This is a genomic window from Arthrobacter sp. FW306-05-C (genome assembly GCF_021801725.1).
Taxonomy (GTDB): Bacteria; Actinomycetota; Actinomycetes; order Actinomycetales; family Micrococcaceae; genus Arthrobacter.
Genome location: NZ_CP084556.1, coordinates 4,159,172 through 4,216,237, shown reverse-complemented (window position 1 = coordinate 4,216,237; position 57,066 = coordinate 4,159,172). Strand labels below are relative to the sequence as shown.

Below are 57,066 nucleotides of genomic sequence, written 5' to 3'. Positions count from 1 at the left end.
CCACAGTGGGCAGCCGCGACGGCACGAACGCCCACGTGTTGAAGAACAGCCACTCGGTGCCGGTCTTTTGGAGCAGGAATTCCGTGTGCAGCCTGCTGCCGTCGATCGTGTAGTCCATGGGCACCATCACCTGGTTGTCCGGGCGTTCCTGCGGGTCCCCGATGCTGATGTTGGAGAGCCGGGAAGCGGACGACTGCAGCCCCGGGCCGTCCAGCATCGCGGCGTTGCTGGGCGGAACGGAGGCCTTGAGGAGCCCCAGGGCGCGCCCGCCGTCACCGCTCTTCAGCGCGTCCAGGTACTCCCGGACCGGCTGCTGCGGGCTGGCCACCGTGTTGTTCACAACGTTGATGGCCACGATGGCTCCGGCGACGGCAAGCATGAGGCCCAACAGCCATCCGGCCGCGATCCTCACCAACGCTTGACTCATCTGCACGTTCTACACAGTAACGTCAGTGCGGACGCACTCTAAAGTTGGTGTCCCCCTAATCAGACAGGCAACACCTACGTAACGCCCGACGGCGGGGCGCCGGGACAGCGGCAACAGGAGCCTTGGGCACCGGCCAGGGACAGCAGTTGCCGCCTGGGAAACGCGGGTCAGCGACGGCGGCGGCGGGATGACGTGCCGAACACTCCGCGAAGCAATTCGCGGCCCAGCTGCGTACCCATGGACCGTGCCATGCTCTTCAGCCCGCCGCCCAGGGCACCACCGAGGACCCCGCCCAGATCACCCATCATGCCGCCCGGCTCCGGCCGTGGGGACGACGGCTTCCTGGAGCGGGGCGCCTTGGCGCGGGGCTTGGACTCACGTGGCTCGCTGTAATCAGGGGTGCCGTACTGCACGTCGGAATCCTCTGGCGCCGGAACCGGGGCCTGCGGTGGCCTGCTGCTGGGCCGGCCCAGGATTTCCTCCTCGATCCTCCGTGCTTCAGCGTCCACGTCATAAGCGCCAGGAGCAGTTGGGGCACCGGCCGAAGCGCCGCCAGCAGGCTCAGAAGCCGCCGGACCCGTGGGCGCGGCCGCCTTGCCGTTCAGCTTCTCGTATGCGGAAGGGTTGTCCACCGCAGTTCCGTACTTGCCCAGCAGCGCCGAACCGGCCACGGTGCTGCGGACCAGGGCTTCGTCGCTGGGACCCATGACGGATTCGGGGGCGCGCAGCCGGGTGAGGGCCACCGGGGTGGGGGCGCCTTTTTCGTTCATGACGGTGATGACGGCCTCACCGATGCCGGCGGAGGTCAGGGTCTCTTCGAGGTCGTAGTCGCTCACCGGGAACGTGGACACCGTGGCCTTCAGCGCCTTGGCGTCCTCGGGGGTGAACGCGCGCAGGGCGTGCTGCACCCGGTTGGCCAGCTGGCCCAGGACGTCGGCGGGCACGTCCTTGGGCGTCTGGGTGACGAAGAAGATGCCCACGCCCTTGGACCGGATCAGCCGGACGGTGGTGGTGATGGCTTCCAGGAAAGCCTTCGTGGCGCCGTTGAAGAGCAGGTGCGCCTCGTCCAGGAAGAACACGAGCTTGGGCTTGTCCAGGTCGCCGGCCTCGGGGAGGTCCTCGAACAGGTCTGCAAGAAGCCACATCAGGAAGGTGGAGAACAGCATGGGCTTGGTCTGCAGGGTGGGAAGCTCCAGGCACGTGACCACCCCGCGGCCATCCGGGGCGGTGCGCAGCAGCTCCGCGGTGTCGAATTCCGGCTCGCCGAAGAATTTCTCCAGGCCCTGGGCCTCCAGGTTCACGAGCTCCCGCAGGATCACACCGGCCGTCGCCTTGGACAGGCCGCCGAGTTCCTCCAGCTTGTCCTTGCCCTCGTCCGAGGTGAGGAACTGGATGACGGCGCGCAGGTCCTTGAGGTCGATCAGCTCCAGGCCGTTCTTGTCCGCGAAGTAGAACACCAGCTGCAGGCTGGATTCCTGTGTGTCGTTCAGTTCCATGATCCTGGAGAGCAGGATGGGCCCGAATGAGGTGACCGTGGCGCGGACCGGGACGCCGTTGCCGTCGCCGCCCAGCGCCAGGAACTCCACCGGGAACGTCTTGCCCTCCCACGGCTGGCCGATGCTGTCCGTGCGGGCCTTGAGTTTGTCGCTCCCGACGGCGGCCGTGGCCAGGCCGGAGAGGTCACCCTTGATGTCGGCCAGGAACACGGGGACCCCGGCGGTGGAGAGCTGTTCGGCCATCATGTGCAGCGTGACGGTCTTGCCGGTTCCGGTGGCGCCGGCCACCAGCCCGTGCCGGTTCATCATGGCCAGCGGCAGCCGCACCGGCGCGTCCTTGTGCAGTTCGCCGTCGATGATGGCGGCTCCCAGCTCGATGGTGGCGCCTTCCAGGGTGTAGCCCTTCTGGAGGGTGGCAAGCTTCTCTGCTGTGGTTTTGGTGGCCATGGCGCTAGCTTAGCGGCGGCTGCCCTGCCTGCCGGGAGACACCGCCGTCCAATTCTGCGGCGCCAGGTCCCTGGTGAACGCCAGCGGCCCGATGGTCTCCGGATCGGCGTCCACGTCGAACTGCGCCCGGTAGCCGGTGTTCAGGTAGAGGTGCTTGGCCTCGGGCTGCCGCGGACCGGTGGTGAGGTACAGCCGGGTGTAGCCGCGGGCGGCGGCCATGGCCTCGAGTTCGGCCAGCACAAAACGGCCCAAGCCACGACGCCGGTGGGCTGAGTGGGTCCAGATCCGTTTCAGTTCGGCGGTGGTGTCGTCGTACCGGCGGAACGCCCCGCCGGCGATCGACTCGCCGTCCTCCTGGATCACCAGGAGCGCGCCGTTCGGCTCCTCGAATTCCTCCGCCGGGTAGCGGTTCAGTTCCTCTGCGGCAGCGCTGCGCCCGAACAGGTCCCCGTAGCGGGTGTCATATTCGACGGCGAGCTCGTCCAGCAGCGGTCGGACCCGCGGATCGTGCATGGGCAGGCTGAGGACCGTAAGGCTGGCGGGATCGAGGGACCGGGGTTTGAGGTCGGGTTCTGCGGTCACGGATTCACTTCTTTCCAACAGCGGCTGGTTCTGGAGATATTGTCCCGGACGGCGGGGCGGCGGCATCCCGGGCAACGCCGAGGATGGTCCGGGCCAGGGCGTCGTTTTCCCGGAAGGGCGCGGCGTTGGTGTTGGGCCGGGCGAAGGCGCCCGCGCCCCAGCCGGACGTTCCCGGGCCAATGCCGAAGAGGCTGGGTTGGGGTTTGCCGTCGGCTCCTATCAGCCGATGCTCAGGGGAAACCAGCAGCTTTCCGGTGGAGTGGATGCCGTCCGAAGTCAGCAGCTGCTGCTCGCTGCCCATTCCGCTTTCATACAGCGAGGCAAGCACGGGATTAAGCGACCGGGCCACGGAGGTGGACGGAAGCCGCGCTTCGATCACCGCTTGGGCAGAAACGGAGACGCCTGAATGCGGCGAGGTGGCACGGAAAGTTCCACCCTCCTCGTCAAGAGTGACCTCCAGGCCGGGGCCTAAGAACTGCAGCAGACCAGCCCGGTGCAGCGCCAGCATCTCGCGCAGCCGGTGCGGCGGCGGCCCGGAATCAACAAAGCTGAAGAAGCCATGCCACCAGCCGTGGATGAGCTGCTGCGAGCGTGCGTTCAGCCGCTCCGCCGGAACCACCCGCCCCACCTCCATGTAGACGTGCAGCAGGGCCAGGAACAGGGCAAGGGTTTCCGGATGATCCGGGCTGTCCCGCAGGGCCAGGTCATTTTCGATGTACTCGGCCACCACATCCTGGACGGCCTGGTGCCCGTGGAAGCGAAGCCCGGCAAAGGGGCGGTCCAGCCGTTCCAGGTCCAGGTGCAGGCCCGCGTCCGGGACGGCGGCGGCCACCAGATCCGCGCGCTCGCCGCTGTACCAATCGAGGCCGGCGTACCGCGCGGCGAAGGAATCCCAGCCCATGGTTGCCCGCTCGGGGCTGCCGGTCAGGAGTTCGCGGTAGTAGTAATAGCCGGCTTCCTTGGCGATCAGCGGCCAGAGGTGCTCCCGGAAGTCCAGTTCGCCGTGCTGCTCCAGCAGGGCCTCCACCGCCGCCGCCGTAAAGAACTGCAACGGCCCGGGTGCCTGTCCCCGCAGGACTGCGGAGATCTTCGAGTGGTACGGCACCCCGCGGCGGGACCCGGCCCACAGCCGTGGTTCCCTCCCGGACGGAAGGTAGCGCAGCCCGCCGTCGTTCGTTTCCTGGAACCTGCCGCCGCGGCCTTCCATGAGGAGGACCAGCAGGTCCACGAACGCCAGGCCCATTCCGGCGACGATCACGTCCTGCCCGGGGCCGATGGGGGAGTAATCGACGTCGGTGGTGTAGGCGGGTGCCGCGTGGTATCCGCCGTGCCGGGCGGCGAAGTCCGCGAAGCCGGCGGAGACGGCGTCCGGCTTTGAGTCGGTATGGCCGAGGGCGGTGACCACGATGTCGGCGTGCAGGGTCCGGCCGTTGGCCAGCGCAACGTCGTGCCCGCCGCCCTCCGGCGCCGTGATGCCGACGGCGGTGGTGCGGTGGACGGTCACGCTGCGGCCCAGGGACCGTGCGGCGCGGCGGAAGAACCATTCGAGGTACTGGCTCTGCAGTTGCCGCGTGGGGAAGGTGGTGCCGGTCAGGGTCCGCAGCTGCTTCCACAGCGGCTGCGGGAAGTCCGGAACGTCGATGATGGAGGCGTCCAGCACGTCGGCGGCCCACTCGGCCAACCCGGGACCGGGGGCGGCGGGGCCGGCGCAGTCCACTGACTCGTCGGTGAACATGGTGATGTCCGCCGCCATCGAGTTGAGCAGGAGGCCGGGGTCCTGGTCGTAGCGCCAGATCCGGCCCGAGCCAGGGATGTGCGGCTCCACCACGTGGATCTGCAGCGGACCGGCGAAGACGTCCGGCCGGTTGGCTGCGATCCGTTCCAGCACGCCCGCCGTGCGCGGTCCGCCGCCGATGAAGACGATGGCCGGGATGGTGGCTGGCATGGGCGCTCCTGACGGCGGGGGTGGATTGGATGCCCATGCTAGGCAGCGGTGACGACGGCGGTCGAGGGCCTGGTCATGCCCGTTAACTCCGCGTCACAGCCGGTTAAAAGACGCAAGAAAACGACTCATGACGCCGTGCGAACCCCGGTGAAGATATGCAACCTGCCGCCTTGCTGGCCCGTTCCGCGCGGTCCTAGATTTGCAGCCAGCAGCGGGCCGCAAGGGCTCCACATCAGAGGCAACAGCCAGGGCAACCGCCCGCACAAGGAATTCACGACAAGAATCGAGGTGGCGCATGAGTTCAGCAGCAACCAAGGTGGCGCAGTCACAACAACCGCAGCCCGCGGCGGAAGCGCCGCCAACCGGGCCTGGTGCCCCCGTCCGGCAGGCCACCGACTATTCGTCCTACCGGGTGGTGGCAGCAAAGCATCCGGGGCGCTGGGTGGGGACTGCCGTCGTCGCGCTTGGCGTCCTTGCCGTGGCCTGGTCCCTGGCCACCAACCCGCGCTGGGAGTGGGGCGTGGTGGCGCAGTGGTTCACCGCGCAGTCCGTGGTCAACGGGCTGGTGGAAACCCTGAAGCTGACCGCAATCTCCGGGGTCCTGGGCTTCGTGCTGGGCTTCATCCTGGCGCTGATGCGGCTATCTGCGTCGCCGCTGCTGGTCTCGGTGTCCTGGACGTTCTCCTGGATCTTCCGGTCCACGCCGCTGCTGGTTCAGATGCTGCTTTGGTACAACCTGGGCTACCTGTACGAAAAGATCAGCCTTGGCATCCCGTTCACCGATGTCCGGTTCTTCGAGGTGCAGACCACCACGCTGATCAGCCAGTTCGCGGCAGCGGTGCTGGGCCTGACCCTGAACCAGGCGGCGTACTCGGCCGAGATCATCCGCGGCGGCATCCTCTCGGTGGACCAGGGCCAGCTGGAAGCCGCGGCCGCGCTGGGCATCCCGGGCTGGCGCCGCTCCACCAGGATTGTCCTGCCGCAGGCCATGCGGGCCATCCTGCCCACGGCGTTCAACGAGATCATCGGCCTGGTCAAGGGCACCTCGATCGTCTACGTCCTGGCCTACTCGGAGCTGTTCTATACGGTGCAGGTCATTTACAACCGCACCCAGCAGGTCCTGCCGCTGCTTTTGGTGGCCACGCTCTGGTACATCGTCATCACGTCCGTGCTGAGCGTCTTCCAGTACTACATCGAACGGCACTACTCCAAGGGTGCGGTGCGGAACCTGCCGCTGACGTCCCTGCAGAAGGCCCGCAAATTCTTCGCCACCCACGCGGCAGTGCCCAACCGGAGGAACTTCTGATGACTGAGACCCTTCCCGCCCCCACCGCCACCCGCGGCCTGGTGGAGATCACCGGCGTGCGCAAATCCTTCGGGCCCACCGAAGTCCTCAAGGGCGTCAGCCTCACCGTAGAGCCGGGCGGCGTGGCAGTGATCGTGGGCCCGTCCGGCTCCGGCAAGTCCACCCTGCTGCGCACCATCAACCACCTGGAGAAGGTGGACGGCGGGTACATCGCCATCGACGGGCAGCTGGTGGGCTACGAGGTCCGCGGCGACCGGCTGCATGAGTTGCGCGAGAAGGACATCCTCAAGCAGCGCACCGAAATCGGCATGGTGTTCCAGAGCTTCAACCTGTTCCCGCACCTCACCGCCTTGGAGAACGTGGCGGAAGCCCCGGTCGTAGCGCAGGGACGTTCCAAGGAGGAGGTCCGCCGCCGCGGCCTGGAACTGCTGGACCGGGTGGGCCTCAGGGACCGCGCCGGTGCCTACCCGCGGCAGCTCTCCGGCGGCCAGCAGCAGCGCGTGGCCATCGCCCGCGCCCTGGCCCTGGCCCCCAAAATCCTGCTGTTCGACGAGCCCACCTCCGCCCTTGACCCGGAACTGGTCAACGAGGTGCTGGACGTGATCCGCGAACTGGCCAAGTCCGGTACCACACTGATCATCGTCACCCACGAAATGGGCTTCGCCCGCGACGTGGCGGACACCGTGGTGTTCATGGACCAGGGCCAGATCGTGGAACAGGGCACCCCGCAGGACATTTTCAGCAACCCCCAGGAACCGCGCACCCGGAGCTTCTTCTCCAAGGTGCTGGAACCGGCCTTCAACATCTAAAGGACTTCACCCATGGCTTTCCCAACCAGCGGCCCACGCCGCAGCCGCGCACTCGCGGTGCTTCCCGCCGTCGTCCTTCTTGGCACCGGACTCCTTGGTACTGCCGCGCTCGCCGGCTGCGCCGACCCGGGCGCATCGGCCGCCGGCAATGCCAGCGGTGCAGCACAGACGACGGCGGCCCGCAACGGCGTGGTCTACAACACTTCGCCGGACCAGCAGCGGATCCGGGCAGAAAAGGACGCGGCGCTCGCCGCCAAGGTCCCGGGGCTGATCAGCAAGGACGGCAAGCTCACCATTGCCACCACGGCCGGCTCCATCCCGCTGTCCTTCCACGCCACGGACGACAAGACGCCCATCGGCTCGGAGCTGGACATCGCCCAGCTGGTGGCGGACAAACTTGGACTGGAGCTGGACGTTCAGGTCACGTCGTGGGAGAACTGGCCGCTGAAGACCCAGTCCGGCGATTTTGAGGCCGTGTTCTCCAACGTGGGCGTGAACAAGGACCGGGTGAAGCTGTTCGACTTCGCCAGCTACCGGGCCGCGTACATGGGCTTCGAGGCCAAGAAGTCCTCCACCTACGACATCAAGGGCGCGGACGACATCTCCGGCCTGAAGATCTCCGTGGGGTCCGGCACCAACCAGGAGAAGATCCTGCTGGCCTGGAACAAGGAACTCGAGGGCAAGGGCAAACCGCCGGCAACGCTTCAGTACTACTCGTCCGACGCCGACACCATCCTGGCGCTGTCCTCCGGCCGGACCGACCTGAACATCGCACCCTACCCGTCCACGGTGTACCGGGAGAACACCCGCGACGACCTGAAGGTGGTGGGCAAGGTGAACGCCGGCTGGCCGTCCGAAACCCTGGTGGCCGCCACCACCCTGCGCGGCAACGGGCTGGCTCCGGTCATTTCCGAGGCACTGAATTCGGTGATCAAGGACGGCTCCTACGGCAAGGTGCTGGAGCGCTGGGGCCTGTCCGAGGAAGCGCTGCCCGAATCCAAGACCATTACGGCGGAGAACTTCGCGGCAACGCAGCCCGCTGCAACTCCCTCAGGGAAGGCATCATGACCGCATCATCCACTGGCACCGCCCTTGAGTCCTTCGACGCCGACTGGCAGGAATGGCATGCGGCCCACGAGCAGCACCGGGCCCACCCGCACGGTTTCCTGGCCGTGACCCACCTGCATTGGCTGGGCGACGAACCCACGCCGCTGGAAGGTGCCCCCGGCACCTGGAGCGTGGAGGCCGACGTCGTCCGCGTGGTTTTGGCGCCGGGTGACACTTTGCAGCAGGACGGCAGGGAGCTGAACACACCGTCCGGCGCGACCCTGGAGTTCGGGCCGATTGAGGAGCGCGGCGGCATCAACCTGGTTTCCGGCGATTCGGTCATCGAGCTGGCCAAGCGCGGCGGTGAGTACATCGTGCGGCCGCGTCATCCGGAAAACCCGCTCCTGCAGGAGTACCAGGGCACGCCAGCCTACTCGCCCGATGCGGCGTATGCGGTCCGCGGAACGTTCGTGCCGTTCGAGGCGCCGCGGCCCACCACCGTGGGTGCCGCCGTCGAAGGCATCCAGCATGTGTACGAGGCCCCGGGCGAGATCCGCTTCAAGCTGGCTGGCCAGGAGCTGGTGCTCACCGCGTTCAACGGCCATGCCCCGGGCTCCCTGTCCGTCCTGTTCACGGACCAGACCTCCGGCAAGACCACCTATGCGGCGAACCGCTCGCTTTCGGTGGTGCCCGGCGCGGACGGCTCCGTGCTGCTGGACTTCAACCGGGCCGTGAACCTGCCCTGCGCCTACACGGACCTGGCCACCTGCCCGCGGCCGCCGGCCGAAAACCGGCTGCCCGTGGCCATCGAGGCCGGCGAGAAGATTCCCTACGAACGTCAGGACCAGCAGTGAGTACTTTTCCCAGGCCGGGTTTCCTGGCCATCGAGCTCGACGGCGCCGGCCGGGACGGTGCGGACATCACCCGGGCAGTTCTGGCGGCCGAGTCGGCGGGCTTCCACGCCGCCACGTTCACCGATGCGCCTGCTCCGGGCCGGACGAACGCTTTGCAGCGCGCCGCGTTCGCCGGGCCCGTGACACGGACCATCGCACTGGTTCCCGAGGTGGACACTGTCTACACCGAGCCCTTCCACGTCTCCACCCAGCTGGCCAGCCTGGATCACGTGTCGGGCGGCCGGGCCGGGTGGATCGTGGCCGCGGCCGAATCGCCCGAGGCGGCTGCCGCCGTCGGACGCTCCTCCGTAACCGGTGCCGCGCTGGGACAGGAAGCCGCTGCCTCCATCGAGGTGTCCCGGCGGCTGTGGGACTCGTGGGAGGACGACGCCGTGATCCGCGACGTCCCCACCGGGCGGTACATCGACGTGGACAAGCTCCACTATGCCGACTTCGAAACGCCTGCCGGTTTTGCCGGAGCCGGTTACTCCGTGAAGGGGCCGTCCATTATTCCGCGGCCGCTCCAGGGGCAGCTGCCGGTGCTGGTGCCGGCGTCCCTGCTGGGGGAAGTTTCAGCTGAAGCCGTGGATGCGGTGCTGGTCTCCGCGCCCACTGCTGAACTGCTGGCGGCCGAGGTCCGGGATGTGCGGGCGCGGGTGGGTGCGGGCGTCGCCATCGTTGCCGAGCTCGACGTCGTCCTGGACACGCGTGGGCAGGCTGCGGGTTCACGGGGCGCAACGTTCGACGGCGGCCGGGCGGCTTTTGCGGGTTCCGCGGCGGGGCTCGCGGACTTCCTGGCGTCCCTGCTGGCGGAGGCCGACGGCGTTCGGCTCCACCCGGCGTCGCTCTTTATCGACTTGGAGGAACTCAGCCGGCTGGTACTGCCGGAGCTGCGCCGCCGCGGGTTGCTCCGTCCGGTGGTCCAGGACGGGACCTTCCGCGACGTGCTGGGCCTGGAGCGCCCGGCCAGCCGTTACGCATCTGCCACCGCTGCGCCTCAGGGCGCGGGAAAGTAAGGGGAAACACCATGACGCAGCACAACCGTGCTAAATCCGATGTTTTTGTGCCGAGCGGCCAGATCCAGTTCGGCGTCTTCTTCCAGGGCGTTAACTCCGGCACCATCTGGAAGGCGCCGGAATCCGGATCACAGACGGACTTCGAGTCGTTCCGTCGCATCGCGCAGACCGCCGAGCGGGGGCTGTTCGCCGCGTTCTTCCTGGGGGAGGGGCTGCGCCTGCGCGAGCACCTGGGCCGCCCGCACGCCCTGGATGTGGTGGGTCGGCCGGACGCGCAGACCATGCTTGCCGCCCTGGCGTCCGTCACGGAGAACATCGGCCTGGTGGCCACGCAGAACACTACCTACAACGATCCCGCGGACCTGGCGCACCGGCTCGCGTCGCTGGACCTGATCTCCGGAGGCCGCGCGGCGTGGAACATCGTGACCACGGACAACGCGTGGACCGGCGCGAACTTCCGCCGCGGCGGCTACCTGGACCACGCCGACCGGTACAAGCACGCCGAAGCGTTCGTGGAGACCGCCAAACGGATCTGGGACTCGTGGGAAACTCCGGAAGGGCCCGCCCGGCGTGTGCTGCACGAGGGCCAGCACTACACGGTGGATGTGACGCCGCGGCTGCCGCGCAGCGCCCAGTACCGGCCGGTGCTCTTCCAGGCCGGCGATTCGCCCGAGGGACGCAACTTCGCCGCCCGGCAGGCGGACGTGATCTTCTCTGCCCACCCCAAGTTCGACGCCGCCGTGGAGTTCCGGAAGGACCTCGTGGAGCGGTCCATCGCCGCCGGCCGTGGGGCGAACGCAGTGCAGATCATGCCCGCGAGTGAATTCATCCTCGCCGCCACTGCCGAAGAAGCGCTGGAGAAGAAGGACTGGGTGCGGAGCCTGCAGATCGGACCGCAGCAGGCCGTCGCCTACCTTGAGCAGTTCTGGGGACGCGAGCTGTCCGAATACGATCCGGACGGGCCGCTGCCGGAGATCGATCCCGTGGTGGAGGAAACCTCGGAGACCCGTGGCAGCGGTTTCCACGGCGCCAAGGCCCGGCAGTTGGCGGACCAGTGGCGGGCCGAGGCCAAGGACAAAGGCCTGTCCATCCGGCAGTTCGTCACCTCCAAGACGGCCCGCATCGACTCCACCTTTACCGGCTCCTACACGGCGGTGGCGGACCAGTTGGCCGAGTACGCGCGCGTTGGCGCGGTGGACGGGTTCAACATCTCCCCGTGGCTGATTCCCACCGGCCTGGACGACATCGTGAACCACCTGGTGCCGGAACTGCAGGAACGCGGCGTGTACCCCACCGAATACCGCGGCAGCACGCTCCGCGAGCACCTCGGGCTGGAGACGCCGGAGCGTACGGCGGCTGAGGCTGCCGAGGCGGTTCGCGCCTGATGCACTGGGCTGGGTTCGCTGCCTGTGCCGGGTTTGCTGGAAGGGACGACGACGGCGCTAAAGGGCGGTTTCTAGGGGTCGTTGCAACACTGCTGGTGTTATGTGGTCATTAGTAGATCACGCAGACGCTCGGCTGGGGTGTCCCAGCCGAGCGTTTTGCGTGGTCGGCTGTTGAGTTCTTGGGCGACGTGTTCGAGGTCTTCGGGGCCATAGATGGATAGGTCCGTGCCTTTTTCGAAGTATTGGCGCAGCAAGCCATTGGTGTTTTCGTTGGAGCCGCGTTGCCAGGGGCTGGCGGGGTCGCAGAAGTAGACCTGCATGTCCGTGGCCATGGTGAAGGATTTGTGGGCTGCCATTTCCGCGCCCTGGTCCCAGGTCAGGGAGCCTCGGAGGTGTTCGGGGAGTGTCTTCATCGTGGCGATGAGGCCATCACGGACGGTTTCGGCGGTGTGGTCTCCGGGCAGATGGACGAGCATGACGTATCTGGTGGTGCGTTCAACGAGGGTGGCGATGGCGGACTGGTTGCTTGCCCCGGTGATCAGGTCTCCTTCCCAGTGTCCTGGAACGGCGCGGTCTTCAACTTCGGGTGGGCGTTCGGAGATCATCACCATAGGGTCAGCGAAGCGGGGCTGCCGCTGCTGGGGGTCCTTGTGAGGCTTACGGCGCGTCCGGCCGGTGCGCAGAGCTGCCTGGACTTCACGTTTGAGTCCTCCGCGGGCCTGGAAGTAGAGGGCCTGATAGATCGTTTCTGGGCTCACGCGCATCTCCGGGTCGTTGGGAAACTTCCTGATCAGCTTGTTGCTGATCTGTTCCGGTGACCAGCGCCGAAGCAGCTTCTTCTTCACATACTTTCGTAACCGGTGGTGAGTGACCAGCTTGCTGTCCTTGGGCCGGGGCCGCCGGGCGGTCGCGGCACGTTGGGCTGCATAGGCGTAATACTTCCCATCGTTGACACTGTTCCTGGCCAGTTCCCGGCTGATGGTCGAGGCGGACCGGCCCAGCTCCCTGGCGATCTTCCGGACCGGTGTGCCGGCAGCGCGGAGGTCAGCAATCCGTTCCCGGTCCTGCAAAGTCAGGAATCTGGCATCCAGTGGTTTCTCCAAGGCCGCAAGTGCGGGAAACGCGCCAGAATCGGTGATCGCTTCGTCGGTGGTCAGTGTCATCACACCACTGGTGTAATCGACCCGGCGGCCATCACGGTAGATTCGCCCGTTCCGTGTCCTTCTGACCCCGTTGTCCCATTCCTGGGCCGTGCACCGGTTAATGCCCAGTTCTTTGGCAGCCTCCCGGCGTGTCATTCCAGCTTCGCGGAGCTTGCGGAAATCCTCACGGCTGGGGCCTTCCGTGCGTTTCCGCGCAAGCCCGGCCTTCTGGGTCCACTTGTAACAAGTTTGACGGCTCAACCCCAGTTCGGCAGCGGCAACCGTAGTGCTACCGGTACGCGCCAAAGCCTTGAAGAACGCTGCCTTCACCTCCGGGGTTACTCTCGCCCCACGGACATTCCCGCCATTTATGGTGCCGGCAGATATTCCCGCCTCACGCAGCCACCGGTAGCACGCCGACGGTTTAAGCCCGAGCTCAGCCGCGGCAAGAGCAACACTCCCCGCGCTTGCCAGTGCCCGGAAGAACCCTTCCCTTTCCCCGGAGGTATAGCTCCGTCGAGGGGTCCTGCCCTCGCTTAAAGACGACATGGTCGTTGCAACTCCCAAAACTAAGGGGTGTTGCAACGACCACTAGAACCCAAGAAGTGGGCGCCGCCGTCGACCCTTCCGTGGGTGCGTCCTCCCACACCGTCAGGCTGCAGCTGACGGTGTGGGAGCAGTGGCTGTAGGGCTCTGGGTAGTCAGGGGTGTGGCCGGCTACAGGATGCCTGTGGGCACAAGGAGCGCCCATGCCATGGCCGGGGCAGCCAGGACAACCGCCCCGGCATAGAACATGAGCTGGCGGTAGACCCGCTGCCGGTCGTCCTCCCGGGCGTTGGCCACCACCAGGGCGCCATCGGTGGAGAAGGGCGAAACGTCCACAACCGTCGCCGCGACGGCCAGGGACGCGACGGTTCCGGAGGCGCTGAGGCTGCTGGCGGCCAGGAGCGGGCCCGCCATCGGGATGAACGCGGTGAGCAGCGCGGTGGACGACGCGAAAGCCGAGCCGACGCCGATGACGTAGCACAGGACAAGTGCGATGAGCAGGGGTGCGCCGAGTGCCAGCGCCTGCTGGGCCAGCGTGTCGATGACGCCGACGCGCTGGAGCAGCGAGACGTAGGTGATCATCCCTGCCACCAGCAGGACCGTGGACCAGGAAATGCCGCCAATAAACGTGCGGTGCTCCTTGATGTTGACCAGCGCCAGCAGGAGGCCGGCGGAGAGGGCCACGAACCCAATCGGCAGGTGAAAACCCAATGTGCACACCAGCAGCCCCAATATCAGTACCAGGGTGAGGACCTGCTGGCCGTGGGGCCGGATGGCTGTGGCGGGGCCTTGCAGCATGGCGGCGCCGCTGCGGGAATCATGCAGCCGCCGCATGAGGACGAACGCGATGATGGTCAGCACGGACAGGATGAGGTTGAGCGCGAAGCTGGCGGCGAACAGCGCCATCGGGGAAACGGGGAAGCCGTTTTTCACCGAAATGTTGTGGACCAGCACGCCGGCCACGGACAGCGGGGAAAAGCCGCCTGCGTGCGCGCCATTGATGATGAACGCCCCCATGAGCACGGGGTGGAGGCGCGACTCGTAGGCGAAGCCCATGGCCGCCGGGGCGAGGAGCGCGACGGCGGCGGGAGAGAACGTGCCAAGGGACGTCAACACAGCGGCCACGAGGAAGAAGACCCACGGCAACAGCATCGTCCGCCCCCTGACCAGCCGCACGCATGCCTGGACAATGATGTCGATGGTGCCGTTCCGTTGGGCCATGCTGAAGAAGTAGGTGACGCCGATGATCGTCAGGACGATGGCGGCCGGAAACTCGGCAAGGATCTCAACGTCGGTCATGCCAAGCATGAAGTAGCCGACGCCGAACGAGGCCACCAGTCCCATCACGCCAATGTTCAGCGGCCACTTGGTGGCAACGATGAACATCACCACCAGGATGACGAGCGGGATGATTTGGGTGGCTGTCATGGCCTGCTCCGATGTCGTGGTGACCGCTGGTTTGGCGACGACGTTACCCCACAACGGCGGTTCGCCCGGGGCGTGGCGCCCCGGGCGAACCGCGGTGGTATTCATTTTGCGCAGGCGGTCAGTGTGCCAGGGCAGGCTCGGCGAGCTGCACCTTTTCTGCTTCGGTGGGCACGAAGCCGGCCTGGAGTTCGGAACGGAGCTTGGCCATGTCCAGCTCGCCCTGCCATTTGGCGATTGCCACGCAGGAGACGATGTTGCAGACCGTGCTGGTGAGGGCTCGGGCCTCGCTCATGAAGCGGTCGATGCCAACGATGAGGGCGACGCCGGCCACGGGGAGGGTGGGCATGACGGTCAGGGTCGCCACCAGGGCCACGAATCCGCTGCCGGTGACACCGGCCGCACCCTTGGAGGTCAGCAGCATCATGCCGAGCATCAGCAGGATCTGGCCCCAGTTGAGGTGGATGTCGCAGGCCTGGGCGATGAACATGGAGGCGAGGGTGAGGTAGATGGCCGTTCCGGTGAGGTTGAAGGAGTAACCGGTGGGAACCACCAGTCCCACGACGCTGCGGTCGCAGCCGATCCGTTCGAGCTTGGAGAGCAGGCGCGGCAGGACGGGTTCGCTGGAGGACGTGGCAAGCACGATCAGGAACTCGTCCTTGAAGTAGCGCAGGATCTGCCACAGGCTGAAACCGGTCATCTTGGCCAGGACGCCCAGGCCCACCACCACGAAGACGATGCAGGCGGCGTAGAAGGAAAGGATCAGCATGCCGAGGTTGCCGATGGAGTGCGCGCCGTACTTGCCAACCGTGAATGCCATGGCCCCGAAGGCTCCCAGCGGGGCCACCTTCATGATGTAGCCGAACATGATGAAGAGCAGCTTGTTGAAGCTGTTGACCACGTTCAGGGCCATCTTCCCGGGCTCGCCGAGCCTGCTGAAGGCGAAGCCGCACAGCAGCGCGATGACCAGCACGGGCAGGACCTCACCGTCGGCGAAGGCGCCAACGAAGGTGGTGGGGATGATGCTCAGCATGAAGTCCACCGGGTTGCTGCTGGGCAGCTGCGTGGTGTACTTCTGGGCCACCGAAGAGTCCAGGTGCGTGGGATCAATATGCATGCCGGCGCCGGGCTGGAACAGCGTCACCGCGGCCAGGCCCAGGGCCAGGGCGAGTGCCGTCAGTGCGTAGAAGAGGCCCAGCGAACGGACCAGGGTGGGGCCCACCTTCTTGGTGTCCCGCAGTGAGGTGATGCCTCCCACGATGGTGCAGAACACGATAGGGGCGATCATGAACTTCACGAGTTTCACGAAGCCGTCGCCGATGGGCTTAAGGGATGCGCCGAGGTCCGGCCAGAATGCGCCCACAACAACGCCGAGGGCGACTCCGATGAGTACCTGGACATACAGATGTCCGAGGATGGATTTGATCTTCATTGAACAACTTCCTGGTTGTTGCGGCCCATTGATAATGGGGCAAGGAGATAAGGGTTTTAGGCGGACAGCTCGACGGGCTGGGCCACGTCGATGTCTGCGGTGGCGATGTGCCGGGCCGCCCGGTGGAGGGCCACTTCGGTGACGGTGCCTGTGTCGTCGGAAATGATGTCGGCGGTGATCACGCCGGCAGGCGTCCCTATCCGCAGCACGCGAAGGCTTCCGGTGCTGGTGGAGGGTGATAGTCCCGCTGCATCGGCCACCACCGATGACTCCAGCGAGGCTGCAAGGGCAACTGCCACGGCTGACGTCAGGCCGATCGCCGGGTGCGGTGCGAGCATGGAGAGCATCCGCACCCGCACGTCGTGGCTGTCGGCAGTGATCGTTGTTCCGTCGGCTGCGACGTAGTCGCCGGCCGGCGCTACAACACCCACTTTCGGTACAGCGTTCTGCGGCGGATCCTCCGGCTTCCGCAGCCCCATGATGAGGCCTGCCGACGCGCGGGCTGCAATGAGCGTGGGCAGCTGCGCGCTGAGGTTGTCCGTCATCGAGGACAGATCGACGCCGGCCTCCTCGGCTGCGAGGAGCACAGCCGGGGCACCTGCGTCCACCATGGTGGCACTGTGCGTCATGCCCTCCACCTGGAGCTGGTCCACCGTGTTGCCGGTAGGCAGCACAGACCCCGTGCTCTTGCCCCAGGGGCTGTGGAAGGAGAGATTGACGGGGACACCCGCTGCGCTGCTGCCGGGAACCCGCGCCAAACCTGACTTGGGGATGCGCCCTCCCGGGGTGGGTACGCTTCCGGTGAGCACCGCCCCGGAGGACAGGTGGCGCATGCGGACCTTGGTCATGCCGTCCTGGGCCGCAACGATGCCCGACTGGACTGCGAACAGCGCAATGGCCGTGGCGCAGTTGCCGCAGTTGGAACCCAGCTCAACGGTAGGGTCACCGATCCCCACCTGGGCAAAAAGGTAGTCAAGGTCTGCCTCGGTGCCAGGAGTTGCCCAGATGACTGCAGCCTTTGACGTGGTGGACGTGCCGCCCCCAACGCCGTCCAGCTGCCGCGCATCCGCTGCGCCGAAAGCTGCTGAAAGCAGTGCGGGGATTTCCTCGCGGGTGGGGGCATGGAGGGCCACGTCCCTGGCATCGAAGAGCCAGCACTTGCTGGTGCCGCCCCGGTACCAATGTCCTTTGAGTCCCACTGTATTTCTCCCTCGTAACTTGCAGGGTGCTCCACTTCACAGCACCTCGTACTTCTACGATCGGGGATTGTTGAGTTCAGCACAATCACAAGAAAGTCGACAAGTATCTAGTTTTGCTAAACTCAGTCCATGGCAATCTTCGATCTCCACCGACTGCATGTGCTCCGGGAAGTGGGACGTACCGGGTCGCTGACCTCCGCGGCCGCTTCCCTTTCCTTCACCACCTCGGCGGTCTCGCAGCAGGTGGCAAAACTCGAGCAGGAGATGGGCGTGGTCCTCATCGAACGCCACCCCCGGGGAGTGGTCCTGACGGAAGCCGGCCACGCCCTCCTGCAGTACGCCGAGGACATCGACAGGACTGTCGAAGCTGCGCGCGCCGAAATGGGGGAGTTTGCGGGACTTCGCCGGGGTCAGTTGCGCCTGGGGACCTTTCCCACTGTTGGAGCATCACTGATGCCGGACGTCGTGCTCGCGTTCCGGGCCCGGCACCCTGAGGTGGCGGTAACGGTTGTCAGTGCCCGGCGGGACGGCCTGCTGGAGCGGCTTCGGCGACGGGAAATCGAACTCACGCTGCTGTGGGACTATCCGTGGCAGCAGATCGACGATCCCGACCTGACTCTGGTCCGGCTGATGAGCGATCCAACGGTGCTGCTGGTACCGCGCGACCACCCAGCTGCGGAACTCCGTTCGGTGAGTATCGACTCGTTGAGGGACCAGAAATGGGTGGTCCGCGACGAGCACCCCGTAGCCGACGTCCTCAGCCGGGTATGCCGCGACGCAGGCTTTGAGCCGCAGATCGCCTTCGCAGCCAACGATTACCAGGAGACGCAGGGCATGGTGGCGGCGGGCATCGGTATCGCGCTGGCGCCGAAGCTCGCATTGACCGCCCTGCGGCCCGACGTCGTGGCGGTGCCGCTCGCCAAATCCCCGAAACGGCGGATCCTCCTTGCCCACTTGGCAAACCGGAGGCTCAGCCCCGCCGCGCAGCAGGCCACGAAGGTGTTCCAGTCCATCGCGAAGGGGCAGTCCTCCTGACCGAGAGCGGCCGCGGTTCGGAGAAGAGTTAGGCCCCCTGCCGTGCAGGAGCCCGGTGTTTGTGCACGACTGTATACAATGGTGTGCGTCGTACTCCAACGTAGAAGAGGAAGCATTGGCCACCCCCATCCACCAGCGGCTCCGCGAAGACGTCCTGGCAAGTGTCTTCGCCCCGGACGAGCCCCTCACCGAGGCCAAACTCACGGAACGTTACGGTGCTTCGAGAACTCCTGTCCGCGAAGCCCTTCAGCGGCTGGAGCAGGACGGGCTGGTCGAACGGCGCGGCAAGGCGGTAGTGGTTCGCACGCATTCGGCCGAGGAAATCATCGACATCTACGAATCGAGGATTGTCCTGGAGCAGGCTGCCGCTGCCAAGGCTGCCGTCAGGGCATCGGCCCTGGATAAGCAATCCCTCAACGCACTGCTGCTGAAGATGCGCGATCTGGATATCAGTGACGGGCGAATACTCGCGGAAACGAACCGGGCCTTCCACAGGCAGCTCTGGCAAGCCACCCACAGCCCGTCGCTCATCAGCCTGCTGGAGCGCCTGGACCAGCAGGTACGCCGGTATTCGCTCACCACGCTGACCTACCCCGGCAGATGGCCGGCGGTGCTGGCGCATTACACGGAACTGCTGGCTGCCATTGAGGAGAGCAATCCCGAGTTGGCGGGCCAAGTTGCAGCGCGTCATATGTCCGAGGCCCTGGCCATCAGGTTGAAGATGTACGCGGAAGATCCCAGGACGCTCTAGGCCGCACCCGCGGCCTGGCAGTGTCCCCTACAAGACCCGCCGGCCGATGTTCCTGCATACTCCATCGCAACAGGAAACCCGAAAGTCGGGCGCAGGACGTCAGCCGGCGCAAGAGGTGGGGCAGGCTCCAATGAGCCTGCCCCACCTTGCTTTTCAGGTGCCTGCTGCACGTGGCCACCCTGCTGGAACGTACGACGGCGGCGGCCAGGCGAGTGCCGCCGTCGAACCCTCCAGGGGTGCTTCCCTTTGGAAGCGTCCGGCTGTGGGCTCTGGCGGGGCAAAGCCGGGCGGATTAAGCTCTCCCGCATCAACCCGCGCATTGTGAAGGTACCAATGATGAAACTGAGCCACATTCCCCTCCGCCTGGCCACCGGAGCGTTCATCTTCAACGCCGGCTACAGCAAGCGGAACCTGGACAAGGACAGCGCCGCCCGACTGCAGGGCATGGGCGCCAAGGTGTATCCGCAGCTGAACCGGATGGAGCCGGAAAACTTTGGGAAGCTGCTCAGCTATGCCGAGATGACCCTGGGCGCAACACTCCTGGCACCGTTCGTGCCGAGCCGGCTGGCGGGGCTGGGCCTTGGCCTCTTCTCCGGCTCCCTCCTCACCATGTACCGACGAATCCCGGAAATGACCCTGGAGGACGGGATCCGGCCAAGCCAGCAAGGCACTGCGCTGGCAAAGGACGTGTGGATGTTCGGAATTGCCCTGGCGCTGATCCTGGACCGGAAAGGTTCTCCGACGCGAGGTGGCAACCGGCCCCTGGCTCGCATGGCCTCCTAGGCCAGCCGCGTGACCTGAAGGCTATTGATCGTGGCTGTACCGCCCACGGCGAAGACCGCGAGGTCGGTGCTTTCCTCGGCCGGGAAAATCAGCTCGGTCATGGTGACCTGCCCGCCTTGGGCGAAAACTTCAACGGAGCAGCGGTCAGCGACGATGCTGAGGTCGTAGGAACCGGACGTTGTCCGTACGGGCGCGGTGTCGAGGGAGGGGAAGGATTCGTGGAAATCAGTCTGTCCGGACTCCCGCCGGTCGACGAACAGTTGGCCTTCGTCCGGGCGGATGCCCACGCGGGTCCCTTTGGCACCGTCGCCACGCAGGACAAGTCCGAATTCCTTCGCGCTTCCGGGAGCAAGGCTGACATCAATGCGCTGAACCGTGCCTGCCGCACCCGGCAGCACCGTCACGCCGTCGTCAATGGTGATGTCCGCAAGTGAGAACGGCTCCTGGGCGGCCACCGCGGTCCAGTCGCCTGCTGGTTGCTGAACCAGTGACAGATCTCCGGCGATGGTTTGGAGGGAGACTTCGCGGGCGAGGCTCATGGGGCTGCGCCAGGGTGTGGTGGGGATGTGGTTGGCGTATTCCCAGTTGTTCATCCACCCGATCATGAGGCGGCGGTTGTCCGGGGCGTCGTTGAAGGAGACAGCTGCGTAGTAGTCCCGGCCCCAGTCCAGCCATTGGTAGTCGCCCCGTAGGTCACCCCCGTTGAGGCCTGAGGTCACCGTACTCGTGGAAATGAAGGAGGTTCCGTCGAAGTCGCCAACGAAGTATTGGCCGGCCGAGCCGCGGTTAGGGCCGCCAGGGTTGAGGTTGACGGTCAGCACCCATTTGAGGTTTTCCGGGTCGCCATCAACTGGCAGCGGGAAAAGATCCGGGCATTCCCAGATACCCCCGGTGGCGTTCGCGGGACCGAAGGTACTCAGGGGTTCCCAGTTTTTCAGGTCTTCGGACTTGTAGAAGACCACCTTGAAGTCTTGGGCTTCGACGGCGACCATCACCCAGTAACTGCCCTCGCCGCCGTCGTACCGTATGACTTTTGGGTCGCGAAAGTTGGCTGACCGGCGGTCCAGTACAGGGTTGTCGGCGTGCTTTGTCCAGGTGTAGCCCCCGTCGAGGCTGTAGGCCAAGGACTGGGCCTGGATTCCCTCGTGCTGGGAGCCTGGTTTGTAGGCGCTGGTGTAGATGGCCACGAGCGGGGCAACGGAACCGGCGCCGAAGCCGCTGGTGTTGTCCCGGTCATAGACCATGCTGCCGGAGAAGATCTCTTCGTTTTCGTCGCAGGGAATGGCGACAGGGTGTTCTGTCCAGGTCAACAGGTCTGTGGACGTGGCGTGTCCCCAGGACATGTTTCCCCAGACGTTGCCCAGCGGGTTGTTCTGGTAGTACAGGTGGTAGACGCCCTCATGGAAAATCAGGCCGTTGGGGTCATTGAGCCAAGTATTTCGTGCTGCGTAATGCAGGGCAGGCCTGTAAACGTCGGCGGTGGCTGCTGCATTGTTCGTCGTGAGGGTTTCCATGGGTTCCTTTTGGAAGTCTGGGTTATTTGCTGGCGCCGGCCGTCAGGCCTTCTCGCAGGGTTCGTTGGCCGAAGATGAAGACGACCAGTGCCGGCAGCATGGACAGGATCACGCCGGCGAGGACCACGGAGATGCTGCCGGTTCCGAGGTTGCCTTGGAGCGTGACCAGGCCGAGGGGAAGGGTGAAGTTCTGTTCGCTGATGGTGAGGATCAGTGGCCGGAAGAACTCGTTCCAGTGGAAGTTGAAGGCAAGGATCCCGACGATGGCCATGCCGGGGACCGCCAGGGGAACGTAGACCGAACGGAAAATCCGCCACGGCCCGGCTCCATCCAGGGCGGCTGCTTCGGCGAAGTCGTTTGGCAGGCCAAGGAAGTACTGGCGCATCAGGAAGGTTCCGAATGCTGTGGGAATGGCAGGCAGGATCAGGGCCAGCAGTGTGTCGGACAAGCCCAATCCCCGGATCAGCATGAACACCGGGACGATGGTGACCTGCACCGGGACCATCATGGTAGCCAGCACCAGCGAGAAGATGGCGTTTTTGCCGCGGAAGTCCAGGCGGGCGAAGGCGTAGCCGGCCAGGGTCGCCGACGCCATCTGGCCAAGTGCGATCAGCCCGGTCACCAGGGCGCTGTTCAGGACCAGGAGGCCGACATTGATCTGCTTGAACACTTCCTGGTAGGCGGTGAAGTCAGGGTTGATGGGCAGGAAGGACGGCGGCAGGTTGAAGGATTCCGACGGCGTCCGCAGCGAGGTGGACAAGGTCCACAGGACAGGGCCGAGGGTCAGCGCCGCTGCCACGGCCAACGCCGCGTATCTGCCGACGGTGCCCGCTGCGGGCAGGCGGCGGCTGCGGGAGGGCCTAGGGGTGATCGGCGTTTCGGTGATGGAACCGGAATGCTTGCCGGTCCCGGTCTGCAAAGTCTGGCTGGACATGGGGGACCTCACTGGTAGAAGACGAAGCGGCGGCTAAGGCGGAATTGCAGGGCGGTGACGGCAAGGATCAGCACGGTGAGTACCAGGCCGATGGCAGAGGCTTTGCCGAACTCCAGCTGCTGGAACGCGGATTCAAAGATCACCATGACGGCGGTCCTTGTGGAGTCGCCGGGACCGCCGTTGGTCAGGACGTACGGCTGGTCGAAGACCTGCAGGGCACTGATGATGGCCATGACAGAGGCCACGAGCACAGTGGGGCTGATCAATGGAAGAGTCACATTGCTGAACTGTTTCCAGCCCGTGGCGCCATCCAGGTTCGCTGCTTCGTGCAGTTCTTTCGGGATGTTGGTGAGGGCGCCGAGGAAGAGCAGGAAGGAGAACCCGAAGTTCTGCCAGACGTAGACCAGGACAACGACGGCGGCAGACGCCGCGGGACTTGTCAGCCACGGCACAGCGGGAATCCCGACGAGCGACAGGAGCCAGTTCACCACGCCGAACTGTTCGTTGAACATGTACCGCATGAAGATGGACACCGATGCGGCGGACAGGACCAGAGGGAAGAAGAAGGTGGAACGGAGGAACACCCTCAGCCAGGACGGCATCCTGGCCTGCAGCATGGAAGCCAGGCCAAGGGCGATGCCCAGTTGAAGGATTACTGCAACAACTACGAACCCGATGGTGTTCAGGAAGGACACCCGCACGGTGGGGTCCTGTGCCAGTGAGGCGAAGTTGGCGAAACCGACGAACTGCGGCGCGGAGATGATGTCCCAGCGGAAGAAGGCCAGGACCAGCGAAGCGATGATCGGCAGGAACGTGAAAAGGGCCATCCCGAGCACTGTGGGAGCAAGGAAGATCCTCGCCAGCCATCGCTCGACAAAGGAGCGGCGCACGGCCGGTGGTTTCACGGTTTGCCGTGGGGCGGCGGAAGTGGTGGTCATGAGTTCCTCCTCAGAGCCAGTTCAAGGTCGCGCTGCAGGTTGCCCATCGCTGCCCGGACATCGGCGGAGCTGCCGCTGACCGCGGTGGAGACGTTCTTCATCAGGGCAGTCTCGACGGCGGCCTGCTGCGGCGGGGCGGGGATCGGGCCGGAGGTGGGGAACCTGTCCAGGGTGTCGTAGAAGACTTTCCAGTGCCGGGGCCCAGTGGCGGCGTAGAAGGACTCGTTGACCATCGAACGGCGGGTGGGTGTGGTGTTCGGTTTCGGAATCGCCAGCTGCATCGCTTCGCGGCTGGAGCAGAACTTCACCCATTCCCACGCAGCGTCCTTGTCCTTCGCCGTGCGCATGATCGCGTAGCCGGCAGCGCCGAACTGGTGCCGCTGGGTCCGCCAGCGCGGGAAGAACTGCACATCGAACTGGTCGGCGGTCATCCCGGCCTCATGCAGGCCCTGCGCCCAGTAGCCACCGGCCGGAGTGGTGCCGATCCGGTTGTTGCCGAACAGACCCACCAGGGCATTGCCGCCCCCGGATTCGGGCCGCACGCCGAGTCCCTCGGCGACGAGCTCGCGCAGGTAGTCGAAGGTTTCGACAACCCGTCCGTCCTCGGCGTTGGGAGCCAGCCACTGATACCCGCCGCCGCGGGTGCCACGGGCAGGATCGTTGGGGTAAAAGCGGTCCCAAAGCCAGTCCCCGCCGGGAGCCTTCGTTTCGGACAGGAAGCTGGTGTCGTTGGCGTAAAGCCACGGCACAACCCCGCCGAAAAGCCGGTTGGTCCAGTAATAGGGGGTGAAATCAGCCGGGCGCGCCTTGCGCAGGGCCCGCAGGGTGGCGCTGAAGTCGTCCTTCGTCCAGTCGTCTTTTGGCCGCTCAAGCCCGGCCTGGGCGAAGGTGGTGGTATTCAGGTACATGTTCGCCGCGTTCCAGTCCAATGGAAGCTGGTACAGGCTTCCCTGGTACATGAAGGCTTCCAGCAGGCTGGGATGAACGTCGTCAAAGTAATCGCTCATCGCCGCGGCGTCCCGGCGGACATAACTGTCCAAAGGTTCAGCCAGCTTGTCGGCGAAGAGCTGGGCACCTTCGGTGGCGACATAGACGACATCCGGGGGTGTTCCCGCAGCAACCATGGTCAGGATCTTGGAAAAGAAGTCCTTCCAGTCCGCACCTTGAATCGCCTGCAGTTGCACTGGGATGTCGGGGTGTGCGGCGGTGAAGGCCTGGATCAGGCCCTGTCGGCCCGCGGCATCTGCTGCCGTCCCCAGGATGGCGATGTTCAGGGCCTTGCTGCCACGGCCCGGGATGTCAGCGCCGGTCAGTCGCGGCCAGGCCCCCACGGTGGCACCCGCCAGGGCGAGTCCGCTCAAGCCCAGCATGGAACGGCGGGTGAGTTGTGAAAGCTTGCTGCTGGACAGCAGCGAATGCGAAGGGGCTTGTTGCCCCGGTGTCTTTTCAGACGTCATTGTCGGCTCCTCCTAACACGTGTTAAGTAGGTTAGGAGTGGTACCTAACACGTGTCAAAAGCTTTTTCATCCGTTACTTTGTGAGGGCGGGGAAGGGGATAGCCGGGAAACGGCTTACCTGTAGGCAGGGGAAAACTAGCTCAGTGCCGTCGGGGCGGCCGGATTGGGGAACCCGCCCGGGATTCTGAAGAGTGTCAGCTGAAGCGGGGGCGCGGGGGTCTTGCCCTATCAGGAAGCAGGGGGAGCGCCAGTAGATGCCCGGGTGATGATCCGGCAAGGCACCAGGATGGTTTCGCCCTCATGCTTCTCTGCCGCGGGCGCTTTTCCTTCGACCTCATCCAAGAGCATCGACATGGCCGTTGCTCCGATTTCGGCGTGCGGAAGTGCCACGGTGGTGAGGGCGGGAACAAGGTTGGCGGCCACGTGCTGCTGATCGTCGTATCCAACAACGGACAGATCCTGGGGGACACGCAGCCCTGCGGCTGCCGCATACAACAACACGCCGGTGGCTACCCTGTCGTTGGAGCAGATGATCGCCGTCGGCCGGTCTCCGCCGCTCAGCACAGCGGACGCAGCCCGGTAGCCGTCATCGATGTCCCAGCCGGTCAGGTGGACGCGTTGTTGTTCGCGGCCTAGTCCGGCTTCTTCCATCGCTTCGCGGTAACCCTGTTCGCGCTGCGGGGCGGCAGGTGAGCTGAGGGTCCCCGTTAGCAGGGTGATGCGGCGGTGGCCCAGGTCGATCAACAGCTGGGCGGCTGCACGTCCACCGTCGACCTCTGCAGGTATGACCGAGCGGAACGGGGAGGCGGCGTCAGTGCAGTTGGCAAGTATCGCCGGCAAGGTACGCATCGTTGCCGGGGTGGTCACTTCGCGCAGGCTGCCAGTGGCGTACATGATGCCGTCCACCTGCCGGTGCGCGAGTTGCTGTGCCGCAGTGCTTTCGCGGGACACGTCGTGCTCTGAATCAATAACAAGGACCATGTATCCCCGGGCAAGGGCCGTGCGGGAGGCGCCGCTGATCAACCGGCCTGCGAAGGGGCTGGTGACGATGTCATCCGTGATGACACCGATAGTTGACGTTTGTTGGTTGCGCAGGCTTACGGCAACTGAATTGGGTGTGTAATCCAGTTCTGCCGCAGCGCGGAGGACGCGCTCTTGTCGTTCCGCGGTGACGTTGCCCTGGGCCCTGCCATTGAGCACAAGCGATACAGCGCTGCGGGACACTCCTGCCCGCTTTGCCACATCCAGTGCGGTCGCCTTACGTTTGGCCATGCTCATTCCCCTTGCCTCTCGGACCAGCTTAGCTAACTCGTGTGAGGGACTCTTGTCGGGATGCGGTACCTCAAGCGCAGGCAAGCTTCGGCCCCGCTTTCGAAGCCGCCCGCCAGGCCGTCCGGAAGAGCCTCGATGAAACCGACTCACAGCACGGGCACAGCGATAACCAGTGCGGGGCATATCTGCGCGGGGTCTCCTTGGATCATGAACACTTCACGCACACCCCGCCAGTCCGACTCTGACCAGCCGCATCCCGATCACGACCGGGGCCTGGAGTTCGACTTGAACACCCTGGTGAGCCGCAGGTCCCTGGGACTGTTCCTGGGGGCAGGCGGTGCGGCCGCCGCGCTCGCCGCCTGTACCCCGGCCGGAAACACGAGTGCCACCTCGTCGGCCACCTCTACGGCTACCGCCGCTGCGTCGTCCTCCGCTGCTGGCTCTGCCACGGACGCCGCCACAACCACGCCAACCCTGACGCGCGCCATCGCCGAGTGCGGCGTGGAAATCCCCCAGGAAACCGCAGGCCCCTACCCCGGCGACGGTTCCAACGGACCGAACGTCCTGGAAGCGTCCGGAGTGGTGCGCCGGGACATCACTTCGAGCTTCGGAACCGCGTCCGCCAAGGCCGAGGGCGTACCGCTGACGTTCACGCTGACCCTCCTGGACGATGCCAACGGCTGCACCCCGATGGCCGGTGCCGCGGTGTACGCGTGGCACTGCGACCGGGACGGGAAATACTCGATGTATGACTCCAGCCTGAAAAGCGAAAACTACCTCCGCGGCGTGCAGGAAGCCGATGCCAACGGGCAGGTCACGTTCACGTCCATCTTTCCCGGCGCCTACTCCGGGCGCTGGCCGCACATCCACTTCGAGGTGTTTGAGGCGATGAACAATGCAACGGCTGCCGGGCAGGTACTGGCCGTCTCCCAGATCGCCCTGCCGCAGGCAGCCTGCGACGACGTGTACGCCACCCCCGGGTACGAGCGCAGCATCACGAACATGACCCGCACAACGCTGAAGTCGGACAATGTGTTCGGCGACGACGGCGGCATCTACCAGTTGGCAACGATGACCGGTTCAGCCGCGACCGGTTATACGGCGGGGCTCAACGTGACCGTCTGATGCCGCGCTTTGCCTAGCCGAAGTGCACGGCGTTCCATTCCAGGAGCCGTGGCTCGGCCAGCCCTTCCGTCACGAAAGGGTCTCCGGCGACGAAACGTTCGGCTTCCTGATGCGACGTGAAAATTCCCATCGAGCTGGCAGCCGGATCCGGAGTCCCGAATGCTCCCAGAGCCACCAGGCCGCCGCCTTCGGCATGGAACGCCTCGTAGTAGGCCTTGTGGCGGGGGAAGGTCTCCATGATCCGGGAGCGGTCGACGCCCTCCCGCACTGTGTACAGCACCACACATTCCATGCGGCAGAACTTACCACTTGGGCTCATGCAAGAATGACCGCATGACCCATCCAACTGAGCCGTCCGCCGTGGAATCAGAAGCGCAGACAACCTTCGACCCCGCCTTCGAAGCCGCTTACCAGGCTGCCCAAAAGAGCCTCAAAGAGGGCGGTATTCCGATCGGGGCCGCCCTTGCCCGAGACGGTGTGGTCATCGCGAGCGGGCACAACGAACGCGTCCAGAGCGGCGACCCCATAGCGCACGGGGAGATGTCCGCGCTGCGTGCGGCCGGCCGGCAGAAGAGCTACCGGGACACCACGCTCTACACCACCCTGGCCCCGTGTGCCATGTGCGCGGGAACCATCATCCAGTTCAAGATCCCGCGCGTCGTGGTGGGGGAGGCGAGAACGTTCGACGGCGAGTTCGACCTTCTGCGCTCGCGCGGCGTTGAGGTGGTGGTCCTGGATGATCCGCGGTGCGTTGACATGATGCGTAGATTCCAGGAGGACAACCCGGACCTGTGGGCTGAGGACATTGCGGAGGAGCCCGCCGGGTAGGGCTGTTGCTTGCCGGCGCCGTCCCACCGGGCTCCAGGGCATCAGCGGTTCCACTCCAAGGAATCGAATTCATCCACTGGACTGGGCGTTAGAGTGTGCAGCAGGCAATCCGTTCCAACCGCGTAATGCCGGCAGTTCCCATCCCGTTGTCAGGAGAGGTAATCAAGAGATGCCCCACGATCCGTATGCCGCACTTCCCCAGCTTCCTGAATTCTCCTTGTCCAGCCCAGAGATCCAGGACGGGCAGGCGCTCCCTGCGGCCCAAGCGAGCGGGAAGATGGGAGTCGACGGCGGAGAAGACCGGTCTCCGGCACTTGCCTGGGAGGGGTTCCCGCCGGAGACCAAGAGCTTTGCCGTGACTGTCCTGGACCCGGACGCTCCCACCGGCAGCGGGTTCTGGCACTGGGCAGCCTTCAACCTGCCGGCGTCCACTACCTCCCTTCCGTCGGGTGCTGCCGAGGCCGGCCTGCCCGGGCCTGCGGTGCAACTGATGAACGACGCCGGCTTCCGGGGCTTCGTGGGCGCGGCTCCTCCTGAAGGACACGGTCCCCACCACTACCACTTCGTGGTTCACGCAGTGGATGTTGAACAACTCGACATCCCTGCCGATGCAAGCCCCGCCTACCTCGGCTTCCAGCTCTTCAGCCAGGCCATCGGACGGGCCCGGCTCACCGCCACATTTGAAGTCCAATAACGGAACAGCCGGCCACATTCTGCAGGCGCAGCCGGAGAATGTGGCCGGCCCCGAAGGGCGTCCCGAACACGACGTACCGGTCAGAATCCGACGTTGTCCCTGCCCTTGAGGCCCAGCATCTGGCGGGCTTCATCAGGCGTTGCAATTTCAAAGTTGAGGGCTTCGAGAATGGTGCGGATGCGGGTGACCTGCTCGGCGTTTGAGCGTGCCAGCTGGCCCGGGCCGATCCACAGCGAGTCCTCAAGCCCCACCCGGACGTGGGAGCCCATGGCTGCGCCGATGGTGGCAAGCGGCATCTGGTTCTTGCCGGCGCCAAGTATGGACCACTGGTAGTCGTCGCCCAGGAGCCGGTCCGCGGTGCGCCGCATGTGCATCAGGTCCTCGGGATGTGCCCCGATGCCGCCAAGCAGGCCGAAAACGGACTGGACGAACAGCGGTCCCTTGGCCAGGCCGCGGGCATGGAAGTGGGCCAGGTTGTTCAAATGGGAGATGTCGTAGCATTCAAATTCGAAGCGGGTCCCGTTGGCATTGCCGATCTCCAGGATGGTCTCGATGTCCTGGAACGTGTTCTTGAAAACCAGGTCGCGGCTTTTGACCAGCCCTTCGCGTTCCCACTCGTGGGTGAAGTCCTTGAACCGGTCCAGCATCGGGTACAGCCCGAAGTTCATGGACCCCATGTTCAGCGAGGCAAGCTCGGGTTTGAACAAGGCCGCCGGCTGCATGCGTTCTTCGACGGTCATGTGCGGCGATCCGCCGGTGGTGATGTTGATGACCGCGTCCGTGTTCCGCTTCAGCTTGTCCAGGATCGGCTCGAAATGCTCGGGATTCTGCGAAGGGCGCCCGTCCCGCGGATCGCGGGCGTGCATGTGCACGATGGCCGCACCCGCTTCAGCGGCGCCAATGGCCGCATCGGCGATTTCCTGCGGCGTCACGGGCAGGTGTTCGGACATGGAGGGGGTGTGGATGGCGCCGGTAACGGCGCTGGTGATGATGACCTTGCGTGTTGCTGCCATGGGACGTTTCCTTTCGGGGTCTTAGTAGAGCTTTTCGGTGTTTCCGTCGACGGCCAGGGCCTGGCCGTTGACGTTGCGCGCCATGTCGCTGGCCGCGAAGAGGGCCATGTTGGCGATGTCTTCGGCTTCAATCAGCCGGCCCAGCGACGACTGGCTGCGGTACAGGGCGGAAACGGTGTCCACGGGCTCGCCCAGCATTCCCGCTTTGGCCGCGATTACCGCATCGATACGCGGACCGTTGACGGCGCCGGGGCAGATGGCGTTGACCCGGATTCCCTCTGCCCCGAGCTCGATGGCGAGGGTCTTGGTCAACCCGACCACTGCCCACTTGGATGCCGAGTAGGCGCTCCGCCCGGCCATGCCCAGGCGGCCGGCCGCCGAGGAAAGGTTGATGATTGATACCCCCGGTGCCGAGCGCAGGAGCGGCAGGGCGTGCTTGATGCAGTAGAACTGTCCGTGGATGTTGACGTCGAACGTCGCCTTCCAGGCCGCGCTGTCGAGGGATTGGATGGGGCCCGTTGGTCCGGCTATGCCGGCATTGTTCACCAGGACATCGAGGCCGCCGAATTCCTCATGGATCATTGCCATGAGGTCCTGGACCTGTGCCTCGTCCGATACATCGCTGACGGCGGCCCGGAATCCTTCGGCACGCGCTTTTTCGACGGCGTCGGGGTCGATATCGGTTACGAAGACCTCCGCTCCGTGGGCCTTGAATTTGGTGGCGATTGCCAGGCCGATGCCGTTGGCGCCGGCAGTGACCAAGACGCGTTTTGAGCTGAAGTCCATGATGCTTCCTTTGTTGAGGGGCCGGTGGGCTGCCGGGGTGCCCTGGCGCTTCTTCGCGCCGTGTTTTGGCATGAGTGACAGCCGTGCCGATGGTGAGGGTGGGGTCATGCGGGCGCTGCGTTACACCCGCAGGTCCTTCCTATGTCGATACGGTGAGGACAAATCAAAGAGCTGTAGGTGTTGGACGGGGACTCGATCCTGCGGAGCAGCATGGCGAATGCCTCCTGGGCCATCTCCTGCTGCGGCTGGACGATGCTCGTCAGGTTGATCAGCCCGGAACGGCTGTGGGCCAGCCCGTCGCAGCCCGCAACCGCCACGTCCTCGGGAATGCGCAGGCCCCGGGCAAGCGCGTACTCCATGACGCCGATGGCGAGTTCGTCGCTGCCGCACACCACGGCCCGTGGCGCCCCGGCCGAAGAAAACAGCCGTTCGGCTGCGAGCCGGCCGCCTTCGTTATTGACGCGCGTGCTGATTTTCCACTCGCCACTGATGGTGACGCCGGCAGCAGCGGCAGTGCGGACAAAAGCCTGTTCACGGGTGAGGGACGCCGTGGAGAAGCGCGGTCCAACCACGGTGGCGATCTCCCGGTAACCATGGCCCAGCATGTGCTCCATCAGCAGGGCTGCCGCGGCATCATCGTCAATGCCGACGAAGTCGCCCTGTAGAAAGTCGGCCCTTCTCGACAGGCATACGTAGGGGATCCGGGCCGCCCGCAGCGTGCGCAGGGCGGTTGCGTCCTCCCGCAACGCGGCAGCGAGGATGACGCCGTCCACGTTGCGGTTTGCCAGTGTCGCGGTGACCTGTGCAAGTGTTGCGGCGTCGTCCTGCGTGGTTGCCACAAACACCTCGTGTCCGGACTCGGCGGCAGCGGAAATGATGCCCTGGGCCCAGCCGGGATACATGGGGTTGATGATGTTGGGCAGGATCAGCCCAACCACGCGGGTCCGCAGTGGATCCGAAGACGAAGATGACTTACGGGGCCTGAACCCCAACTCATTCGCCACGCCGATGATGTGGCGCCGGGTTTCCACCGACACGCCACCCTTGCCGTTCAATGCATAGGACACGGTGGCAGGGGAAACGCCCGCTGCGCGGGCAACGGCCGCGGCAGAAACCGGCGCGGGGCGGGGCACGGACGTTCTGTTGACTTTATGGCCGCTCACAACCGTCCCCTCTCCATTGACGTGCACCCACGGTTCTTGTGACGTCAATTACAGTAGGAGGGCGCTTCAGCGTTAAGCAACGTTAAGTAGTCCAGCGGTCCTTTTGCCGGAAGGTACGACGGCGGCGGCGGGGCTTGGGTTCTAGTGGTCGTTGCAACACCCCTTAGTTTTGGGAGTTGCAACGACCATGTCGTCTTTAAGCGAGGGCAGGACCCCTCGACGGAGCTATACCTCCGGGGAAAGGGAAGGGTTCTTCCGGGCACTGGCAAGCGCGGGGAGTGTTGCTCTTGCCGCGGCTGAGCTCGGGCTTAAACCGTCGGCGTGCTACCGGTGGCTGCGTGAGGCGGGAATATCTGCCGGCACCATAAATGGCGGGAATGTCCGTGGGGCGAGAGTAACCCCGGAGGTGAAGGCAGCGTTCTTCAAGGCTTTGGCGCGTACCGGTAGCACTACGGTTGCCGCTGCCGAACTGGGGTTGAGCCGTCAAACTTGTTACAAGTGGACCCAGAAGGCCGGGCTTGCGCGGAAACGCACGGAAGGCCCCAGCCGTGAGGATTTCCGCAAGCTCCGCGAAGCTGGAATGACACGCCGGGAGGCTGCCAAAGAACTGGGCATTAACCGGTGCACGGCCCAGGAATGGGACAACGGGGTCAGAAGGACACGGAACGGGCGAATCTACCGTGATGGCCGCCGGGTCGATTACACCAGTGGTGTGATGACACTGACCACCGACGAAGCGATCACCGATTCTGGCGCGTTTCCCGCACTTGCGGCCTTGGAGAAACCACTGGATGCCAGATTCCTGACTTTGCAGGACCGGGAACGGATTGCTGACCTCCGCGCTGCCGGCACACCGGTCCGGAAGATCGCCAGGGAGCTGGGCCGGTCCGCCTCGACCATCAGCCGGGAACTGGCCAGGAACAGTGTCAACGATGGGAAGTATTACGCCTATGCAGCCCAACGTGCCGCGACCGCCCGGCGGCCCCGGCCCAAGGACAGCAAGCTGGTCACTCACCACCGGTTACGAAAGTATGTGAAGAAGAAGCTGCTTCGGCGCTGGTCACCGGAACAGATCAGCAACAAGCTGATCAGGAAGTTTCCCAACGACCCGGAGATGCGCGTGAGCCCAGAAACGATCTATCAGGCCCTCTACTTCCAGGCCCGCGGAGGACTCAAACGTGAAGTCCAGGCAGCTCTGCGCACCGGCCGGACGCGCCGTAAGCCTCACAAGGACCCCCAGCAGCGGCAGCCCCGCTTCGCTGACCCTATGGTGATGATCTCCGAACGCCCACCCGAAGTTGAAGACCGCGCCGTTCCAGGACACTGGGAAGGAGACCTGATCACCGGGGCAAGCAACCAGTCCGCCATCGCCACCCTCGTTGAACGCACCACCAGATACGTCATGCTCGTCCATCTGCCCGGAGACCACACCGCCGAAACCGTCCGTGATGGCCTCATCGCCACGATGAAGACACTCCCCGAACACCTCCGAGGCTCCCTGACCTGGGACCAGGGCGCGGAAATGGCAGCCCACAAATCCTTCACCATGGCCACGGACATGCAGGTCTACTTCTGCGACCCCGCCAGCCCCTGGCAACGCGGCTCCAACGAAAACACCAATGGCTTGCTGCGCCAATACTTCGAAAAAGGCACGGACCTATCCATCTATGGCCCCGAAGACCTCGAACACGTCGCCCAAGAACTCAACAGCCGACCACGCAAAACGCTCGGCTGGGACACCCCAGCCGAGCGTCTGCGTGATCTACTAATGACCACATAACACCAGCAGTGTTGCAACGACCCCTAGAAACCGCCGGGTGGGTGCCGGCGTCGTACCTTCCGTGAGAGGTGCCTGGGGACCGTCAGGTGCCGGCTACCCGCTGGATGAATTCGACCGTCTCGCGTTCGGTTTCGGCGCGGGTGGTGGGTTCGTTGTGCACTTCGTGCCGGACGCCGGGGAACACGCGGGTGCGGACGTCCGCGTGGCCGGAATCTGCCAGGCGGTTCGCCACGTGGTAGGCCCCTTCGCCGTAGTTGGTGACGGGGTCCTGGTCGCCGGCAAGGATCAGGACGGGCAGTTCCGCGGGGAGCTGTTTGTACCAGTCGTCGGAGTTGACCTGGTCGTAGAGGTCCACGAAGCCCTGCAGGAACCGTGCGCTCAGCGGTGTCCCGAAGTTGTTGAAGGGGTCCCTCCCGTGGTCGGCAACGACGTCCGCGTCCAGTGCCACCCAGGCCGTGGGCCCGGCACCGTCTCCAAGGCGGCCCAGGAAGCCGTCGAACAACTGGGCCACCAGTTCCTGGGGCGCGGGCTCCGCCGCGCTCTCACCAGAGGCAAGCCGGGCCAGTGCCGGCCGGTCGATCATTTTCTCGATGCCGCGCATTTGGGCGGCGATCCCGCAAAGAATCAGGCCCGAAAGTTGCGCTCGCGGGTCGGTGGCCAGGCCGCGGGCAATCATGGATCCCCAGCTGTGGCCGAACACGGCGTAGGGAAGGTGGGGGAGCGCTTCCCGGGCCTTGGCCTGGAGGGTGACCTCATCGGCGACCACCACGCTGGCGGCGTCGTCTCCGGCGTCGCCCCAGGTTCCCTGCTGCATTGCCGTGCGCCCGTGCCCGGAGTGGTCGCCTGCCACCACGATGAATCCCGAATCCACCAGGGTGGAAATGAGGTGGAGGTAGCGGCGGGAATGCTCGCCCAACCCATGGATCAGCTGCACGACCGCCTTGGGCTCCCCGATGGGCTCGTAGACCCACGCCTGGATGGTGTCGCGGCCGTTGGCTGACGTGAACTCGATTTCCTGCAGTGACATGTAGACAGTTCCTCCCGTGCCGGCGCCGTCGCCTGCTCGAGCCGAGCTTAACCCGAGTGCGGACAGCACCGTCAAGGTCTTCGTCCCGTGCGTTTCGGTTAGGTCCTGGCCGGGAGAAATGTTGGTTCATCCGCGGGCCCTCCGCCTAGTCTGAAAATCAGCCACATCCCCGACTCTTGAAGGAAGCCGATGCCGCATCCCACAAGCCCCCTCCGCAAGCTTGGCTTCCTCACCATCGGCCTGTTCGATCCCGCCAGTCCGGCCGCGGGCCACGAGTCCACGTTGGGGATCATCGAACTGGGGGAGCGGCTGGGGTTTGACAGCGCCTGGCTGCGCCACCGGCACCTGCAGTTCGGGATCTCTTCGCCCGTGGCGGTGATGGCCGCGGCGAGCCAGCGGACCTCCCGGATCGAGCTGGGCACTGCAGTGACGCCGCTGGGCTGGGAAAACCCGCTCCGCCTGGCCGAGGACCTGGCCACGGTGGACCTGCTGGCCGGTGGGCGCATCAATCCCGGCGTCAGCGTGGGGGAGCCGATGCAGTACGACACCGTGAAGCATGAGCTGTACCCGGACACGGCGGATGCGGAAGACTTCAGCTACTCCCGGGTGGAGCGGTTTGCCCGTCTGGTAGCCGGGGAGCCGGTGCGGGAGTTCTCGGGCAAACAGGGCGTGGTGGAGGAGTTCTCCAACCGGGTAGAGCCGCATTCGCCGGGGCTGCGGCAGCGGCTTTGGTACGGGGCGGGCAGCACGAAGTCAGCGCTGTGGGCCGGTTCGAACGGCTTCAACCTGCTCTCCAGCAGCGTGATCTTCCCGGACAAGGACCAGGATCCGGACTTCGCCCTGGTCCAGCAGTCACAGATCCGGGCGTTCCGGGAGGCGGCTTTGGCCTCGAGGCATGCTCAGGCGCGGGTGTCGCAGGGCCTGGTGGTGATCCCCACCGACTCGGCGTCCCCTGCCCAGCGAAAGAAGTACCAGCAGTACGTCGACGAACGTACTCCGCGCACAGCTGCCCCGCAGGGGCCTCGTGGCATGATGTTTGCGCGTGACCTGATCGGCACCAGCGAGGAGGTCGCTGAGCAGCTGTACGCACACGCCGGTTTTCAGGAGGTGGATGAGGTTGCGTTCGCACTGCCTTTCAGCTTCGAGCACGAGGACTATGTCCAGATCCTTACCGACATTGCCGGAAAGCTGGGGCCAGCCTTGGGCTGGACTCCGGGGAGCGATCACTCGGCGTCGTAGGCGGCGGTCTTGCCGTGTCCATCACCACGTGAAACGCGCAGGTGCACGCCCGGAACCGGACGTGCACCTGGACCGTGCGGAATGGGGTCAGGGCTGCTCGTAAGTACCGACCAGCCGTGCGCGGCCAATGCCGCGCGAAAAGATGTTGAACCCCAGGTAGGCGGGGCTGGCTTCAGCGGGGACGTCGAGCTTCTCCACATCCAGCGCGTGTACAACCACGTGGTAGTGGTGCACGCCGTGGCCTGAGGGCGGCGCTGCGCCCACGAAGCCGGGGAAGCCTGCGTCGTTCGCCAACTGCACAGCACCCTCGGGAAGCCCGGTCTCCGCTGCACCGGAAGACAGGGAGGTGGTGGACGCCGGCAGGTTGAAGGCAGCCCAGTGCCAGAAACCGCTTCCGGTGGGCGCGTCGGGGTCCAGGACGGTGACCGCAAAGCTCTTGGTCTCGGCAGGAAAGCCTGACCACGACAGCTGCGGGGACCGGTCCTGGCCGCCTTCAATGCCCATCTTGCCGCTGCGCTGTGCCGGGGAAAGCGTCTGACCGTCCTCGATGTCGGCGCTGGTCACCTGAAATTCCGGAAGCTGGGGAAGTTCCTTGTAAGGGTCACGGGATGTCATTACGTCTTGTTCTCCTCGTTAATTGGTTGACGGCCCAAGTATTCCCCAAAGGGTGGGTTGATGGGCTCCGGTGATGGTGTCTGGGCGGTGGTCTCTGCTGTCACGCGGAGGCGCCGCTATAGGCCTGGTCCACCATGGCAGGACCGGCCGGAAGGCTACCGGAGGGGACAACGCGGCCGGCTTTGATGACGGTGCGATTCCGGCTCCCGTCCCAGAGCACTGAGGGCTCCTCGAAGGGATCGCCGTCCAAAATCACCAAGTCCCCGGACGCCCCCTCCGCGATCCGGCCCAGGTCTTCGCGCCGGAGCAGTGCCGCGTTCGTTGAGGTCGCAGAGCGGAGCGCGTCGTAGACACCCAGCACCTCGCACTGCAGGCGAAGCCCGGCCAGCTGTTCATCCTCAAGCTCACCCATGAGGTCGGTGCCAAAGCCAATCCGGACCCCGGCGTCGCGCGCCAGAGTGACGGCCTTCTTGCCGGCGGCCAGGACTTCCTGGTTCTTGCCGGCGCCCATCTCGGTAAGGCCGATTTCGGCTCCGCGGCGGCCCATAGCGTCGTACGTCACCAACGTGGGCACGAGGTAGACGTCGTGCTCCGCCATGAGCTGGGCGGTTTCAACATCCAGGAGGTTGCCGTGTTCGATGCAGCGGACCCCGTTCAGCACAGAATGGCGGATGGCTTCCGGCGAGTAGGCGTGCGCCGTGACGTAACTGCCACGCCGCGATGCCTCTTCTGTGACCACTCGGATCTCGGCTGCGTTGTACTGCGGCACACGGAGCGGATCCACCGGGGAGATCACCCCTCCGGAGGTCATCAGCTTGATGGCGGTGGCGCCGGTCCGGAACCGGTGGCGCACCGCCAGCAGCAAGTCCTCAGCGCCGTCCACCACCTCGCACATGTGGCCGCCATGAAAGCAGCTTCCGTCGTTCGCAGCGCGGATGTCGCCGTGACCTCCGGTCTGGCTCAGCGCGGGACCGGTAAAGAAGTAGCGTGGACCGGCATACAGCCCTTCCTCGATAGCGGTTGCAAGGCCTATGTCACCCCCAGCCACGTCCCGGACTGAGGTGAAGCCCCTGACGAGCGCGGCCTCAAGTCTGCGGGCACCTGCCAGCGCGGAGTAGCTCAAGGGGCCGGTTTCGTTGATGGCAGAAGTCAGGCTGAGCGCATAGGCATGGAAGTGGGCATCGATGAGGCCGGGAATAACGACCCGGCCGCCCGCGTCGACGACGGTTTCTACGGCGGACCCGGCGCCGCCGCCTGCTTCGGCGTCGCCTATGGCGGTGATCCTGCCATCCCGGACGATGATGGAGCCTTCAACGAGTACGGCTGATTCGCCGTCGAAGATCCTGGCGTTCCGTATGCTCAGGTTTCCCTCAGAGTTAGGGATCATGTGCAGTGTTTCCTTCCTGTTCCAGGACGCAGGCTAGCTGGTGGCTGCCAGAGCATCTTCGAGGAGCCGGACAGAGCGTGACGCCACCTCTACGGCGGCGTCCACGGAAGACTGGTCATAGCTGCCTTCAGGGGCCAGGAAGTTCATGGAGCCGATGGTGCGGCCGCCGCTCACCACCGGAGCATTGACAATCGCGCCGCACCCCAGCGATTCGATGGTTCCGGAGTCGAAGAAGAAAGCCTTGACCGCATCCCGGTCAGCGCCCAGGAACGGCTGCTGGCCGATCAGGACCTGCTCCAGCCAGACCGGATTGGTGTCTCCCGCGAGGGTCTTTTTTCCGCCAATCGGGTAGACCTCGGGGTGCGTGGTGTAGATGCGCGCCATGCTGGTGCCTTCGTCGGCGATGACGGAGGCGGTGAAGAGACGGACGCCCACGGTGTCCCGGGCGGAAGCGTAGACGTCGTCGAAGGATTCAAACTGGGAACTCATGGGAGTCCTTTCTGGTTTCGTGGGGATCTTTGAAAGTTTGTTTCTCGTGTGCCGCAGCCCGCAGTACGTTGAGGATTAGGTGGACGGACAGCAACTCGGACGGATTGTCCAAGGGGACGCCGAGCTCCCGGGCACGGCCCAGCCGGGCCTGGAGGGTGTTGCGGTGCACATCGAGCGCTGCCGCAGCGAGGCTGACCGAGCTGCGGTGGTCAAGGAACGCCGCTGCCGCAGCCACTATCGCGTCCCTGTCAGGACTGGCCACTAGCCGTGGCAGGGTCAGCTCAGCCACCAGTGCCACGGCGTCCTGATCCACGAATGCGGTTGCGGCCGCTACGCCCAGGCCGGCGAAGCCCAGGACTGTGCCCTGTCCAGCAGACTGGGCGGAGACAGCTGCCAGCCGCGCCTCCTGAATGACGGACGGAAGCGGCGGAGCCTCCTCCGCCCAGCGGGACAGCCCGGCCACCAGGCCCAGCTCGGCCAGGGCAGGACGGAGCCGTGTCTTGAGCCGTAGTTCGAGCTGTGCAACAACTGACTCGTGGGCGGCCGGAACAACCGCCAGCCAGCCGCCGTCGACCTTCGCCAGGGGGCTGCGTGCAGGTATCTTTCGCCAGAGCAGCCTCAGCACAGCTGTCAGGTCGGGACTAGATGTGTTGGAGTCACCATGGCAGATCCATACGGCCACGTAGCGTTCGTGCCGGCGCCATCCCAGCTGTGAGAGGAGGTGCCGGTGGTCTTCCTCAAAGGTTGCGCCGGAAGAACCGCGGCTTTGGTTCAGGCCGGCCAGCGCCGCGGTGGGGACGGCACGGGCCGCGTCCCGGGAGTCGCCCATCAACCATGCGGCCTTGACGGAAGGGGCAGCCACTTCCAGGATTGAACGGACCAGCCGCAGGTTATGGACACCGGAGGCGGGTACGCGCGCGGTGAGGGCGGAGGGGACGGCGGCGTTGGCAGCCCCCACGTCAACCGTGATGACCTCGGCCTGGTCCCGCGGGTCCATACCGGCTGAGGCGAGGACCACGCCGTCGTATTCCAGCGAGACGCCCACCCCGTCCAGTTCCCCGGAAATGGTACTGAGCACGTCAGTCAGCGTGCTGTCCTTGGCCACCGCCCGGGCGAACCGGGCGAGCTCGGCATCCACCACGGACAGGGCGGCGCCGATCTCGGCGGCCAAGGCCAACGCGACTCCGGCAGGGTTTCCTTCCGACGCCAGGAGGGTGATTCCCAGCCGTTCAGCCAGGCCGATGACGGCGCTGGAATAGGTGCTTCCGGCCACGACGACGGCGCTGGCCCGCCGTTCCCAGGCATGCCTGAGGGCGGCGGATACGAGCCATCCACCAGAGCCCATTTCTGCAGACAGGACCACAACCGTATTCGGCCGCACCCGCTGGATCGCCTCAAGCTGGGAGACCAGAACGACGCTTTCGATCACTGCGCTGGCGGGGGTGAGGTACAGCGGCGTGGTGCCTCGCAGCGACCCGTGCGCCAGCAGCCCCGCAACGTCGAGCCGGGTGTCCTTCATCGGCCTAACCATGACGCCGCCTCGGATGCTTGAGCGGGATGCCGAACGCCGCCGGTTCGGCCAGGTCCAGCCCCGCCTCCGAATACCATTGCGGGGCGGCATTGAGTTTGAGCACATCCACCACATTGCCCACCCGAAGGTCTTCCAGGCTGGCCACAGAGCCGTGCTCGGAGTTGAGCAGGGTCACCATGTCGGGGACAGCTGCCGCTACGGCACCGTCCACGAGCACCAGCAAAATCTCATTCTGGATCTCCAGCCGGATGATCTGCCCGGTGGTTTCATCCGCCAGCGTCACACTCGAGGGTTGGGCCGGAAGGCCCAGGTCGGTTGGGCGTGAAAGGCCTTCGATGTGGCTCACCCGTGCCCGTGCAATCCGGGTCACGCCCAGGAAGTCGGAAAGTGACAGGAATTTGCTCTCAGCCGATGTGTCGGCGTCGAGGATCTGACCTATGCGGATCATGCGGCTGACGGATCCGTGGACCCCGTGCTCGTCCAGCTGCCGTGCGGAGCATGGATACATCACGGTGGCGGCCCAACCACCCAGCTCGGTGACGAGTGCGCGGACCAGCGTCTCGGCGCGCTGGGGATCAGCTGCCTCCACCACGGCGCGCTCGCCGGTTACTCCCATAAGCGCTATGGGGCCGATAGCCACCCCGCCGATGTTCAAGGTGGTCTGGCTGATGAGCGGAAAGACGCGCCCCATGGGATCGGAGTCGACCACAGGAAGGGAGGACTGCAGCCCCACCATCAGCGGAATGATTCCGTTGATGTTGGCAGCGGCGAGTGAATAGATTGCCTCCACTTTGCGCCCGAGCCTGGTTTCGATCGCCTCGATACAGCCGGTGAATTCGTCACCTACGGGTGGCATATCAGCAATGAACAAGCCTTGGGTCACCATGCCGACAGCCACCACCAGGGCGTCCGGGGCGAGCTCATCCACGGTGATGAGCTCCACGGACCTGTCCTGCATTGCCTCCTGGATCATGCCGGCGTAGACGTGGATGGCGGTGGGATCGATGGCGCAGGCCAGGAAATGGGCGCCGGTCCGGAGGTGCTCCACGTCTTCGGCCGTGAGGACCGTGCTCATGCCGTGACCCCGAAGGCTCGGGCGGCCAGGGTCATTTCCTCAGAATTGGACGTCCCACCGGCAGCCCGGACCCGGATCCGAACGATTCCGGGGTTTCCGTAAGGCATGGCGAAGACGTTCGATTCGATGATGCGGGTGTCTGTAGGGCTGGCACCCAACTGCACTACAGCCGAGCCAGCTTCCTCTTCAGCCCGGTGCTGAACCCGCTGCAGTTCGGCCTGTCCGCTGACCCTCTCGAGCCTGTCGATCCACGCTGTCAGCGGTGTAGCGGCGCAGCCTATGAGGCTCAGGTCCGGGACACCCGGAAGTGTTGGCAGCAGGCCGTGTTCAGGCGGCGTGTTCTGGCTGGTGCGGATGTCGACGACCACTGACGGGATGTCGGGCCGGACCGGATGGTTGGCCGTGTACGGTTCCACGATCGCGGCGTTGCTGGCGAGGCTTGCTTCATAGCTTTGCCGGATAAGGCTGTGCGCGACAGGCAGGCCGCTACGGATGGTGCCCACACTGACACCCTCGTCGGTGCAGACAACCACTTCGCCGTCGCACAGCCCGCCCAGCGTTGCCGCGCCGAGGACCGCCATGGCAGGTTCCGGGCGGAGCGCATGCACGGGGGCTACCGCCAGCCGCGCCAGGGGCGCCCGGCCGCCGTCGTTCCTTGCATAGGACAGCGCGGCGGCGGGGAAGTGGCGCCTCCCGGCCTCTTCCAGCATTGCCGCCAGCTCTTCGCCCGATTCCATCAGGGCGCTGTTAAGGACGGCTGTGTAGGCACGGTCACGGAACACGCTCGAGTAGAAATCACTGGAGATGCTGATCCGCATATCGCTGTTGTTGGACAGGATGGCATCCGCGATGCGGGTTTCGTGCTCGGCGGAGGCGGTAGAGCCGACGGCGGTGATGGCCACGTTCCGCATGCCCCCGGACAGGATGGAGGGCAGTTCCAGCAGGAACTCGCTAAGGCCCAGCGGTGCCAGCGGCCGTCCCCGCAGGTCGTGGCCGCCGCGGACATGCACGGTCCGGGTGACTGCAGGCTCAATGCTCGCCGGCAACCTCGTGTTGTGGAACTGGTCAGCCGGAGGGCGGGGAGAGATGTGGACAGCCATGACGTCTCCCGGCTGGGCCGCGGCAAGGACGCGTCCGACGTCGGCCGTTACGTCTGTGATCAGGCTTCCGAACTGCAGGCGTAAGGAGGACAGGACGCTGTCCAGTGCGTCAGCCAGGTTGCCGGCCTGCCGCTGTTCCGCCACCGAGACGACGGAGCGTCCCTCCAGGACGAGCGCCCGGCAACTGCTGCCTTGGAGCATCAGTCCTATCCGCATTGCCGGGCCTCCAGTTCAGGTTCCTGCCGGGCCCCAGCCCCGCGATACATCCATGTCATATCTCTAGGGTCCACCCTGGACGGTCATCTGGTGGATTTGCGGAAGAACAGTCCGTCGGCTGCTACGGCCAGCAGGATGAGGACGCCCGTGACCACTTGCTGGTAGGTGGTATCCCAGTGCAGCAGGTTGAAGCCGTTGCTGATGACGGTGAGGATCATGACTCCCACGAAGGCCCTCCACATGGCGCCCTGCCCGCCCAGGATGCTGGTGCCGCCGATGACCACAGCGGCGATGGCGGTGAGTTCGATGCCGATGGCCATGGCCGGCTGCGCCGAGCCCGCCCGCGAGGCCAGGATCATTCCAGCCATTGCCGAGCACAGGCCGCTGATGGCGAAGACCGCAACGTGGATGGAGCCGGTCCGGATGCCGCTGAGGCGGGCGGCTTCCTGGTTGCCGCCTACTGCGTAGATCCTGCGTCCGAATGTGGTGCGCCACAGAACGATGCCCAGCACGGTGGTCATTGCCAGCATCAAGACTGAACCAGCGGTGAGGCCGAAGAGGCTGGGCCAGGTCCAGGTCTGGAAGGAAGCGAGCTGCTCAGGCAGCGGTGCAACAATCGCGCCGCCGGTGATCACGATCGCCAGGCCCCGGTAAATGATGCTCACCGCCAGTGTCCCGATGAACGAATTGACCTTCGTGCTGACCACGATCAGCCCGGTGATCGTCCCCAGTAGGGCACCCACCAGCAACGCCCCGAAGAAACCGGCCGCAACGCCGAAATGCTGGGTGATCATCACGCCCGAGATGGCGGAGACCGCGAGGGTGGCGGTCGAGGAGAGGTCAAAGACCCCGCTGATGATGCACAGCGTGGCTGCCGCGGCGAGCAGGCCCACCACGGCGGCCTGGTCAAACAGGTTGATGAAGTTGCGGCCCGTAAGGAACGTTCCGGTGTTCAGGGCCAGGAACAGCATGATGGCGGCCAGGCCAAAAACGATCCCGAAGTCTTTGAAGTTCAGATTGAATTTTTTCCCTGCCGTCGAGGGCACGGCAACTGACGTTGTGGTCATGTGGATTCACCTATTTCAGAAAAGCGGAAGTCATGACTTCGTCGCGGGAGGCGTTTCGGTCGAACTCGGCAACGATGCGCCCGTGCCTCATGACATGGATACGGTGGGACAGGCCGAGCACTTCCTCGAGCTCGGAGCTGACCACGATGACTGCTGTGCCCTTGGCGGCCAGTTCGACGATGATGCTGTGGATCCGGGCCTTGGCGGCGATGTCCACTCCCCGGGTGGGTTCATCCACCAGGAGCACCGCCGGAGGGTCCAACAGCCATTTGGCGAAAAGTGCCTTCTGCTGGTTCCCGCCGGAAAGGTTGGCTACCGGCTGACCCGGGCGGGCGCCGCGCAGGTCAACGGACTTGCTGACGTCCTTGACGGCCGTCCTTTCCCGCTGGGCCTTGACGAAGCCGGCCCAGGAGCGTGCGGGCAGGGTGGAGAGGGCGATGTTCTCGGCCACCGGGCGGGACATGACCAAACCCTGTTCTTTCCGCGACTCGGGAATGAGGGCGATACCGGCTTTGATGGCGTCCCTGATGGAGCTGGGGCGGATGCGGCGGCCGTTGATTTCGACGTGGCCGCCGGTGGTCCGGTCTGCACCGAAAACGGCGAGGAGGGTTTCGCTGCGGCCGCTGCCCACCAGCCCGGCGATGCCCAGGATCTCCCCGCGGCGGACCTCAAAAGATATGTCCTTGACCTTGGCACTGGTCAATCCGGCTACCCGGACAACCGTCCCGGCTTCGGACGGAACCTGCGGAACGTCCGGGATGAGGAAGTCGACCTCCCGGCCCACCATGAGCCGCACCAGCGACTCCGGCGTATGGCCGGCGGCCTCTTCGGTGACGATGTGCTGTCCGTCGCGCAGAATGGTCACCCGGTCCACCAGTCCCAGGACTTCCTCCAGGTAATGGGAGACGATCAGGACGGTGGTTCCGGTGCGGGCCAGCCGTTTGACGACCTGCAGGAGTTTTTCCTTTTCCGCCTCGTTAAGGACTGCTGTGGGTTCGTCCATGCACAGTACCTTCGCCCCGCGGGCAAGGGCTTTCAGGATTTCCACCTGTTGCTGTTGTCCGATGGGCAGGTTCCCCACCGTCGCCCTCGGGTCCAGCTCAAAACCGGTCTCTTCCAGCAGCCGGGCAAAGTGCTCGCTGTCCCTGTTGGGGGAGAGGAGGCTTCCCCTGTTCGACCAGCGGCCCAGGAAGACATTCTCCAACACTGACAGATTGGGGATCAGCGCCAGCTCCTGCGAGATAAGGGAAATCCCGTGTGAGATGGCGTCCCGGGGTGTCGTGATCCTGACCGGATGTCCGTCCAATTCCATGGTGCCGGAGTCCGCTGTGATGGCACCGCCCAGGATTTTGAGCAGCGTGCTCTTTCCTGCGCCGTTTTCCCCCATGATGCCGTGGATCTCCCCGGGGATTACCGACAGCGTGACGTCCTTCAGCACCTGCGTTGCACCATAGCGCTTGCCGATCCCGGAGACGGTGATTTCGGGGGCGGTCCTCCGGCTGGCATGTCCGGGTTTTTCCGACTGTTCTATAGCCATGTTGACCTCTGGAAATGGAAGGGAACTTAGGGCCAGGGTCCCCGGGGCCGAAGCGGTGAGGCTGCGGCCCCGGGGTTCCCCCGGAAGGGGGGTGGGCTAGTCCGAGTACTTCGAGACGTAGTTCAGGGAATCCAGTGCTTCCTTGGTGCCCTTGCCGTTGTTGGGGGAGAGGCTTGCTTCGTCGATGGCGGTGTCCACCTGCTTGCCCCGCGCCTTGGCGAGCCCCAGTTCGGTGGCCTTGGCGCCGTTGGCCACGACGTCGCTGACATAGATGGAGAACCATTTACCGGGCCGGACCGCTTCCACGTTGGAAACGGACGCGCCGTTGCCGATGAACTTGATGTCACTCTTCCCGGCGGCCGCTGCGGCTCCGGTGATGGCCTGGGATGCGCCAATCACCACGTTGACGTCAGGGGTCGCCTGGGAGACGTTCTGGAACGCCTGCCGGCCGCTGTCCTGCGTGTAGCCGCCTTCCACGCTGGCCACGAGTTTGATCTTCGGATCGGTGGCCAGTTCCGCCTTCACGGCCTCGGTCCGGGCGTTGTCCAGGGGCAGGGACTTGAAGCCTTCAAGGTAGGCCACCTTGCAGGTATCGCCCGGCACCTGGGCGCAGGCTTCCTTGCCCATTTCGCCGAGTATCTTGCCGTTGCGGGTGGGGAGGTCCACGATGCTGATGGCACCGGGAATCTGCGGCTGGATGGTGTCGAACTTGGGCCCGATGACCGAGAATTCGACCACCACCGTGATGCCCGCCTGCACGGCCTGGGTCAACGGTGCGATGAGGGCCTGGTTGTCATTGGCCTGTACCACGATCACCTCGAACTGCTTGGAGGTGACGGCGTCCTGGATCTGCTGGACCTGGGTCTGGGCGTTGAAGTTGGAGTCCACGAAGGTGGCGCTGGCGTTGTTGGCTTTGGCCGCCTGTTCCACCCCGAGGTACGTGCCCTGGGCAAAGCCGTTGGATTTGGCGAAACCGAAGAATCCAACGTTGAGTTTCTGGTCTGCCTTCGCAGCCACTGCTTCTGCGGTGCTGCTCTGGGCCGGTGGGGTGCATGCGGAGGTCAACAGGGCAAGGCTCATAAGGGCCATCGCTGCGGCTGGACGTTTGGTGATTTTCACGGTCAATCCTTTCAATGCGGCGTTTAGTAGCCGTAGTGGGTCCTGGCGAATTCCTCGGTAATAAAGCCGTTGATGATGTCGTACTCAATGTCCTCGCGGGAGCGATTGGCGACATCGCCGAAACCGCCGCCGCCCCCGACAGCCAGGCGAACCACGTCGCCGGCCTTGATTTTCCGAGCGTTGGCCTTCAGCGTCCGGACCTCATCCTGGCGGCCGGGGTTGATCACCACTTCCGGGCCCTGGGCGTCGGAGCCGCCGAAGAGGCCCCAGGCCGGTGTCTTGGACCTTTCGAACCAGAGACCCACCACGCAGTCGGCCAGGAACTCGTATTCACGGACCACTCCGTTGCCGCCGCGCCACTGCCCGGGGCCGCCGGAGTTGGGGCGGATGGAGTACTCGTTGATCCGCAGCGGGTAACGGGTTTCCATCATTTCGATGGGCAGGTCCTTGAGGGAACCGTTGACGTTGTTGATCATGGCGGATTCGCCGTCGGTACCCTGCCAGGCGCCCCAGCCGCCCAGGGTGGCTTCCATGCTCACGAAGTTCCGGCCGAAGCGGGGATCGAAGCCGGCGGCGGTGATGATCATCGAGTCGCCGTGGCTCGCGCTGGCCACGCGGTCGGGCATGGCGGGTGCCATGGCCTTGGAGACCAGGTCGATCAGCAGCCCCAGGTGGGAGAAGTACCACTGGCAGGGTGCGGGTGCCACGGCGCCGAGCACGGAGCCGGAGCGGACCTGGGTTGTCAGCGGGCGGAAGGATCCGCCGTTGGAGTTGGAGTCCGGGCTGACCAGGAGCTTGTAGCCTACGCGCAGGGCCGAGACGGCCTGGGCTGCGCCACAGTTGACCGGGCCCATGGTCTGGTCGGCGGAGCCGGTAACGTCGAAGTCCACGGTGTCACCTGCAACGGTGATTTTCAGCCTGATGGGGATGGGGGTGTCCAGGTTGATGCCGTCGTTGTCCAGCACGCCTTCGGCTTCGTAGACGCCGTCCGGGATGTTGCGGACGGTTTCGCGCTCGATCTCCTCGGTCTGCCGGAAGATTTCATCGCGGGCGGCATCGAGTTGCTCCATGCCGTACCGGCCCACCAGCTCCTTCATCCGGGTGGTTCCCATCCGGAGCGCGGCGATCATCGCGTGCATATCGCCGATTGTCTGGTAGGGGAAGCGCACGTTGGTGCGGATCAGGTCCACCACGGAGGTTTCGATGCCTGCCTCCATAAGCTTGACCGGCCCCATGCGGAAGCCCTCCTGGAAGATGTCCGTGGCATCCATGGAGCCACCCACATCCTTGGATCCCATGTCCATCCAGTGCGCCCGGGTGGCGGCGAAGCCCACTACCGAGCCGTCGTTGAAAATGGGCGCGAAGATGGTGACGTCGTTCAGGTGCGTGCCCCCAAGGTACGAGTCGTTGAGGATCCAGACGTCCCCTTCCTGCCAGACTTCGCGGCCGTACAGCTCTTCCACGGCAATGGAGCAGGTTTCGAGGTTGCCGAGGAACAGGGGGAGGCCGGCGGACTGTCCGAGCACACGGTGTTCGGTGTCCAGCAGCGCCACCACGCAGTCCCCGCCCTCGTAGAGGATGGGTGAGTAGGCGGAGCGGATCAGGGTGGCGTTCATGTCATCCGCGGCGCTGGTGAGCGCGTTGCGGATGATTTCAACGGTTACGGGATCCAGGGTTTTGACTGCGGCGATTGTCATTAGTGGTACCTCAATTTCCTTCTGCGTCTTCGGTGCGGATGACCAGCGAGCCGAACTCGTCCACGGTGACGTTGAACCCTGGCGGCACTACGGTGGTGGCGGTCTGCTCCACGATGATGGCGGGACCTTCAAAGGCGTGCCCGGCGGCCAGGTCGTCGCGGCGCACCACGGTGGTCGCGTGTTCTTCGTGGTCAAAGACCACCCGGCGCACTTCGTGCTTGAACTCCGGGCTCTGTGCCTTTGCGAAGAGCGGTGCCTCCAACCGGCCCAGGTCGCCCACGGCCTGTGTCCTGAGTGCCACGATTTCGATGGGGGCGCCAGGGTTGGAGTGACCGTAGCGCTCGTGGTACATCGCGGAGAAGCGGGTGGCCAGGTTGGCGACGAAGCCTTCCGACTCGGGTTCGTCGGCAGAGGTCAGGGGAACGTTCAGCGAGAATTCCTGCGACTGGTAGCGCACGTCCACCGAGGCGCTGGTCCCGCGGCTTTCCTCGGGGACGCCCTCGGAGACAAGGGACTTCAGGCCCTCCGCTTCCATCCGGCGCAGGACACCGGCCATGTCGGCGACGTTGATGTCTTCATCGAGGAAGAAGTACGGCTCGGAAAAGTCCTTGCGGATGTTGGTCTGCAGCATTCCCCATGCCGAGAACGCGCCGGGGAACCGGGGAACCACCGTTTCGGGGATCCCCAGCTCCTTGGCGAGGAAGACTGCGTGCATCGGTCCTGCGCCGCCGAAGGCGACGAGGGCAAAGTCGCGCGGTTCGATGCCGCGGGAGATGGTGATGGTCCTGATGGCCTGGGCCATCTGGGAGTTGGCGACGTCGCAGATGCCTTCGGCCATGGCGATCGGGTCCAGGCCGAGCTGGTCTCCCACGGTTTTGAGGGCGGTGATGGCTGCTTCCCGGTCCAGGGCGACCTGGCCGCCGGCGAACCAGTCGGGGTCCACACGGCCGAGTACCAGGTTGGCGTCGGTGACGGTTGGTTCGGTGCCGCCGCGGCCGTAGCAGGCCGGGCCCGGGTTGGCGCCGGCGGACCGTGGGCCTACCCGGAGGCCGCCGGCTTCGAGCCATGCCACCGAGCCGCCACCGGCTCCCACGGTGTGGATGTTGACGACGCTCATGAGCATCGGAAGGCCTTCGAGGTGGGCTTCGGTGGACACGTCGGGTTTGCCGTCGACCACCAGGGAGACGTCGAAGGAGGTGCCGCCCATGTCGACGCCGATCAGGTTGCGGTTGCCGGACACGCCGGCCAGTTCGACGTCGCCCATGGCGCCGCCCACCGGACCGGACAGCAGCGTCTGCAGGGGACGCTTGCGGGCGGACTCGGCCGTGAGTACGCCGCCGGAGGACTGCATGATGTGCAGCGGGGCCTCCACGCCGCGGTCGGCAAGTTTCTCTTCCAGGTCTAGGAGGTAGTTGCGGACCACGGGGCCCGTGTAGGCCTCGACGACGGCGGAGGAGGTGCGCTCGTATTCGCGCCATTCTTTGGCTGCCTCGTGCGACAGGGAGATGGTGAAGTCTTCGCCCAGTTCTTCGAGCAGGATTTCGCGGGCACGAAGTTCGTGGGCCGGGTTCTTGTAGCTGAAGAGGAAGGCAACGGCCACGGCGCCGTATCCTTCGTCCAGTGCCCGGCGGGCTGCCTGACGGACGGCCACTTCGTCGAGCGGCCGGATCTCGTGGCCCTGACCGTCGAGGCGGCCGCCGACGCCGATGACGTCCTTCCGCTCGAGGAGGGGAGCGGGTTTGCGGTACTGGGCGTTGTAGAGCTCCAGGCGGGGGCCGCGGGCGATGTGGTAGGAGTCCTCGACGCCGGCGGTGGCCAGCAGCAGCACGGGAACACCGCGGCGCTCCAGGAAGGCGTTCAGGCCCTGGGTGGTGCCGTGCACCAGGAATTCGATGTCGGAAAGGTCGGTGACAATCGATTGGAGGCCCGCGATGACGCCCGCGCTCAGGTTGCCCGGTGTGGTGGATGCTTTGGTTGCCTCATAGGTTCCTGCGGCCTGGTCGTACGCCACGATGTCCGTAAACGTTCCGCCGATATCCATCGACACCCTGTAGTTCGGCATGTGTATCTCCTCATGGTTCTGGGGTGGAACTTGGTGTGTGGGAAATCACGTTAGAGAGCAGGGGCTTCGGGTAGGGGTGCGTCGTGCACAATCCAGGAGGAAGTAAAAGGGCTTGCTGCCCAAGAGGCCGTCCGGAAAGCCGGTTTTCCAAGGGTTTCAACTAACCGAGAAAATGATGGATGGAATTTGCGCGTGATGCTTGACGCGCTCGCTGAGCGACTTTTCGTCTTTCACGGCGGACCGAATTGGGGCGGTGCTGGGCGGGCAACCGGGCGCCGGGCGTCCAGGCCCATCAGCAGCGTTATGCCTCTCAGGCAGCGCGGCGAGCCGGAAATGGTTGACGCCGGTGACCATTCCGCTGACGCTGGGGATTGCTGCTGATTGCCAAGCGTCTCGCGGCAGTTCACGCAGCCGCTGGCACAGTTGGGGTCCATGGCGAACCTGCTGCAGTCCGGGTTGCGTCTGCGGAGCGGGTGTTTGAGCTGCTGATGAGGACGAGGAGTCCGTGGAGCCGGCGCCGTCTGCCGGGCCGCTGTTTGGGCGGGGCGGCTGCTGTTCGAGGACGTGTCGTTCTCGTACTCGCCGGGGAAAACCACGCTGGTGAACCTGATGATGCGGTTCCACGAGCTGGACGCGGGGCGGATAACGTTCGACGGCGTGGACGTCACCTCGGTGCCGGGCGCGAGCTGCGCTCGCGGATGGGGATGGTGCTGCAGGATGGGTGGTTGTTCGGCGAGACCATCCGGGACAACATTGCGCTCGGGCGGCCAGGGGCTACTTCGGAGGAGGTTCTGGAGGCGGCGCGGGCGACGTATGTGGACCGGTTCGTGAAGTCCCTTCCCGAGGGGTACGACGCCGTCCTGGAGGACGAGGGTGGGAACGTGTCCGCGGGGGAGAAGCAGCTGCTGACGATTGCGCGTGCCTTCCTTGCGCGGACGTCGATGCTGATCCTGGATGAGGCGACCTTTTCGGTGGACACCCGGACCGAAGTGCTGGTGCCGAAGGCAATGAGCACGCTGCGGTCCGACCGGACTTCCTTTGTGATCGCTCACCGCCTGTCCACGATCCGCGACGCGGACCTCATCCTGGTGATGGAGGCAGGCCAGATCGTGGAGCAGGGGACGCACGCTCACTGCAGGCTGCGGGCAGCCCTTACGCGCGACTGTATGAGGCCCAGTCTGCGGCTCCTGCGGGGGAGGTCTGAAATTTGTGCGATGACGGGTTCCCAAGAGCGGGCATCTCTTGGACAAGAGTGTCCGGCGGCATGACCGTCCGGTTGGTATCTAAGACCCCTTCATCGGAGTGTGCAGAAAAGCTCATTGGGGGCCTATTCTGACGCTCTTATCCTTGCTGTCTGACGTCGGGTTTGGGTGTACACAGTCTGACTGCATAGTGCTTGCCTTTCGCTAGCAATACGAGTTATCCACGGCTGGTGTTATCGGGAGCCCAGCGGAGGGGACTGCTGAAGGTTTGATTGACACTTTGCCTGTGAGGATTTGATCCTCGCGGGTGGAAGGATGTTCATCATGCCCAAAGCCTTTCCCGAAGAGTTCCGCCGCGATGTCGTCGCGGTTGCCCGCAAGGGCGAAGCACCCATCACCCAGATCGCCAAGGACTTCGGTGTCTCGCCCGCTGCCCTGCACCGCTGGATGAAGATCGCCGATAGAGAAGATGGCGTGAAGTCCGGGGCGGTGTCCGATGACGCCGCGAAGCTGCGGGAGGCCAACAAACGCATCCGGCTCCTGGAACAGGAAGCCGAAGTCATGCGCCGTGCCGTGGCCTATCTGTCCCGGGACATCAATCCAAAAAAATGATGTACCCGCTGGTCCGCGAGCTGGCTGCCAGGGACGCCCCGATCAGGGTTCCCGTGGCAGTGTCCTGCCGGGTACTGAATTTCTCCAGACAGGCCTACTACCAGTGGGCCGCCAATCCCGTCCCCGCCCGGGACTGGGAAGAAGCCCACTTGATCAACGCGGCCATCGACCACCACCGCGACGATCCTGCCTTCGGATACCGGTTCATCGCCGATGAGATCAACGCCGGTCCCGGCCCGGCCGCCAGCGAACGCCGGATCTGGCGGTTGTGCTCGGAGAACGGCATCCTCTCGGTGATCCACCGGCGGCGCCGCTCAGGGCTCAAGGCCGGCCCTCCGGTCCACGATGACCTCGTCGAACGGGACTTCAGCGCCACGGCACCGAACCGGAAATGGCTCACGGACATCACCGAGCACCACACCGGGGAGGGCAAGCTGTACCTGTGCGCGATCAAGGACCTTCACTCAAACCGGATCGTCGGATACTCGATGGACGGGCGGATGAAAGCGTCCCTGGCCGTCGCCGCCCTGGACCACGCCGTGGCCCTCAGGAAACCGGCGGGCACGGTGGTCCACTCGGACAGAGGGTCCCAGTTCAGATCCAGAAAGTTCGTCCTGGCCCTGAACACCTATGGGCTGAGCGGATCGATGGGCCGGGTCGGGGCCTGCGGTGACAACGCGGCGATGGAATCGTTCTTCTCCCTGCTTCAAAAGAACGTCCTGAACCGGAAACGATGGGAGACCCGGGCCGAGCTCCGGCTGGCCATCACGACCTGGATCGAGCGCAGCTACCACCGCAAACGCCGTCAACGCGCCCTCGGGCGGCTGACACCCATCGAGTTTGAGACAATAAAAAACGCGGCCTCAGCCGCGTAAGAAATTATCAACCACAGCTGTCAACTAAACCTTCAGCAGTCCCGAGATCCCTCAGCAGCAGCAGTTGTGGTGGGTAACTGAAATAGGATCGGCGCTGACTAAGGGCTGTATCGGTCCTTTGCCGGCTGCACCGGTGGAGCAAACATCGCTGGTAGCTCAGCTTACGGAACGGCTTGAGGCCATCGACTTAGATTTTGACTGATGTAGGCATCGTGCCTGCAGACCCATCGGTCGGCCGTGCTCCGCCCCTCTGTTGCCCGAATGGCTTCGACGGGGATCCCGTTCAGCGCGGCGAGCCAATAGAGATTTTCCGCTTTCTTTCCAGAGCCGTGTCCACAATCAGGACACTCATTCCTGCCTGGCCCCTTCCCACCAGCGGCTTCAAATCGCCAGGATGCGAGCCACAATAAGAAGCGTTTTTTTGGCCAAGGAGTGGGTGGGGGCAAAGCCATCGGCTGGGGACCTCCTGGATGATTGGGTTCCGGTATAAGCACAAGCGGTATGTGTAGCGTCATTTGGCCCCAAAGGCCGGTATTGCCGGGGGCACCTCCCACGGAAGCTGACTTGCTCCACCAGATCACAGCCTTTAGGGAACTTGCATCATCCTTTTGGTCGGAAAAAGACCATCTCTTCGGAACCCAACCGGCCGATGTGCGCCACATCACCTGGCGTAAGAATTGTTGCGTCTGGGCCCAACGGGCCCTGCCTTTCTTCAAGATTTCTGTCCACGTTTTTGGTAGCTCGCTTCAAGGAGGAAGCAGTGATGTCAACCACGTTTCAATTACCCACGACTTTCCGTGCAAGGCGGAGGGCCATCGCCGCTTCAACAGTTGACAAATCCTTTCAAGCTGCAGAGGCGGGCCATGCCCTTGTGGCACCCGGAGGGATGAGCTCCTTTGCTTGGGAGGGCGCCTACATCGAGCCAAACGATCAGTCTGCGGAGTCAATGGACCCGGTCACGCAGCCCAACCCCGAACTTGAGCGATTTATCGCAAGCCTCATGTACGGCGAATAGAACGACTATCCACATCACACAATGGAGTTGAGGAATATGACAGTCACTCTCGACAAGAAGACGGCCCTTGAACGAGCATTTGATCCACGGGCTTTCCGTGACACGCTCGGGCATTACGCTTCCGGCATCACCATTATTAGCGGCATCGACGAGGACGGCCCCATCGGCTTCACGTGCCAGTCCTTCTACTCCGTCTCGACAGAACCACCCCTGGTGTCCTTCAGCGTCATGACCAGCTCTACGACCTACCCGCGGCTACGCGAGACCGGCAAGTTCGTCGTAAACGTCCTCGCCCACGACCAGGACAACGTCTCAAACCAGTTTGCCCGCAAAGGCACCGACAAATGGGCCGGAATCGACTGGTCAACAACTACCGAGGGCAACCCCATCATCGCCGGCACTCTGATGTGGCTCGACTGCGACATCTGGGCAGAACACGAGGCCGGCGACCACTACATCGTCATCGGACGCGTCAACGAAATGAGCCCAGCCACCTGGCATAAAGAAGAACCACTGCTCTACTTCAAGGGTCAGTATCGCCACCTCCGCGGGATCGAAGACAAGCTGTAGACCTCATCCGCGCTCTCCCCTAGGGCGTCGCCTTGCCTGCCAACGATCAAATCAGTAAGGCAGCGCCGGCAGTGGCCGGAACTAATTGAACTGCGTGGTCACCGGACGATGGCTATGTCCCAGAAGGTACGACCAACCAACTTTGGACTGGCAATTTGCAGAGGTATTTATATGTCGCTTTGGCGCGAGAAAAGAAAAACGAAACCGGCACGAGTCGTTGCCGACATCCTCCGGGAGCGCAACGAAAGAAGAACTGCCGCCCTCGTTGCCTGCATCACGGAGATAAGCGGTACAGGAGGCGCCGAAACCGTCACACATTCTCTTGTGGCTGAGCGGGCTGGCCTTCCGCTTCAATGGGTCGAATGGCAATACCCATCCCGGGATAAGCTTCTCGCCGTGGCAGGTAAGTAGCTACAGCACACCATGGAAGTCGGCCTGGTCCTGAAAGGACCAGGCCGACTTCCATGCCCAAATGAAATGGAGGTCCAGCGTTGAGTGCAACGGAGGCGCTTATGTCTAATCCGCTGTTCCACGAATTATCCGACTCAGCACCTTCCGGCATGACGGAGCACCGTGAAAGACTATTGCCGTGAGCCCTGATGAGGCTCTTCGCCTGCTGAAAGAGAGTGCTTTCGACGCGGCCCCGCTGGCCACTGCCATTTTTCGTAAAGAATCCCCTACAGAGCTGGTGTTCGTAGGAGGCAACGGCAAGCTCGATGCATTGCTGCACGACTCAAGCGAGCCTGCGGTTAATCCGGATGACCTCCCAACCCCGGCCCTGATAAAACTTGTTGCAACATCGCTTTCTGACCCGGCGGGCGATCAAACTATGACGGTACATCTGGGCGAGCAGCTGGCTGCCTTCCGCCCCCAGGTCAAGATGTTCAACGTACCCGGCGATCCTGCGGAGTATCTTGTGGTTCAGTTGGCTGCGCTAGCGGAGCCGGACTCCACCGAACACGACTTACATTCCCAAATCAGGCAGCTGAAGGATCTCTTAGACAATTCAGCGGCCCTTATGTACGTCAAAGACCTGGACGGCCGTTACCTAATTGCCAATCACTACTACGCCCGACACCTTGGGATCACAGCAGAATCAATCATCGGAGTGACTGATTATGATCTGTTTCCCAAGGCCGTGGCCGACGACTACTCCAACAACGATGACATGGTCATCAGGACCGCCAGCTCAATCGAAGTCGAGGAACTCTTGGCGACAGACCGGAACCAGTCCGAATTGGATGAAGACAGCCGTTGGCTGTCCATAAAATTCCCGCTTCTGGATGACGCCGGCAAGCCATACGCTCTGGGCGCGATCTCCACGGACATCACCGACCGGAAACGGGCGGAAAGGGCTGCCCGGGAAGCGATGCATGACGCGGAACGTGCTAACCGCTCGAAAAGCGAATTCCTGTCAAGGATGAGCCACGAGTTGCGGACGCCGCTGAACGCCATATTAGGTTTCGCGCAACTGCTCCAGGATTTGCCCCTAAGCCCCCGGGCAGCCGAGAGTACCAGTCACATCCTCGATGCCGGCAAGCATCTGCTGGCACTCGTCAACGACGTTCTGGACATCACTTGGATCGAGGCCGGCGCCCCTGGCATCGCCTCCGCTCCCGTACCGGCAATCGAGTCGATCCACCAAGCCCTCAAATTGGTGCGCCCTCTGGCCGCGGCACAGGACATCGAGATCGCTAGCGATTTGCATGGCGCCTTGCACCGTTACGTCCTGGCTGACACTCAGCGGCTAAGGCAAGTCTTCATCAATTTGCTGAGCAACGCCGTGAAGTTCAACAACCCACAGGGTGCTGTAAGGGTCTGGTGCGAGGTGGTGGACGGGGCCCTGCGCTTCTTGGTCATGGACACAGGCCCCGGGATGTCCGAGGACGACGTGGAGCGTCTGTTCAAACCATTTGTGCGCCTTGATCAATCGGCTTCCATTGAGGGGTCCGGTCTCGGCCTTGCCCTTTCCCGGCGACTTGTGGAGGAAATGGGCGGCTCCTTAGGCATTGAACATACTGCCCCGGGCGAGGGGTCCACCTTTTACGTGGACATGCCGCTCGTGCCTGCACCGGAGGAGGATCTCGACACGTCGGTCCCCGAAAAGGACGCTGTCGACACCAGCGACGCTGCGCATGCTACGATCCTGCAGATCGAAGACACTTACGCGAATATCCGCTTGGTGGAGAACATCATTTCCGGGATGGCCGGGCTGAACCTTATTTCGGCTACAAGTGGTGAGTCCGGGGTAGCTCTGGCCCAGGACCAAGCGCCTCAGCTTATCTTGTTGGACGTGAATCTCTCCGACATGTCGGGGGTTGAAGTCGTAAAACTTTTGCAGCAGGACGAGCGTACGAAGGACATACCGGTGATTATTCTTTCCGCAGATGCAACTCCGGCGCGCATAGCTGAACTCCGGAGTATGAAGATCCTTGATTACCTAACTAAACCGTTCGATATCGAGCATTTTGCGCGGACAGTTCGCCAGGCGCTTGCTCTGGCATGAAAATCTTCACTATCTTCATTGCCGATGACCACCCGGTCTACAGGGAGGGCCTCGCCCAAAACTGGAAGAACGTGCCTCAAATCGAGGTTGTGGGCTCAGCCGGAGACGGGAAGAGTGCACTGGCAGCGATCCGGGAACTGAAGCCAGATGTGGCAGTCATGGATTTACAACTGCCTGAGCTCGACGGCATGGAAGTTCTGGAGACACTGTTCGCCGAAGCGGCACCAACGAACATTCTTGTCTTGACCGCATACATGGACAGCAAGACGGTGTTCAGGGCCTTCACCCATGGAGCCCGCGGGTTTCTGGAGAAAGCGGCGTCCTTTGATGAGATCACGGATGCGGTCCTGCGCATTGGTGCCGGTGGAACCATCATCGCTCCGTTCGCGCAGGACGTTCTCGCCCGCGAACTACGGACCCGCCGGGACACGCCTAGCAGGCCGACGCTCACCGCCCGCGAGGTCGAGATCCTTCGTCTTGCAGCCGATGGTCATTCGGGTCAGAAAATTGCCAACGAGTTGCACATCTCCTTGACGACCGTTAAGACACATCTGCAGCACATCTACGAAAAACTCGAAGTCTCGGACCGGGCCTCGGCGGTCGCGCAAGCCATCCGACGCGGAATCCTCCACTAACTCATCGAAATGGGTGGCCCTGGTTGCTTGAGCGGCGTCGTCACCCTTCCTTGGTGGCACCGTCCCCTTTTCTCCATGCTTCAAAGGCTTCCGGCGGAGCCCCCCCATATGACATTGCCCGGACCGAAAACAGTGTTTCATTCGGAGCTTCTTGCACGATTGTGCCGTTCTTATATGGCCTAGGAATAGAGGCATGGGTAGGCGCGAAGATCAGGCAACATCGTTGACCAAGGTCCCGATCCCATCAATCGTCATGGCCACCGTATCTCCGGGCTGGACTCCAACAATGGTGCCAGGGGCTCCGGTCATGACGACATCAC

General features: G+C 64.4%; 49 protein-coding genes and 1 pseudogene (2 of these 50 only partly in view). 20 read left to right on the top strand and 30 right to left on the bottom strand.

Features of this window, described 5'->3' with window-relative positions:
• From LFT44_RS19565 to LFT44_RS19550, 4 genes are all read right to left on the bottom strand, one after another.
• A protein-coding gene (locus tag LFT44_RS19565) for a hypothetical protein (RefSeq protein WP_236800184.1) crosses the window boundary here: on the bottom strand, window positions 1–427 show its beginning. Its footprint begins 566 nt before the window's first position; only the first 427 of its 993 coding nucleotides appear in the window; its start codon is at window positions 425–427; its stop codon lies off the left edge, out of view.
• Window positions 428–594: 167 nt separating this feature from the next.
• On the bottom strand, window positions 595–2,370 hold the full coding sequence (locus LFT44_RS19560) for a helicase HerA-like domain-containing protein (protein WP_236800183.1): 1,776 nt from the start codon (window positions 2,368–2,370) through the stop codon (window positions 595–597).
• A 9-nt stretch (window positions 2,371–2,379) separates the two neighbouring features.
• A complete protein-coding gene (locus tag LFT44_RS19555) occupies window positions 2,380–2,952 on the bottom strand; it encodes a GNAT family N-acetyltransferase (RefSeq protein ID WP_236800182.1) in 573 nt (190 codons plus the stop codon).
• Window positions 2,953–2,956: 4 nt separating this feature from the next.
• Window positions 2,957–4,897: an FAD/NAD(P)-binding protein gene (locus LFT44_RS19550; protein WP_236800181.1), complete on the bottom strand. Its 1,941-nt coding sequence runs from the start codon at window positions 4,895–4,897 to the stop codon at window positions 2,957–2,959.
• Window positions 4,898–5,192: 295 nt separating this feature from the next.
• On the opposite strand from LFT44_RS19550, the gene LFT44_RS19545 reads away from it, so the two are divergent.
• From LFT44_RS19545 to LFT44_RS19520, 6 genes are read left to right on the top strand one after another with little or no spacing between them, the layout of a single operon-like run.
• Complete coding sequence (locus tag LFT44_RS19545; RefSeq protein WP_236800180.1) at window positions 5,193–6,203, top strand: amino acid ABC transporter permease; 1,011 nt, start codon at window positions 5,193–5,195, stop codon at window positions 6,201–6,203.
• Window positions 6,203–7,012, top strand: a complete 810-nt coding sequence (locus tag LFT44_RS19540; protein ID WP_272910876.1) for an amino acid ABC transporter ATP-binding protein — start codon at window positions 6,203–6,205, stop codon at window positions 7,010–7,012. The genes LFT44_RS19545 and LFT44_RS19540 overlap by 1 nt, the downstream gene beginning before the upstream one ends.
• Before the next feature lie 12 nt (window positions 7,013–7,024).
• On the top strand, window positions 7,025–8,080 hold the full coding sequence (locus LFT44_RS19535; RefSeq protein ID WP_236800179.1) for an ABC transporter substrate-binding protein: 1,056 nt from the start codon (window positions 7,025–7,027) through the stop codon (window positions 8,078–8,080).
• Window positions 8,077–8,913, top strand: coding sequence for a DUF1684 domain-containing protein (locus tag LFT44_RS19530; protein WP_236800178.1), 837 nt, complete (start codon window positions 8,077–8,079; stop codon window positions 8,911–8,913). Before LFT44_RS19535 ends, LFT44_RS19530 begins: the two co-directional genes overlap by 4 nt.
• Window positions 8,910–9,968 (top strand): LLM class flavin-dependent oxidoreductase, encoded by a 1,059-nt coding sequence (locus LFT44_RS19525; RefSeq protein ID WP_236800177.1) that lies wholly within the window; start codon window positions 8,910–8,912, stop codon window positions 9,966–9,968. Before LFT44_RS19530 ends, LFT44_RS19525 begins: the two co-directional genes overlap by 4 nt.
• 11 nt (window positions 9,969–9,979) lie before the next feature.
• The gene (locus tag LFT44_RS19520; RefSeq protein WP_236800176.1) at window positions 9,980–11,353 is read left to right on the top strand and encodes an NtaA/DmoA family FMN-dependent monooxygenase; all 1,374 of its coding nucleotides are present in this window, start codon (window positions 9,980–9,982) and stop codon (window positions 11,351–11,353) included.
• 98 nt (window positions 11,354–11,451) lie between these two features.
• On the opposite strand, the gene LFT44_RS19515 is transcribed toward LFT44_RS19520, so the two are convergent.
• The 4 genes from LFT44_RS19515 to LFT44_RS19500 form a co-directional block, all read right to left on the bottom strand.
• Complete coding sequence (locus tag LFT44_RS19515) at window positions 11,452–12,651, bottom strand: IS30 family transposase (RefSeq protein WP_442863690.1); 1,200 nt, start codon at window positions 12,649–12,651, stop codon at window positions 11,452–11,454.
• Window positions 12,652–13,212: 561 nt separating this feature from the next.
• A complete protein-coding gene (locus LFT44_RS19510; RefSeq protein WP_236800175.1) occupies window positions 13,213–14,469 on the bottom strand; it encodes an SLC13 family permease in 1,257 nt (418 codons plus the stop codon).
• 118 nt (window positions 14,470–14,587) lie between these two features.
• Window positions 14,588–15,898: a C4-dicarboxylate transporter DctA gene (dctA, locus tag LFT44_RS19505; protein ID WP_236800174.1), complete on the bottom strand. Its 1,311-nt coding sequence runs from the start codon at window positions 15,896–15,898 to the stop codon at window positions 14,588–14,590.
• A gap of 56 nt (window positions 15,899–15,954) precedes the next feature.
• Window positions 15,955–17,097 (bottom strand): PrpF domain-containing protein, encoded by a 1,143-nt coding sequence (locus tag LFT44_RS19500; protein WP_236800173.1) that lies wholly within the window; start codon window positions 17,095–17,097, stop codon window positions 15,955–15,957.
• A 129-nt stretch (window positions 17,098–17,226) separates the two neighbouring features.
• Here LFT44_RS19500 and LFT44_RS19495 point away from each other — a divergent pair, with 129 nt between their 5' ends.
• The 3 genes from LFT44_RS19495 to LFT44_RS19485 all read left to right on the top strand — a co-directional run bounded on the left by LFT44_RS19495 (window position 17,227) and on the right by LFT44_RS19485 (window position 19,666).
• Complete coding sequence (locus tag LFT44_RS19495) at window positions 17,227–18,132, top strand: LysR family transcriptional regulator (protein WP_236800172.1); 906 nt, start codon at window positions 17,227–17,229, stop codon at window positions 18,130–18,132.
• 115 nt (window positions 18,133–18,247) lie between these two features.
• Complete coding sequence (locus LFT44_RS19490; protein WP_236800171.1) at window positions 18,248–18,883, top strand: GntR family transcriptional regulator; 636 nt, start codon at window positions 18,248–18,250, stop codon at window positions 18,881–18,883.
• Window positions 18,884–19,216: 333 nt separating this feature from the next.
• Window positions 19,217–19,666, top strand: a complete 450-nt coding sequence (locus tag LFT44_RS19485) for a hypothetical protein (protein WP_336885632.1) — start codon at window positions 19,217–19,219, stop codon at window positions 19,664–19,666.
• Here the strand turns inward: LFT44_RS19485 and LFT44_RS19480 are convergent.
• The 5 genes from LFT44_RS19480 to LFT44_RS19460 all read right to left on the bottom strand — a co-directional run bounded on the left by LFT44_RS19480 (window position 19,663) and on the right by LFT44_RS19460 (window position 25,781).
• A complete protein-coding gene (locus tag LFT44_RS19480) occupies window positions 19,663–21,180 on the bottom strand; it encodes a glycoside hydrolase family 32 protein (protein ID WP_236800170.1) in 1,518 nt (505 codons plus the stop codon). The genes LFT44_RS19485 and LFT44_RS19480 overlap by 4 nt on opposite strands.
• 22 nt (window positions 21,181–21,202) lie before the next feature.
• The gene (locus LFT44_RS19475) at window positions 21,203–22,114 is read right to left on the bottom strand and encodes a carbohydrate ABC transporter permease (RefSeq protein ID WP_236800169.1); all 912 of its coding nucleotides are present in this window, start codon (window positions 22,112–22,114) and stop codon (window positions 21,203–21,205) included.
• A gap of 8 nt (window positions 22,115–22,122) precedes the next feature.
• Window positions 22,123–23,052, bottom strand: coding sequence for a carbohydrate ABC transporter permease (locus tag LFT44_RS19470; RefSeq protein ID WP_236800168.1), 930 nt, complete (start codon window positions 23,050–23,052; stop codon window positions 22,123–22,125).
• Complete coding sequence (locus tag LFT44_RS19465; RefSeq protein ID WP_236800167.1) at window positions 23,049–24,509, bottom strand: extracellular solute-binding protein; 1,461 nt, start codon at window positions 24,507–24,509, stop codon at window positions 23,049–23,051. Before LFT44_RS19465 ends, LFT44_RS19470 begins: the two co-directional genes overlap by 4 nt.
• Window positions 24,510–24,737: 228 nt before the next feature.
• Window positions 24,738–25,781 carry a LacI family DNA-binding transcriptional regulator gene (locus LFT44_RS19460; protein ID WP_236800166.1) on the bottom strand — a complete coding sequence of 348 codons (1,044 nt, stop codon included), beginning with the start codon at window positions 25,779–25,781 and terminating at the stop codon, window positions 24,738–24,740.
• Between the two features lie 207 nt (window positions 25,782–25,988).
• Here LFT44_RS19460 and LFT44_RS19455 point away from each other — a divergent pair, with 207 nt between their 5' ends.
• Window positions 25,989–26,906 carry an intradiol ring-cleavage dioxygenase gene (locus LFT44_RS19455; protein ID WP_236800165.1) on the top strand — a complete coding sequence of 306 codons (918 nt, stop codon included), beginning with the start codon at window positions 25,989–25,991 and terminating at the stop codon, window positions 26,904–26,906.
• A 13-nt stretch (window positions 26,907–26,919) separates the two neighbouring features.
• On the opposite strand, the gene LFT44_RS19450 is transcribed toward LFT44_RS19455, so the two are convergent.
• Complete coding sequence (locus LFT44_RS19450) at window positions 26,920–27,186, bottom strand: YciI family protein (protein WP_236800164.1); 267 nt, start codon at window positions 27,184–27,186, stop codon at window positions 26,920–26,922.
• Between the two features lie 53 nt (window positions 27,187–27,239).
• On the opposite strand from LFT44_RS19450, the gene LFT44_RS19445 reads away from it, so the two are divergent.
• Together LFT44_RS19445 and LFT44_RS19440 are read left to right on the top strand one after the other, a co-directional pair.
• Window positions 27,240–27,734, top strand: coding sequence for a nucleoside deaminase (locus LFT44_RS19445; protein ID WP_236800163.1), 495 nt, complete (start codon window positions 27,240–27,242; stop codon window positions 27,732–27,734).
• A 169-nt stretch (window positions 27,735–27,903) separates the two neighbouring features.
• Complete coding sequence (locus LFT44_RS19440) at window positions 27,904–28,428, top strand: YbhB/YbcL family Raf kinase inhibitor-like protein (RefSeq protein ID WP_236800162.1); 525 nt, start codon at window positions 27,904–27,906, stop codon at window positions 28,426–28,428.
• 80 nt (window positions 28,429–28,508) lie between these two features.
• Here the strand turns inward: LFT44_RS19440 and LFT44_RS19435 are convergent, their stop codons facing one another.
• The 3 genes from LFT44_RS19435 to LFT44_RS19425 form a co-directional block, all read right to left on the bottom strand.
• Entirely contained in the window at window positions 28,509–29,441 is a 933-nt protein-coding gene (locus tag LFT44_RS19435) for a 3-keto-5-aminohexanoate cleavage protein (RefSeq protein WP_142132304.1), read from the bottom strand.
• A 21-nt stretch (window positions 29,442–29,462) separates the two neighbouring features.
• The gene (locus tag LFT44_RS19430; RefSeq protein WP_236800161.1) at window positions 29,463–30,227 is read right to left on the bottom strand and encodes an SDR family oxidoreductase; all 765 of its coding nucleotides are present in this window, start codon (window positions 30,225–30,227) and stop codon (window positions 29,463–29,465) included.
• Between the two features lie 104 nt (window positions 30,228–30,331).
• On the bottom strand, window positions 30,332–31,390 hold the full coding sequence (locus LFT44_RS19425) for a LacI family DNA-binding transcriptional regulator (RefSeq protein ID WP_236800160.1): 1,059 nt from the start codon (window positions 31,388–31,390) through the stop codon (window positions 30,332–30,334).
• Window positions 31,391–31,970: 580 nt separating this feature from the next.
• Here LFT44_RS19425 and LFT44_RS19420 point away from each other — a divergent pair.
• Window positions 31,971–33,170, top strand: coding sequence for an IS30 family transposase (locus tag LFT44_RS19420; protein ID WP_442863690.1), 1,200 nt, complete (start codon window positions 31,971–31,973; stop codon window positions 33,168–33,170).
• 82 nt (window positions 33,171–33,252) lie between these two features.
• On the opposite strand, the gene LFT44_RS19415 is transcribed toward LFT44_RS19420, so the two are convergent.
• A complete protein-coding gene (locus tag LFT44_RS19415; protein ID WP_236800158.1) occupies window positions 33,253–34,197 on the bottom strand; it encodes an alpha/beta fold hydrolase in 945 nt (314 codons plus the stop codon).
• Window positions 34,198–34,386: 189 nt separating this feature from the next.
• Here LFT44_RS19415 and LFT44_RS19410 point away from each other — a divergent pair, with 189 nt between their 5' ends.
• Window positions 34,387–35,436 carry an LLM class flavin-dependent oxidoreductase gene (locus LFT44_RS19410; protein ID WP_236800157.1) on the top strand — a complete coding sequence of 350 codons (1,050 nt, stop codon included), beginning with the start codon at window positions 34,387–34,389 and terminating at the stop codon, window positions 35,434–35,436.
• 87 nt (window positions 35,437–35,523) lie between these two features.
• Here LFT44_RS19410 and LFT44_RS19405 read toward each other — a convergent pair whose 3' ends face one another.
• From LFT44_RS19405 to LFT44_RS19355, 11 genes are all read right to left on the bottom strand, one after another.
• Window positions 35,524–36,051, bottom strand: coding sequence for a YbhB/YbcL family Raf kinase inhibitor-like protein (locus tag LFT44_RS19405; RefSeq protein ID WP_236800156.1), 528 nt, complete (start codon window positions 36,049–36,051; stop codon window positions 35,524–35,526).
• A gap of 100 nt (window positions 36,052–36,151) precedes the next feature.
• A complete protein-coding gene (locus LFT44_RS19400; RefSeq protein ID WP_236800155.1) occupies window positions 36,152–37,438 on the bottom strand; it encodes a metal-dependent hydrolase family protein in 1,287 nt (428 codons plus the stop codon).
• A gap of 33 nt (window positions 37,439–37,471) precedes the next feature.
• Window positions 37,472–37,927: a GAF domain-containing protein gene (locus LFT44_RS19395; protein WP_236800154.1), complete on the bottom strand. Its 456-nt coding sequence runs from the start codon at window positions 37,925–37,927 to the stop codon at window positions 37,472–37,474.
• On the bottom strand, window positions 37,911–39,458 hold the full coding sequence (locus LFT44_RS19390; RefSeq protein ID WP_236800153.1) for a helix-turn-helix domain-containing protein: 1,548 nt from the start codon (window positions 39,456–39,458) through the stop codon (window positions 37,911–37,913). The genes LFT44_RS19395 and LFT44_RS19390 overlap by 17 nt, the downstream gene beginning before the upstream one ends.
• Entirely contained in the window at window positions 39,451–40,533 is a 1,083-nt protein-coding gene (locus tag LFT44_RS19385) for a DUF917 domain-containing protein (protein ID WP_236800152.1), read from the bottom strand. The genes LFT44_RS19390 and LFT44_RS19385 overlap by 8 nt, the downstream gene beginning before the upstream one ends.
• Complete coding sequence (locus LFT44_RS19380; protein WP_236800151.1) at window positions 40,530–41,849, bottom strand: methylhydantoinase; 1,320 nt, start codon at window positions 41,847–41,849, stop codon at window positions 40,530–40,532. The genes LFT44_RS19385 and LFT44_RS19380 overlap by 4 nt, the downstream gene beginning before the upstream one ends.
• An 83-nt stretch (window positions 41,850–41,932) precedes the next feature.
• Entirely contained in the window at window positions 41,933–42,916 is a 984-nt protein-coding gene (locus LFT44_RS19375) for an ABC transporter permease (protein ID WP_236800150.1), read from the bottom strand.
• Between the two features lie 10 nt (window positions 42,917–42,926).
• Window positions 42,927–44,453, bottom strand: a complete 1,527-nt coding sequence (locus LFT44_RS19370; RefSeq protein WP_236800149.1) for a sugar ABC transporter ATP-binding protein — start codon at window positions 44,451–44,453, stop codon at window positions 42,927–42,929.
• Window positions 44,454–44,549: 96 nt separating this feature from the next.
• Complete coding sequence (locus LFT44_RS19365) at window positions 44,550–45,572, bottom strand: sugar ABC transporter substrate-binding protein (RefSeq protein WP_236800148.1); 1,023 nt, start codon at window positions 45,570–45,572, stop codon at window positions 44,550–44,552.
• Between the two features lie 23 nt (window positions 45,573–45,595).
• Entirely contained in the window at window positions 45,596–47,269 is a 1,674-nt protein-coding gene (locus LFT44_RS19360) for a hydantoinase B/oxoprolinase family protein (protein ID WP_236800147.1), read from the bottom strand.
• Window positions 47,270–47,279: 10 nt separating this feature from the next.
• Window positions 47,280–49,331 carry a hydantoinase/oxoprolinase family protein gene (locus LFT44_RS19355; RefSeq protein WP_236800146.1) on the bottom strand — a complete coding sequence of 684 codons (2,052 nt, stop codon included), beginning with the start codon at window positions 49,329–49,331 and terminating at the stop codon, window positions 47,280–47,282.
• 393 nt (window positions 49,332–49,724) lie between these two features.
• Here LFT44_RS19355 and LFT44_RS19350 point away from each other — a divergent pair.
• From LFT44_RS19350 to LFT44_RS19330, 6 genes and pseudogenes are all read left to right on the top strand, one after another.
• Window positions 49,725–50,535, top strand: a pseudogene (locus LFT44_RS19350) (ABC transporter ATP-binding protein); the annotation flags it as partial.
• A 322-nt stretch (window positions 50,536–50,857) separates the two neighbouring features.
• Window positions 50,858–52,020, top strand: a protein-coding gene (locus LFT44_RS19345) for an IS3 family transposase (RefSeq protein WP_236800145.1) whose coding sequence is annotated in 2 segments (ribosomal slippage) — window positions 50,858–51,136 and window positions 51,139–52,020 — 1,161 coding nt in all. Because the reading frame shifts where the segments join, the coding sequence is not laid out codon by codon here.
• 886 nt (window positions 52,021–52,906) lie between these two features.
• Entirely contained in the window at window positions 52,907–53,035 is a 129-nt protein-coding gene (locus LFT44_RS22030) for a hypothetical protein (RefSeq protein ID WP_272910875.1), read from the top strand.
• A gap of 36 nt (window positions 53,036–53,071) precedes the next feature.
• Window positions 53,072–53,605: a flavin reductase family protein gene (locus LFT44_RS19340; protein ID WP_236800144.1), complete on the top strand. Its 534-nt coding sequence runs from the start codon at window positions 53,072–53,074 to the stop codon at window positions 53,603–53,605.
• A 589-nt stretch (window positions 53,606–54,194) separates the two neighbouring features.
• Entirely contained in the window at window positions 54,195–56,111 is a 1,917-nt protein-coding gene (locus LFT44_RS19335; protein ID WP_236800143.1) for a PAS domain-containing hybrid sensor histidine kinase/response regulator, read from the top strand.
• Window positions 56,108–56,746 (top strand): response regulator, encoded by a 639-nt coding sequence (locus tag LFT44_RS19330; RefSeq protein WP_236800142.1) that lies wholly within the window; start codon window positions 56,108–56,110, stop codon window positions 56,744–56,746. Before LFT44_RS19335 ends, LFT44_RS19330 begins: the two co-directional genes overlap by 4 nt.
• A 210-nt stretch (window positions 56,747–56,956) precedes the next feature.
• Here LFT44_RS19330 and LFT44_RS19325 read toward each other — a convergent pair whose 3' ends face one another.
• Window positions 56,957–57,066, bottom strand: the 3' end of a protein-coding gene (locus LFT44_RS19325) for a fumarylacetoacetate hydrolase family protein (RefSeq protein WP_236800141.1). The gene runs 457 nt beyond the window's last position; the window shows 110 of its 567 coding nt (coding positions 458–567); its start codon lies off the right edge, out of view; its stop codon occupies window positions 56,957–56,959.

What these genes read in the sequence shown, in the direction of transcription:
- LFT44_RS19560 (WP_236800183.1), bottom strand. Translation starts at nt 2,370, where the DNA reads ATGGCCACCAAAACCACAGCAGAGAAGCTTGCCACCCTCCAGAAGGGC.
- LFT44_RS19550 (WP_236800181.1), bottom strand. Translation starts at nt 4,897, where the DNA reads ATGCCAGCCACCATCCCGGCCATCGTCTTCATCGGCGGCGGACCGCGC.
- LFT44_RS19545 (WP_236800180.1), top strand. Translation starts at nt 5,193, where the DNA reads ATGAGTTCAGCAGCAACCAAGGTGGCGCAGTCACAACAACCGCAGCCC.
- LFT44_RS19540 (WP_272910876.1), top strand. Translation starts at nt 6,203, where the DNA reads ATGACTGAGACCCTTCCCGCCCCCACCGCCACCCGCGGCCTGGTGGAG.
- LFT44_RS19535 (WP_236800179.1), top strand. Translation starts at nt 7,025, where the DNA reads ATGGCTTTCCCAACCAGCGGCCCACGCCGCAGCCGCGCACTCGCGGTG.
- LFT44_RS19530 (WP_236800178.1), top strand. Translation starts at nt 8,077, where the DNA reads ATGACCGCATCATCCACTGGCACCGCCCTTGAGTCCTTCGACGCCGAC.
- LFT44_RS19520 (WP_236800176.1), top strand. Translation starts at nt 9,980, where the DNA reads ATGACGCAGCACAACCGTGCTAAATCCGATGTTTTTGTGCCGAGCGGC.
- LFT44_RS19515 (WP_442863690.1), bottom strand. Translation starts at nt 12,651, where the DNA reads ATGACACGCCGGGAGGCTGCCAAAGAACTGGGCATTAACCGGTGCACG.
- LFT44_RS19510 (WP_236800175.1), bottom strand. Translation starts at nt 14,469, where the DNA reads ATGACAGCCACCCAAATCATCCCGCTCGTCATCCTGGTGGTGATGTTC.
- dctA (WP_236800174.1), bottom strand. Translation starts at nt 15,898, where the DNA reads ATGAAGATCAAATCCATCCTCGGACATCTGTATGTCCAGGTACTCATC.
- LFT44_RS19495 (WP_236800172.1), top strand. Translation starts at nt 17,227, where the DNA reads ATGGCAATCTTCGATCTCCACCGACTGCATGTGCTCCGGGAAGTGGGA.
- LFT44_RS19485 (WP_336885632.1), top strand. Translation starts at nt 19,217, where the DNA reads ATGATGAAACTGAGCCACATTCCCCTCCGCCTGGCCACCGGAGCGTTC.
- LFT44_RS19480 (WP_236800170.1), bottom strand. Translation starts at nt 21,180, where the DNA reads ATGGAAACCCTCACGACGAACAATGCAGCAGCCACCGCCGACGTTTAC.
- LFT44_RS19475 (WP_236800169.1), bottom strand. Translation starts at nt 22,114, where the DNA reads ATGTCCAGCCAGACTTTGCAGACCGGGACCGGCAAGCATTCCGGTTCC.
- LFT44_RS19470 (WP_236800168.1), bottom strand. Translation starts at nt 23,052, where the DNA reads ATGACCACCACTTCCGCCGCCCCACGGCAAACCGTGAAACCACCGGCC.
- LFT44_RS19465 (WP_236800167.1), bottom strand. Translation starts at nt 24,509, where the DNA reads ATGACGTCTGAAAAGACACCGGGGCAACAAGCCCCTTCGCATTCGCTG.
- LFT44_RS19460 (WP_236800166.1), bottom strand. Translation starts at nt 25,781, where the DNA reads ATGGCCAAACGTAAGGCGACCGCACTGGATGTGGCAAAGCGGGCAGGA.
- LFT44_RS19455 (WP_236800165.1), top strand. Translation starts at nt 25,989, where the DNA reads ATGAACACTTCACGCACACCCCGCCAGTCCGACTCTGACCAGCCGCAT.
- LFT44_RS19445 (WP_236800163.1), top strand. Translation starts at nt 27,240, where the DNA reads ATGACCCATCCAACTGAGCCGTCCGCCGTGGAATCAGAAGCGCAGACA.
- LFT44_RS19440 (WP_236800162.1), top strand. Translation starts at nt 27,904, where the DNA reads ATGCCCCACGATCCGTATGCCGCACTTCCCCAGCTTCCTGAATTCTCC.
- LFT44_RS19435 (WP_142132304.1), bottom strand. Translation starts at nt 29,441, where the DNA reads ATGGCAGCAACACGCAAGGTCATCATCACCAGCGCCGTTACCGGCGCC.
- LFT44_RS19430 (WP_236800161.1), bottom strand. Translation starts at nt 30,227, where the DNA reads ATGGACTTCAGCTCAAAACGCGTCTTGGTCACTGCCGGCGCCAACGGC.
- LFT44_RS19420 (WP_442863690.1), top strand. Translation starts at nt 31,971, where the DNA reads ATGACACGCCGGGAGGCTGCCAAAGAACTGGGCATTAACCGGTGCACG.
- LFT44_RS19415 (WP_236800158.1), bottom strand. Translation starts at nt 34,197, where the DNA reads ATGTCACTGCAGGAAATCGAGTTCACGTCAGCCAACGGCCGCGACACC.
- LFT44_RS19410 (WP_236800157.1), top strand. Translation starts at nt 34,387, where the DNA reads ATGCCGCATCCCACAAGCCCCCTCCGCAAGCTTGGCTTCCTCACCATC.
- LFT44_RS19405 (WP_236800156.1), bottom strand. Translation starts at nt 36,051, where the DNA reads ATGACATCCCGTGACCCTTACAAGGAACTTCCCCAGCTTCCGGAATTT.
- LFT44_RS19400 (WP_236800155.1), bottom strand. Translation starts at nt 37,438, where the DNA reads ATGATCCCTAACTCTGAGGGAAACCTGAGCATACGGAACGCCAGGATC.
- LFT44_RS19395 (WP_236800154.1), bottom strand. Translation starts at nt 37,927, where the DNA reads ATGAGTTCCCAGTTTGAATCCTTCGACGACGTCTACGCTTCCGCCCGG.
- LFT44_RS19390 (WP_236800153.1), bottom strand. Translation starts at nt 39,458, where the DNA reads ATGGTTAGGCCGATGAAGGACACCCGGCTCGACGTTGCGGGGCTGCTG.
- LFT44_RS19385 (WP_236800152.1), bottom strand. Translation starts at nt 40,533, where the DNA reads ATGAGCACGGTCCTCACGGCCGAAGACGTGGAGCACCTCCGGACCGGC.
- LFT44_RS19380 (WP_236800151.1), bottom strand. Translation starts at nt 41,849, where the DNA reads ATGCGGATAGGACTGATGCTCCAAGGCAGCAGTTGCCGGGCGCTCGTC.
- LFT44_RS19375 (WP_236800150.1), bottom strand. Translation starts at nt 42,916, where the DNA reads ATGACCACAACGTCAGTTGCCGTGCCCTCGACGGCAGGGAAAAAATTC.
- LFT44_RS19370 (WP_236800149.1), bottom strand. Translation starts at nt 44,453, where the DNA reads ATGGCTATAGAACAGTCGGAAAAACCCGGACATGCCAGCCGGAGGACC.
- LFT44_RS19360 (WP_236800147.1), bottom strand. Translation starts at nt 47,269, where the DNA reads ATGACAATCGCCGCAGTCAAAACCCTGGATCCCGTAACCGTTGAAATC.
- LFT44_RS19355 (WP_236800146.1), bottom strand. Translation starts at nt 49,331, where the DNA reads ATGCCGAACTACAGGGTGTCGATGGATATCGGCGGAACGTTTACGGAC.
- LFT44_RS22030 (WP_272910875.1), top strand. Translation starts at nt 52,907, where the DNA reads ATGAGCTCCTTTGCTTGGGAGGGCGCCTACATCGAGCCAAACGATCAG.
- LFT44_RS19340 (WP_236800144.1), top strand. Translation starts at nt 53,072, where the DNA reads ATGACAGTCACTCTCGACAAGAAGACGGCCCTTGAACGAGCATTTGAT.
- LFT44_RS19330 (WP_236800142.1), top strand. Translation starts at nt 56,108, where the DNA reads ATGAAAATCTTCACTATCTTCATTGCCGATGACCACCCGGTCTACAGG.